Annotated in this window: 48 protein-coding genes and 4 pseudogenes (1 of these 52 only partly in view); 25 read left to right on the top strand and 27 right to left on the bottom strand. The window is 70.9% G+C overall.

The window, feature by feature from the left end:
• Window positions 1–113: 113 nt before the first annotated feature.
• The 7 genes from ACFXC1_RS16655 to ACFXC1_RS16625 all read right to left on the bottom strand — a co-directional run bounded on the left by ACFXC1_RS16655 (window position 114) and on the right by ACFXC1_RS16625 (window position 9,500).
• A complete protein-coding gene (locus ACFXC1_RS16655; protein WP_381243282.1) occupies window positions 114–1,571 on the bottom strand; it encodes a catalase in 1,458 nt (485 codons plus the stop codon).
• 97 nt (window positions 1,572–1,668) lie between these two features.
• Window positions 1,669–3,762: a SpoIIE family protein phosphatase gene (locus ACFXC1_RS16650; protein WP_381243280.1), complete on the bottom strand. Its 2,094-nt coding sequence runs from the start codon at window positions 3,760–3,762 to the stop codon at window positions 1,669–1,671.
• 302 nt (window positions 3,763–4,064) lie between these two features.
• Window positions 4,065–4,757, bottom strand: a complete 693-nt coding sequence (fomD, locus tag ACFXC1_RS16645; protein ID WP_381243277.1) for a cytidylyl-2-hydroxypropylphosphonate hydrolase — start codon at window positions 4,755–4,757, stop codon at window positions 4,065–4,067.
• Between the two features lie 72 nt (window positions 4,758–4,829).
• Window positions 4,830–6,215: a class II fumarate hydratase gene (locus ACFXC1_RS16640; protein ID WP_381243275.1), complete on the bottom strand. Its 1,386-nt coding sequence runs from the start codon at window positions 6,213–6,215 to the stop codon at window positions 4,830–4,832.
• Window positions 6,216–6,252: 37 nt separating this feature from the next.
• Complete coding sequence (locus ACFXC1_RS16635; protein ID WP_381243273.1) at window positions 6,253–7,005, bottom strand: helix-turn-helix domain-containing protein; 753 nt, start codon at window positions 7,003–7,005, stop codon at window positions 6,253–6,255.
• A gap of 171 nt (window positions 7,006–7,176) precedes the next feature.
• A complete protein-coding gene (locus ACFXC1_RS16630; protein ID WP_381243270.1) occupies window positions 7,177–7,542 on the bottom strand; it encodes an SH3 domain-containing protein in 366 nt (121 codons plus the stop codon).
• Between the two features lie 290 nt (window positions 7,543–7,832).
• The gene (locus tag ACFXC1_RS16625) at window positions 7,833–9,500 is read right to left on the bottom strand and encodes a fumarate hydratase (protein ID WP_381243268.1); all 1,668 of its coding nucleotides are present in this window, start codon (window positions 9,498–9,500) and stop codon (window positions 7,833–7,835) included.
• Window positions 9,501–9,680: 180 nt separating this feature from the next.
• On the opposite strand from ACFXC1_RS16625, the gene ACFXC1_RS16620 reads away from it, so the two are divergent.
• Together ACFXC1_RS16620 and ACFXC1_RS16615 are read left to right on the top strand one after the other, a co-directional pair.
• Window positions 9,681–10,397: a DUF1707 SHOCT-like domain-containing protein gene (locus tag ACFXC1_RS16620; RefSeq protein ID WP_381243265.1), complete on the top strand. Its 717-nt coding sequence runs from the start codon at window positions 9,681–9,683 to the stop codon at window positions 10,395–10,397.
• 173 nt (window positions 10,398–10,570) lie between these two features.
• Window positions 10,571–10,945, top strand: a complete 375-nt coding sequence (locus tag ACFXC1_RS16615; protein ID WP_026150672.1) for a WhiB family transcriptional regulator — start codon at window positions 10,571–10,573, stop codon at window positions 10,943–10,945.
• 102 nt (window positions 10,946–11,047) lie between these two features.
• Here ACFXC1_RS16615 and glpX read toward each other — a convergent pair whose 3' ends face one another.
• Window positions 11,048–12,082, bottom strand: coding sequence for a class II fructose-bisphosphatase (gene glpX, locus ACFXC1_RS16610; RefSeq protein ID WP_381243262.1), 1,035 nt, complete (start codon window positions 12,080–12,082; stop codon window positions 11,048–11,050).
• 125 nt (window positions 12,083–12,207) lie between these two features.
• On the opposite strand from glpX, the gene ACFXC1_RS16605 reads away from it, so the two are divergent.
• On the top strand, window positions 12,208–12,729 hold the full coding sequence (locus tag ACFXC1_RS16605) for a DUF4245 domain-containing protein (RefSeq protein WP_381243260.1): 522 nt from the start codon (window positions 12,208–12,210) through the stop codon (window positions 12,727–12,729).
• 18 nt (window positions 12,730–12,747) lie between these two features.
• On the opposite strand, the gene ACFXC1_RS16600 is transcribed toward ACFXC1_RS16605, so the two are convergent.
• The 5 genes from ACFXC1_RS16600 to ACFXC1_RS16580 form a co-directional block, all read right to left on the bottom strand.
• The gene (locus ACFXC1_RS16600; RefSeq protein ID WP_381243257.1) at window positions 12,748–13,155 is read right to left on the bottom strand and encodes a VOC family protein; all 408 of its coding nucleotides are present in this window, start codon (window positions 13,153–13,155) and stop codon (window positions 12,748–12,750) included.
• 265 nt (window positions 13,156–13,420) lie between these two features.
• Window positions 13,421–14,011 carry a malonic semialdehyde reductase gene (locus ACFXC1_RS16595; protein ID WP_381243255.1) on the bottom strand — a complete coding sequence of 197 codons (591 nt, stop codon included), beginning with the start codon at window positions 14,009–14,011 and terminating at the stop codon, window positions 13,421–13,423.
• A gap of 181 nt (window positions 14,012–14,192) precedes the next feature.
• A complete protein-coding gene (locus ACFXC1_RS16590) occupies window positions 14,193–14,438 on the bottom strand; it encodes an exodeoxyribonuclease VII small subunit (RefSeq protein ID WP_019072733.1) in 246 nt (81 codons plus the stop codon).
• 9 nt (window positions 14,439–14,447) lie between these two features.
• Window positions 14,448–15,665: an exodeoxyribonuclease VII large subunit gene (xseA, locus tag ACFXC1_RS16585; RefSeq protein ID WP_381243252.1), complete on the bottom strand. Its 1,218-nt coding sequence runs from the start codon at window positions 15,663–15,665 to the stop codon at window positions 14,448–14,450.
• 58 nt (window positions 15,666–15,723) lie between these two features.
• Window positions 15,724–17,106 (bottom strand): APC family permease, encoded by a 1,383-nt coding sequence (locus tag ACFXC1_RS16580; RefSeq protein WP_381243250.1) that lies wholly within the window; start codon window positions 17,104–17,106, stop codon window positions 15,724–15,726.
• A 98-nt stretch (window positions 17,107–17,204) separates the two neighbouring features.
• Here ACFXC1_RS16580 and ACFXC1_RS16575 point away from each other — a divergent pair, with 98 nt between their 5' ends.
• On the top strand, window positions 17,205–18,230 hold the full coding sequence (locus tag ACFXC1_RS16575) for a 4-hydroxy-3-methylbut-2-enyl diphosphate reductase (RefSeq protein WP_381243247.1): 1,026 nt from the start codon (window positions 17,205–17,207) through the stop codon (window positions 18,228–18,230).
• Window positions 18,231–18,259: 29 nt separating this feature from the next.
• Window positions 18,260–19,006, top strand: coding sequence for a polyphosphate--glucose phosphotransferase (ppgK, locus tag ACFXC1_RS16570; RefSeq protein WP_381243244.1), 747 nt, complete (start codon window positions 18,260–18,262; stop codon window positions 19,004–19,006).
• 52 nt (window positions 19,007–19,058) lie between these two features.
• On the opposite strand, the gene ACFXC1_RS16565 is transcribed toward ppgK, so the two are convergent.
• On the bottom strand, window positions 19,059–19,634 hold the full coding sequence (locus ACFXC1_RS16565) for a DUF6542 domain-containing protein (RefSeq protein WP_381243242.1): 576 nt from the start codon (window positions 19,632–19,634) through the stop codon (window positions 19,059–19,061).
• A gap of 199 nt (window positions 19,635–19,833) precedes the next feature.
• Between ACFXC1_RS16565 and ychF the strand changes: the two genes are divergently transcribed.
• On the top strand, window positions 19,834–20,922 hold the full coding sequence (gene ychF, locus ACFXC1_RS16560) for a redox-regulated ATPase YchF (protein WP_381243239.1): 1,089 nt from the start codon (window positions 19,834–19,836) through the stop codon (window positions 20,920–20,922).
• Between the two features lie 107 nt (window positions 20,923–21,029).
• On the opposite strand, the gene ACFXC1_RS16555 is transcribed toward ychF, so the two are convergent.
• Window positions 21,030–21,170, bottom strand: a complete 141-nt coding sequence (locus ACFXC1_RS16555; protein WP_381243236.1) for a hypothetical protein — start codon at window positions 21,168–21,170, stop codon at window positions 21,030–21,032.
• A gap of 143 nt (window positions 21,171–21,313) precedes the next feature.
• On the opposite strand from ACFXC1_RS16555, the gene ACFXC1_RS16550 reads away from it, so the two are divergent.
• From ACFXC1_RS16550 to ACFXC1_RS16535, 4 genes and pseudogenes are all read left to right on the top strand, one after another.
• Complete coding sequence (locus ACFXC1_RS16550; protein WP_381243234.1) at window positions 21,314–21,898, top strand: DinB family protein; 585 nt, start codon at window positions 21,314–21,316, stop codon at window positions 21,896–21,898.
• A 46-nt stretch (window positions 21,899–21,944) separates the two neighbouring features.
• A pseudogene (locus ACFXC1_RS16545) lies at window positions 21,945–22,193 on the top strand (transposase); the annotation flags it as partial.
• Window positions 22,103–22,666, top strand: a complete 564-nt coding sequence (locus ACFXC1_RS16540) for a transposase (protein WP_381243549.1) — start codon at window positions 22,103–22,105, stop codon at window positions 22,664–22,666. The pseudogene ACFXC1_RS16545 and the gene ACFXC1_RS16540, both read left to right, overlap by 91 nt.
• A 157-nt stretch (window positions 22,667–22,823) precedes the next feature.
• On the top strand, window positions 22,824–24,329 hold the full coding sequence (locus tag ACFXC1_RS16535) for an ATP-binding protein (RefSeq protein WP_381243232.1): 1,506 nt from the start codon (window positions 22,824–22,826) through the stop codon (window positions 24,327–24,329).
• A 92-nt stretch (window positions 24,330–24,421) separates the two neighbouring features.
• On the opposite strand, the pseudogene ACFXC1_RS16530 reads toward ACFXC1_RS16535, so the two are convergent.
• A pseudogene (locus tag ACFXC1_RS16530) lies at window positions 24,422–24,739 on the bottom strand (SDR family oxidoreductase); the annotation flags it as partial.
• 141 nt (window positions 24,740–24,880) lie between these two features.
• Here ACFXC1_RS16530 and ACFXC1_RS16525 point away from each other — a divergent pair.
• The gene (locus ACFXC1_RS16525; protein WP_381243230.1) at window positions 24,881–25,492 is read left to right on the top strand and encodes a TetR/AcrR family transcriptional regulator C-terminal domain-containing protein; all 612 of its coding nucleotides are present in this window, start codon (window positions 24,881–24,883) and stop codon (window positions 25,490–25,492) included.
• Between the two features lie 10 nt (window positions 25,493–25,502).
• Here the strand turns inward: ACFXC1_RS16525 and ACFXC1_RS16520 are convergent, their stop codons facing one another.
• Window positions 25,503–26,792, bottom strand: a complete 1,290-nt coding sequence (locus ACFXC1_RS16520) for a M14 family zinc carboxypeptidase (protein ID WP_381243547.1) — start codon at window positions 26,790–26,792, stop codon at window positions 25,503–25,505.
• Between the two features lie 312 nt (window positions 26,793–27,104).
• On the opposite strand from ACFXC1_RS16520, the gene ACFXC1_RS16515 reads away from it, so the two are divergent.
• Both ACFXC1_RS16515 and ACFXC1_RS16510 read left to right on the top strand, forming a co-directional pair.
• Entirely contained in the window at window positions 27,105–27,791 is a 687-nt protein-coding gene (locus tag ACFXC1_RS16515; RefSeq protein WP_381243228.1) for a glycoside hydrolase family 11 protein, read from the top strand.
• A 22-nt stretch (window positions 27,792–27,813) separates the two neighbouring features.
• Window positions 27,814–28,518 carry a polysaccharide deacetylase family protein gene (locus tag ACFXC1_RS16510; RefSeq protein ID WP_381243226.1) on the top strand — a complete coding sequence of 235 codons (705 nt, stop codon included), beginning with the start codon at window positions 27,814–27,816 and terminating at the stop codon, window positions 28,516–28,518.
• Window positions 28,519–28,550: 32 nt separating this feature from the next.
• On the opposite strand, the gene ACFXC1_RS16505 is transcribed toward ACFXC1_RS16510, so the two are convergent.
• The 3 genes from ACFXC1_RS16505 to ACFXC1_RS16495 form a co-directional block, all read right to left on the bottom strand.
• Window positions 28,551–29,180 (bottom strand): hypothetical protein, encoded by a 630-nt coding sequence (locus tag ACFXC1_RS16505; RefSeq protein ID WP_381243223.1) that lies wholly within the window; start codon window positions 29,178–29,180, stop codon window positions 28,551–28,553.
• Between the two features lie 42 nt (window positions 29,181–29,222).
• Window positions 29,223–30,668 (bottom strand): NAD(P)/FAD-dependent oxidoreductase, encoded by a 1,446-nt coding sequence (locus tag ACFXC1_RS16500; protein ID WP_381243221.1) that lies wholly within the window; start codon window positions 30,666–30,668, stop codon window positions 29,223–29,225.
• A gap of 70 nt (window positions 30,669–30,738) precedes the next feature.
• Entirely contained in the window at window positions 30,739–31,155 is a 417-nt protein-coding gene (locus ACFXC1_RS16495; protein ID WP_381243219.1) for an SsgA family sporulation/cell division regulator, read from the bottom strand.
• A 207-nt stretch (window positions 31,156–31,362) separates the two neighbouring features.
• Between ACFXC1_RS16495 and ACFXC1_RS16490 the strand changes: the two genes are divergently transcribed.
• On the top strand, window positions 31,363–32,835 hold the full coding sequence (locus ACFXC1_RS16490) for a sigma-70 family RNA polymerase sigma factor (protein WP_381243216.1): 1,473 nt from the start codon (window positions 31,363–31,365) through the stop codon (window positions 32,833–32,835).
• Here the strand turns inward: ACFXC1_RS16490 and ACFXC1_RS16485 are convergent.
• Both ACFXC1_RS16485 and ACFXC1_RS16480 read right to left on the bottom strand, forming a co-directional pair.
• Window positions 32,820–34,409, bottom strand: a complete 1,590-nt coding sequence (locus ACFXC1_RS16485; protein WP_381243215.1) for a hypothetical protein — start codon at window positions 34,407–34,409, stop codon at window positions 32,820–32,822. The two genes, ACFXC1_RS16490 and ACFXC1_RS16485, sit on opposite strands and share 16 nt — an antisense overlap.
• A gap of 54 nt (window positions 34,410–34,463) precedes the next feature.
• A complete protein-coding gene (locus ACFXC1_RS16480; protein WP_381243212.1) occupies window positions 34,464–35,375 on the bottom strand; it encodes a LysR family transcriptional regulator in 912 nt (303 codons plus the stop codon).
• A gap of 88 nt (window positions 35,376–35,463) precedes the next feature.
• On the opposite strand from ACFXC1_RS16480, the gene ACFXC1_RS16475 reads away from it, so the two are divergent.
• Both ACFXC1_RS16475 and ACFXC1_RS16470 read left to right on the top strand, forming a co-directional pair.
• Window positions 35,464–36,294, top strand: a complete 831-nt coding sequence (locus ACFXC1_RS16475) for an oxidoreductase (RefSeq protein ID WP_381243210.1) — start codon at window positions 35,464–35,466, stop codon at window positions 36,292–36,294.
• A 128-nt stretch (window positions 36,295–36,422) separates the two neighbouring features.
• Entirely contained in the window at window positions 36,423–38,660 is a 2,238-nt protein-coding gene (locus ACFXC1_RS16470) for a DEAD/DEAH box helicase (RefSeq protein ID WP_381243208.1), read from the top strand.
• 25 nt (window positions 38,661–38,685) lie between these two features.
• Here the strand turns inward: ACFXC1_RS16470 and ACFXC1_RS16465 are convergent.
• The 3 genes and pseudogenes from ACFXC1_RS16465 to ACFXC1_RS16455 all read right to left on the bottom strand — a co-directional run.
• Window positions 38,686–39,402: pseudogene (locus ACFXC1_RS16465) on the bottom strand (discoidin domain-containing protein); the annotation flags it as partial.
• 330 nt (window positions 39,403–39,732) lie between these two features.
• Window positions 39,733–40,887: a serpin family protein gene (locus tag ACFXC1_RS16460; RefSeq protein WP_381243205.1), complete on the bottom strand. Its 1,155-nt coding sequence runs from the start codon at window positions 40,885–40,887 to the stop codon at window positions 39,733–39,735.
• 133 nt (window positions 40,888–41,020) lie between these two features.
• Window positions 41,021–42,206, bottom strand: a pseudogene (locus tag ACFXC1_RS16455) (serpin family protein).
• A gap of 128 nt (window positions 42,207–42,334) precedes the next feature.
• On the opposite strand from ACFXC1_RS16455, the gene ACFXC1_RS16450 reads away from it, so the two are divergent.
• The 6 genes from ACFXC1_RS16450 (at window position 42,335) to ACFXC1_RS16425 (ending at window position 49,171) form a co-directional block, all read left to right on the top strand.
• A complete protein-coding gene (locus tag ACFXC1_RS16450) occupies window positions 42,335–43,666 on the top strand; it encodes a DUF4190 domain-containing protein (RefSeq protein WP_381243202.1) in 1,332 nt (443 codons plus the stop codon).
• 147 nt (window positions 43,667–43,813) lie between these two features.
• Window positions 43,814–44,566, top strand: coding sequence for a GntR family transcriptional regulator (locus ACFXC1_RS16445; RefSeq protein ID WP_381243199.1), 753 nt, complete (start codon window positions 43,814–43,816; stop codon window positions 44,564–44,566).
• Window positions 44,567–44,934: 368 nt separating this feature from the next.
• A complete protein-coding gene (locus ACFXC1_RS16440) occupies window positions 44,935–45,126 on the top strand; it encodes an SPOR domain-containing protein (RefSeq protein ID WP_019072018.1) in 192 nt (63 codons plus the stop codon).
• Between the two features lie 22 nt (window positions 45,127–45,148).
• The gene (locus tag ACFXC1_RS16435) at window positions 45,149–45,598 is read left to right on the top strand and encodes a (deoxy)nucleoside triphosphate pyrophosphohydrolase (protein ID WP_381243195.1); all 450 of its coding nucleotides are present in this window, start codon (window positions 45,149–45,151) and stop codon (window positions 45,596–45,598) included.
• Window positions 45,599–45,823: 225 nt separating this feature from the next.
• The gene (locus tag ACFXC1_RS16430; RefSeq protein ID WP_381243193.1) at window positions 45,824–46,228 is read left to right on the top strand and encodes an ATP-binding protein; all 405 of its coding nucleotides are present in this window, start codon (window positions 45,824–45,826) and stop codon (window positions 46,226–46,228) included.
• Window positions 46,229–46,504: 276 nt separating this feature from the next.
• Window positions 46,505–49,171: a SpoIIE family protein phosphatase gene (locus tag ACFXC1_RS16425; protein ID WP_381243191.1), complete on the top strand. Its 2,667-nt coding sequence runs from the start codon at window positions 46,505–46,507 to the stop codon at window positions 49,169–49,171.
• Between the two features lie 163 nt (window positions 49,172–49,334).
• On the opposite strand, the gene ACFXC1_RS16420 is transcribed toward ACFXC1_RS16425, so the two are convergent.
• Window positions 49,335–50,870 (bottom strand): hypothetical protein, encoded by a 1,536-nt coding sequence (locus ACFXC1_RS16420; RefSeq protein WP_381243189.1) that lies wholly within the window; start codon window positions 50,868–50,870, stop codon window positions 49,335–49,337.
• A 224-nt stretch (window positions 50,871–51,094) separates the two neighbouring features.
• Between ACFXC1_RS16420 and ACFXC1_RS16415 the strand changes: the two genes are divergently transcribed.
• Complete coding sequence (locus ACFXC1_RS16415; protein ID WP_381243186.1) at window positions 51,095–52,237, top strand: hypothetical protein; 1,143 nt, start codon at window positions 51,095–51,097, stop codon at window positions 52,235–52,237.
• A 60-nt stretch (window positions 52,238–52,297) separates the two neighbouring features.
• On the opposite strand, the gene ACFXC1_RS16410 is transcribed toward ACFXC1_RS16415, so the two are convergent.
• Window positions 52,298–52,474, bottom strand: a complete 177-nt coding sequence (locus tag ACFXC1_RS16410) for a hypothetical protein (protein WP_381243185.1) — start codon at window positions 52,472–52,474, stop codon at window positions 52,298–52,300.
• On the opposite strand from ACFXC1_RS16410, the gene ACFXC1_RS16405 reads away from it, so the two are divergent.
• Window positions 52,473–52,607: a hypothetical protein gene (locus tag ACFXC1_RS16405; protein ID WP_381243182.1), complete on the top strand. Its 135-nt coding sequence runs from the start codon at window positions 52,473–52,475 to the stop codon at window positions 52,605–52,607. The two genes, ACFXC1_RS16410 and ACFXC1_RS16405, sit on opposite strands and share 2 nt — an antisense overlap.
• Window positions 52,604–52,836, top strand: partial view of a phosphotransferase family protein gene (locus tag ACFXC1_RS16400; protein ID WP_381243179.1) — the beginning only. It continues 760 nt past the right edge of the window; the window shows 233 of its 993 coding nt (coding positions 1–233); its start codon is at window positions 52,604–52,606; its stop codon lies off the right edge, out of view. The genes ACFXC1_RS16405 and ACFXC1_RS16400 overlap by 4 nt, the downstream gene beginning before the upstream one ends.

Raw genomic sequence — 52,836 nt, 5'->3', positions numbered from 1 at the left:
CCACACCCCCGCGCGCTCAACCCCCCCCCCCCCGCGCCCCCGTCTCGCCCACCCGCCGCTAACCCCCCGCGCTGGGCCCCCCGCCCCCCGGCCGCCCCCCCTCTCGCGTACCGCTACTCGAAGTTCGCGGCGATCCGGTCGCCGAGTTCCTTGTCCACGTTCTGCCAGTACTGCAGGGCGCGGTCGATGACCGAGCGGGACACGTCGGCCTTGAGGTGGCCGGTGATGTTCGACACCAGGCGGTCGCGGGCCGCGTCGTCCAGGACCTCGCGGACCATCGTGCCGGCCTGCCCGAAGTCGTCGTCCTCGCGGTGCGACTTCGTTGCCTCGCGGACGAGTTCACCCGCGGTCTGCCAGCTCGCCGGGTCGCCGAACCGCGCGTAGTCGGCCGCCGGTCCGCCGTAGGAGTTCGGGGCGTACGGTCGCGCCGCGTTGGACGCCTCGTACCGCATCGGGCCGTCCTTGGCATAGGAGTTGACCTGCGAGTGCGGTCGGTTCGGCGGCAGCTGGGCGTAGTTGGGGCCGATCCGGTAGCGGTGGGTGTCCGGGTAGGAGAACAGCCGGCCCAGCAGCATCTTGTCCGGGGAGGGGCCGATGCCCGGGACCAGGTTCGAGGGCTCGAAGGCGGCCTGCTCGATGTGGACGAAGTAGTCGTCCGGGTTCCGGTTCAGGGTCATACGGCCGACGTCGATCAGCGGGTAGTCCCCGTGCGGCCAGACCTTGGTCAGGTCGAAGGGGTTGAAGCGGTAGTCCGCCGCGTCCTCGAACGGCATGATCTGGACCTTCAGGCTCCAGCTCGGCGCGTTCCCGGACTCGATCGACTCGTACAGGTCCCGGCGGTGCTTGTCGCCGTCCGACCCGGCCAGCTCGTCGGCCTCGGCCTGGGTGAGGTACTCGATGCCCTGATCGGTCTTGAAGTGGTACTTCACCCAGAACCGCTCACCGGCGCCGTTGATCCACATGTAGGTGTGCGAGCTGTAGCCGTTCATGTGGCGGTACGTCTTCGGGATGCCCCGGTCGCCCATCAGCCAGGTCACCTGGTGCGCCGACTCGGGGGAGAGGGTCCAGAAGTCCCACTGCATGTCGTTGCTGCGCAGCCCGGTCACCGGATGGCGCTTCTGCGAGCGGATGAAGTCCTGGAACTTGATGGTGTCCCGGACGAAGAAGACCGGGGTGTTGTTGCCCACCATGTCGTAATTGCCGTGTTCCGTATAGAACTTGAGGGCGAAGCCTCGCGGGTCGCGCCAGGTGTCGGGCGAGCCCTGCTCGCCGGCCACGGTGGAGAACCGGGCCAGCATCTCGGTGCGTTTGCCGGGCTGGAAGAGGTCGGCCCGGGTGAACTGGCTGACGTCGTTGGTGACTTCGAAGAAGCCGTACGCGCCGCTGCCCTTGGCGTGCACCACCCGCTCGGGGACCCGTTCCCGGTTGAACTGGGCCATCTTCTCGATGAGGTAGTGGTCCTGGAGCAGGATGGGGCCGTCGGGTCCGACGGTGAGCGAGTGTTCGTCGCTCTCCACCGGGATGCCGGCGTTGTTCGTGGTGTACGGGGTGTGCTGGGGTGACTGCGTCACGAGCGTCCTCCTGTTCGGAAGAAAGTAGGTCGCTTTCGCTTCGCGTACCCCAGCAGTCAACTCCCACGCCGGGACCTCGGCAACTTTTGGACTAGGTCTAATTCCGGTTCAGTTCGAACCAGACCACCTTTCCGGTGCTGAGCCGGGTCGCTCCCCACCGACGGGCCAGTTTGTTGACCAGGTAGAGACCGCGTCCGCCCTCGTCGGTGGCCCGCGCCTGCCGCAGCCTGGGCAGCTGGGGCACGTCGTCGCCGACCTCGCAGCGCAGCACGTCGGTCCGCAGCAGCCGTAGCGTGACCGGCCGCGAGGCGTACCGCACGGCGTTCGTCACCACCTCGCTGACCAGCAGCTCCACCGAGTCGCTCATGTCCTCCATGCCCCAGCGGGCCAGCGCCCGCCGGGCCAGCCGACGGGCCTGGCCGGGCGCCGAGTCCTCCGGATCGAGGAACCAGTACGCCACATCGCTCGGCGCGATCCCGTCGAAGCGGGCGGCGAGCAGCGCGATGTCGTCGTCCCGGTCGCCCGGGCCGAGCATGTCGAGCACCTCGTCGCACAGGGCTTCCAGGGGCGGCGGATGGTCCGGTCCGGTGAGCTGCGCGACCGCGGCCAGCTTCTCGCGCAGCTGCTCTATCCCGGTCCACACGTCCCGCAGCCGCGACTCGACCAGCCCGTCCGTGTAGAGGAGCAGAGTGGCCCCGGCGGGCGCGTCCAGCTCCACGGCCTCGAAGTCGACGCCGCCCACGCCGATCGGGGCGCCTGGCGGCACCCGCAGGACCTCGGCCCGGCCGCCCAGGTGCAGCAGCACCGGCGGCGGATGGCCCGCGTTGGCGATGGTGATGCGGTGCGAGACCGGGTCGTAGACCGCGTAGAGGCAGGTCGCCATGCGGTCGGTGCCCAGCCGCTGGGCCTGTTCGTCGAGGTGGTGCAGGACCTCCTGCGGGGGCAGGTCCAGGCCCGCCAAGGTCTGTGCGGTGGTGCGGAGTTGGCCCATGATCGCGGCAGATGTCATGGAATGCCCCATGACGTCGCCGACCACGAGGGCGACCCGGCTGCCGGGCAGCGGGATCGCGTCGTACCAGTCGCCGCCGACGCGTGCCGTCTCGGCGGCGGGCAGATACCGGGACGCCAGCCGTACGCCGGTGGGGCGCGGCAGGGTCTCGGGGAGCATGGTGCGCTGGAGTTCGTCGGCGATGTACGCCTCACGGCCGTAGAGCACCGCCTTGTCGATGCCCAGGGCGCTGTGCGTGGCGAGTTGGGCGGCCACCAGGAGGTCGTCGGCCTCGAACGCCATGCGCTCGGGGCGGCGCAGGAAGAGCGCGGCGCCGATCACCCGGCGCCGGCCGCGCAGCGGCGCGAGGATCGCCCGCTGTCCGGCCGGAACGATCAACTCGCCGCCCTCACCGAGCAGTTCGGGCAGCGCGGCGCGGGCGGCGGGGGAGTCGGCGAAGACGGGACGTACGCCCCGCAGCACCTCGTTCAGCGCGCCGCCGGGCCTGACCTCGCACAACTCGGCGGTGACCGCCGAGAGTTCGGACGGCTGCTCGGGCTGGAGCGCGGGCATGAAGCCGTTCTCCGTGTCCCGCTCCTCCGGGATCCGGTCGGTGCGGCGCAGCCGCAGCACGACGGGACCCGTGGGCCGTTCGTCGCCCACCGGCAGCGGATCGCGCAGATAGACCAGGATCGCGTCCGAGAAGGTCGGCACGGTCGCCCGGCACAGCCCCATCACGATCTCGTCCAGGTCGATGCCGCGGGCGATCCGCCGGGTCGCGGCGCCCACGAAGCGCAGCCGGTCCCCGTCCCGCCGCATCGGCATGGGGCCGCCCGGGGGCAGCCCCTGGCCCGTACGGCGCTCCTTGGCGGCGTCGGGGACCTCGCCGCCGCCCGGCTGGGCCGGGATGCCGTCGGGTGCGGGACGCGGGCGGTGGGCGTCGGGTTCGGCGGCCGAGGGCTGGGAGTGCTCGGAGCCACCTGCGGTGTCGGGCTTCACAGGGGTACCTGCCGGGTCCTTCCCCTTGGCGCGGGACGTGCTCGTACCCGGCGCCGAGGACGGCTCACCGGTGCGTGCCTGAGCCGGTAAGGCCGGGGCACCGGACGGCCTTGGCGGCGGCGTCGGGGTACGCAGAAGCGCCCCACGGGGGTCCGTGGGGTCGGCGCCCTGTGGGCGCTCGAAGGAGGTGGGGTGCTCCGTCACGCGTGTCGAATCCGTCCGTCCGGGACCGCACACCGCGTGTGCGGATCGTCCCGCCGAAATGCCGATACCCGGAATACGTGCCCCAGGAACGGAATTCCCGCGTGGTCAGAGGCTGTTCCTGTGCCACCGGTGGACCGGCGGCCCTCAGGGCCGGTGTCGCCGGTGTTGCCCTCGTACCCCTCGCTCACGTCCTGCCGCCCCTCGATGACATCTGGTCAGTCCCGGTACCTGCCCCGGGAGTTGTCGCGGTGCCCTTGCGGAGGACGATCCTACGGTTGCGCACCGGGGGCGCATCAAGGGTCTCATGTGGACATGTGCGCGGGGGTGCGGTCCCAGTCCTCCGGAAGTGAAGGTACAGCCCAGGACGGATCCGGGCGCCAGTGCTGCCAGCCGTCCGCGAAAGGCGAACCCCACGCGCGGATCACTTCCACCGCCGACCAGCCCGCTTCCCGTACCCGCTCGGCGAGTTGGGGATCCATCAGCCCGTCCCGCTGGGCCTGCGTGAACTCGTCCTCGTCACGCCACTGCCAACTCCGGTCCGGCTCAACGGTGATGTCCAGGAAGTGGTCCTCGGAGTCGACCCCGCCCGCCCAACGGGCCAGCGGTTCCTCAAGGTTCACGTACCAGTTCTTGAACCGCCATCCCGGCTCCCAGAACAGCCACACCGACCACGGCTCACCGGGCCGCGCCAGCTTCAGCACACCCGTACCGAACCAGCGGTCCAGCTGCACCGTGCGCGGCTTGGTGTAACGGGTCTCCAGCGGCTCCCCGTGCACGGACGTGCCGTCCGCGAGCACCGGCTTCACACACTCGGTGCCGGGCGCCATCCAGACGGCGAGCAGCTCCTCGTCGTCGCGGACGACCGTGACGGGGCGGGCGATGTGGAAGCGCGGTCCGGCGTTCTCCCGATAGCGCCACAGGATCTGACTCCCGGGCGCCCAGAAGGCCGTAGACGTACCCGCTTCCACCGCTCTCACCGCTCCACCGTCTGCCATGAACAGATATTAGGTGCCCCGGGCATACGACGCTGCGGCGCGCGTCACGGTTCACGCCATGGCGACAATTGGTTACGGACGCGTCATCCGCAGGACATCGAGGGCCTCGTCGAGCTGCGCCTCGGTCAGATCGCCGCGCTCCACATAGCCGTTCTCCAGCACGACTTGGCGGATCGTCTTCCGTTCCGCCAGTGCCTTCTTGGCCACCTTGGCGGCCTCCTCGTACCCGATGTACTTGTTCAGCGGGGTCACGACGGACGGCGACGACTCCGCGTACTCACGCGCGCGCTCACGGTGCGCGACGATCCCCTCCACGGTCCGGTCGGCGAGCAGCCGCGACACATTGGCGAGCAGCCTGATCGACTCCAGGACATTCTTGGCGATCACGGGGAGCATCACATTGAGCTCGAAGTTGCCCGCGGCCCCGGCGGTGGCGACGGTCGCGTCATTGCCGACGACCTGCGCGGCGACCATCAGCACGGCCTCCGGAATCACCGGGTTGACCTTGCCGGGCATGATCGAGGATCCCGGCTGAAGGTCCGGCAGCGAGATCTCGGCCAGTCCGGTGCGCGGCCCGGACGCCATCCACCGCAGATCGTTCGCGATCTTCGTCAGTCCCACGGCGATGGTCCGCAACTGCCCGCTGGTCTCGACGATCCCGTCCCGGGCACCCTGCGCCTCGAAGTGATCGCGCGCCTCGGTCAGCGGCAGCCCGGTGACCAGGGCGACCTCCGCGATCACTGCGGCGGAGAAACCGGGCGGGGTGTTGATCCCGGTGCCCACCGCGGTACCGCCCAGCGGCAGTTCGGCCAGCCGGGGCAGCGAGGCCTGCAACCGCTCGACGCCGTACCGCACTTGGGCCGCGTACCCGCCGAACTCCTGCCCCAGCGTCACCGGCGTGGCATCCATCAGGTGCGTCCGCCCGGACTTCACCACGTCGGCGAACTCGACGGACTTGCGCGACAGCGCGCCCGACAGATGCTCCAGGGCGGGGACGAGGTCGTGGATGACGGCACCGGTGGCCGCGATGTGAATGCTGGACGGGAAGACGTCGTTGGACGACTGCGAGGCGTTGACGTGGTCGTTCGGATGCACATCGCGGCCGAGCCGCTCGGTCGCGAGGGTGGCGATCACCTCGTTGGTGTTCATGTTCGACGAGGTGCCGGACCCGGTCTGGAACACGTCGATCGGGAAGTGCTCGTCCCACGCCCCGCCGGCCACCTCGCGGGCGGCTTCCTGGATCGCCTCCGCGATGTCCTTGTCCAGCACGCCCAGCTCGGCGTTCACCTTGGCGGCGGCCCCCTTGATCCGGGCCAGGGCCTCGATGTGGGCGCGCTCGATACGCTGGCCGGAAATGGGGAAGTTCTCGACGGCACGCTGCGTCTGCGCCCGCCACTTGGCGTCCGCCGGGACCTGTACCTCGCCCATGGAGTCGTGCTCGATGCGGTAGTCGCTCATACCTGTATATCGACCGGGAGGGCGGGGATGTTCCGGGTCAGCGGTCCGGGGCCGTGCAGACGGGCTTTCCGGCCACCTCGGCACACGCCTGCGCCCCGCGCGGGTCCGCGGCGGCCAGCATCGGGCTGCTGTAGCCGTCGGAGCGGTCGCCCGGGTACTCGGCGGACAGTTCGTCCCGGCCCGCCCTGACCGAGATCTCCCGCGCGCCGCCGACCCGGGTGCGCACCTCCGACCAGACGGTCGCGCAGGACGGCGAGTAGCGCAGCCGTACGACCTGGGCGGCCCGCGCGACGACGCTCTCCGTACGGGCGTCCCGGGCGCAGGCCCCGGCGGACGGCAGCTCCCCCTGACAGCCTCCGCTGCGGCAGGAGCCCGCCGTCAGCCGCTCGGCCCCGGCCTCGCGGTCGAGGACATCGGCGGCACCGGCGGTGACCGCGACCGTGGTGGCCATCGCGGCGAGGGCGACGAGGGCGCGGACGGCGGCGCGCAGCCGTCGGGGCCGTACGGCCGGGACCGGGAGTTGAGGCGGCGGGGCGGGCCTGGGCTGCTCCCGAACCGCCGTGTCCCACAAGGAGAGCAGCGGGCCGGGGTCGGTGTGCGCGAGCCGGGCGAGCGCCTCGACGGCGGCCCGGGGCGGGAGTTGGCCGCCGCTGAGATACCGGTGCCAGGTCGACTTGCTGAACGGGGTGACGGCGGCCAGCGCGGCCAGGCTCAGACCGGTCCGCTGCTTGAGGAGGCGGAGCCGTTCCGCCAGGAGCCGCTGCCGCTCGACCGTCACGTGGCTTTCCATCCTGCTCCCTCGCCGTACCGGGGTGACCGCCGTGATCCGTTCCCGGGAACGGTGCGGGGTCACACCCGGATCGCCCCGAATATGCCGGAATATGAAGGGGTGTTGACCCCGCACCACCCGGCGGGACGTACTGCGGTGTCCCGCCGGGTGGTGCCGCTGCTCAGCCGGGCGTCAGCACCAGCGGACGGCGCTGTGGTTGCGGACGTAGTGCGCGGAGACGTAGCCCTCGTGGTGCGGGAGCTTGTACCAGCGGTGGTTGCCGAGGACGCCGGAACCGCGCGTCTTGCAGACGATGGGCAGCACCCGCCCGACCGGCCGCGTACCGACGATCCGGTAGCCGGTGCCGGGGCCCGAGCGGACGTTCAGACGGGTGTAGTGGCGGGTCGTGACGCTGCCCCAGGCGGGGGCGGCGATGTGGTGGCCGGTGACGTGATGCGGCGCCGGGTGCCCGGCCGGGGCGGCGACGGCTGCTGTGGGGAAGAGGGCGACGGCCGCGAGCGCGGCCACGAGACCGTTGCGCAGAGTGCGTCGGATCATGGGGGGTTCCTCCGAGTCGACCGGGGACCACGGGCTGTGATCCAGTCGGTACGGAGCGTTTCCGGTGAAGGGGGTGAAGATGCCGTCCCTTTCATCTCTGGGACAAATCGGGACGACATCCCGTGCAGCGGGACATAATCAGCCCGTCCGGCGTTTGAGGACGAGGCCGTCCAGGCCGACCTGGGGTCCAGGGGGCGGAGCCCCTTGGCGGGGTCGAAGGGGCGGAGCCCTTGGGGATGGGCAGGGCAGGGGCGGCGGGGGCGAAATCAATTGCCGCCGCCCCGAAGGGACTACACCAGCCCCGGCCCCCGAACCGGAATGTGCGTGAACGTCGGCTCCGGCGCCGGGTTCTGGAAGAAGTCGTTGCCCTTGTCGTCGACGACGACGAACGCCGGGAAGTCCTCGACCTCGATCTTCCAGACCGCCTCCATGCCGAGCTCCTCGTACTCGACGACCTCGACCTTCTTGATGCAGTCCTGCGCGAGCCGGGCCGCCGGCCCACCGATCGAACCGAGGTAGAAGCCGCCGTGCGCGTCACACGCGTCGGTGACCTGTTTGCTGCGGTTGCCCTTGGCGAGCATCACCTTGGAGCCGCCCGCCGCCTGGAACTGCTCGACGTAGGAGTCCATGCGCCCGGCCGTCGTAGGGCCGAAGGAACCGGACGCGTAGCCCTCGGGGGTCTTGGCCGGCCCGGCGTAGTACACCGGGTGGTCCTTCAGGTACTGCGGCATCTCCTCGCCTGCGTCGAGCCGCTCCTTGATCTTGGCGTGCGCGATGTCACGGGCGACGACGAGCGGCCCGGAGAGCGAGAGCCGGGTCTTGACGGGGTACTTGGTCAGCTCGGCGAGGATGTCGTCCATGGGCTGGTTGAGGTCGATGCGCACCACATCGGAGGCCTCGTCCAGGTGCTCGTCGGTCGTCTCCGGCAGGAAGCGCGCCGGGTCGGTCTCCAGCTGCTCGAGGAACACGCCCTCTGCGGTGATCTTCGCGACGGCCTGCCGGTCGGCGGAGCAGGACACGGCGATGGCGACGGGGCACGAGGCGCCATGACGGGGAAGCCGGACGACCCGCACGTCGTGGCAGAAGTACTTGCCGCCGAACTGCGCCCCGATCCCGATCTTCTGCGTCAGCTCGAAGACCTTCTGCTCCAGGTCCTTGTCCCGGAAGCCGTGCCCCAGCTCCGAACCCTCGGCCGGGATCTCGTCCAGGTAGTGCGCGGAGGCGTACTTCGCGGTCTTCAGCGCGTACTCGGCGCTCGTACCGCCGACCACGATCGCCAGGTGGTACGGCGGGCAGGCCGCCGTACCCAGCGAACGGATCTTCTCCTCCAGGAACTTCATCATGGAGCCCTCGTTGAGGACCGCCTTGGTCTCCTGGTAGAGGAACGACTTGTTGGCCGAGCCGCCGCCCTTCGCCATGAACAGGAACTTGTAGGCGCCGCCGTCGGTCGCGTACAGCTCGATCTGGGCGGGCAGGTTCGACCCGGTGTTCTTCTCGTCCCACATGGTCAGCGGGGCCATCTGTGAGTACCGCAGATTGAGGTTGAGGTAGGCGTCGTAGATACCGCGCGACAGGGCCGATTCGTCGCCGCCCTCCGTGAGGACGTTCTGCCCGCGCTTGCCCATGACGATCGCCGTACCGGTGTCCTGGCACATGGGCAGCACACCGGCCGCCGCGATGTTCGCGTTCTTCAGGAGGTCCAGCGCCACGAACTTGTCGTTGTTCGACGCCTCGGGGTCGTCGATGATCCGGCGCAGCTGCGCGAGGTGGGCCGGCCGCAGATAGTGCTGGATGTCGTGGATCGCCTCGGCCGCCAGCTTCCGCAGCGCCTCCGGCTCGACCTTGAGGAACGTCCGCCCGTCGGCCTCGAAGGTGGAGACACCCTCGGAGGTCACCAGCCGGTACGGGGTGGTGTCCTCTCCCATGGGGAGCAGATCGGTGTACGCGAACTCAGGCATGTCGCCCATTCCTCACTCGACAGACAGCGCAGCCAGCCTCCATTGGCAGGCGTCCACCAGCGTAGAACCTGCCGCTGACACCGGGCTTGTGAGGTAAGGCTCAGTTCGCCGGGCGCCGCGCCACGCCAACGTTGTCCACACCCCTAGTCGCGATCTATCGCGTTTCGGTACTCTGCTGTCGTGGACCTTCAGAAGCAGCCCGCATCCGCGCCCACGGCTCCGCAGCCCGCGCCCGCCGCCTCCGCGCTGCGCGCCTCGGACGCCGACCGTGACCGCATCGCCGACATCCTGCGCGACGCCCTGGCCGAGGGGCGGCTGAGCGCCGACGAGCACGCCGAGCGGGTCGAGGGGGTGCTGAGCGCCAAGACCGTCGGTGAGCTGGAGGTCTTCATCCAGGATCTGCCGGCCGCCCATGGGCACCGGGCGACGGCCCAGTCGTACAGCCCCGCGCCGAACCGCCCGACCGAGGGCGCGATTCCGGTCGAGGCCGACGAGAACGTGGTGGCGGTGTTCAGTTCGGCGATGCGCAAGGGCCGCTGGCGCGCCGGGCGCCGCATGCACGCGTACGCCGTGTTCGGCAGCGTCGAGATCGACCTCAGCGAGGCGATCTTCGAGTACCAGCAGGTCGTCATCAAGGCGATCTCGGTCTTCGGCAACGTGGAGATCCGCGTCCCGGAGAACGTGTCGCTGCGCGGCACCGGCGGCGGTGTCCTCGGCAACTTCGAGGTGGACACGCTGGACTCGCTGGAGCCGGACGCGCCCGTGATCTACGTCGACGGGTGGGCCGTACTCGGAAACATCGAGGCAAAACCCAAGCGCGGCAAGCTCGTTGCGGACATTCTCGATCGGGTTCAGCGCAAGGTCGACAAGGGTTTGCGCAAACACCTGGACCGTTGACGGTTGTGAATCGGGACACATGTGGAGCTGATCGGTCCACGCCGGTCCGCCCCTGACTTCGCGCACAAGCGCACGGAAACCAGCGGTTCGGAACTCAGTGCATAGGCGCGCGCACAGCGGGTAGGCCTTGCTGCATCGTCTCTCGCTCGCGAAGCCGTCGTCAGGAGTAGACCGTGCTGCAACCGCCGCATTCGTCCCTGCAGGTAGCTGCTGTTCCGGCCCAGCGGGTGCCTGCGCGAGACAGGGACCAAGACGCTCCCTGGCACACCGAAGCGGTGTGCCGGCGCGACGAGGCCGGCCTGTTCTTCGCACCCTCCAAGGAACCCACCGCCGCCCGACTCTCCCGCGAGGACGCCGCCAAGCGCGTCTGCGCGCGCTGTCCGGTCATGGTCGAGTGCCGCGAACACGCCCTCCTCCAACCCGAGCCCTACGGCGTCTGGGGCGGCCTCACCGCCGCCGAACGCCGAGTGGTCCTGGCCAGGCGCCGCCGCCGCGACCTGGAGCTCCAGAAGGCGAGGGCGGCGGGCCGCATAGCAGCGGCGGGCTGACCGACGTAGAAGAGGCGCCCCCACCGCACCGGGGGCGCCTCTTTCACGTACGACCGTGTGGTCGTGGTTGTGGCTGTGGTTCTGGCTGTGGCTTCGGCGTGGCTACTTGGCCCGGTCGAAGTCGATCGCGCTGTAGGCCCGCAGCTTGCTCAGCCGGTGCTCCGAGTCGATCCGCCGCACCGTCCCGGACTTCGACCGCATCACGATGGAGTCGGTGGTCGCGGTCTCCGACCGGTACCGCACGCCCCGCAGCAGCTCCCCGTCCGTGATCCCGGTCGCGACGAAGAACACGTTCTCGCCCGACACCAGGTCGTTCGTGGTGAGCACCCGGTCCAGATCGTGCCCGGCGTCGAGCGCCCGCTGCCGCTCCGCGTCGTCCTTGGGCCACAACTTGCCCTGGATCACGCCCCCGAGACACTTCACGGCACAGGCCGAGATGATGCCCTCGGGCGTACCGCCGACACCGAGCAGCAGATCGACGCCGGTACCTTCCCGCAGCGCGAGGATCGAACCGGCCACATCCCCGTCGGAGATCAGCTTGATCCGCGCACCGGTCTCCCGGATCTCCTTGATGATCCCGTCGTGCCGCGGCCGGTCCAGGACGACGACGGTGACGTCCTCGGGCGTGACCCGCTTGGCCTTGGCTACCCGGCGGATGTTGACGGAGATCGGCGCCTCGATGTCGACGAACTCGGCGGCCTCGGGCCCGGTGACCAGCTTGTCCATGTAGAACACGGCGGACGGGTCGAACATCGAACCCCGGTCCGCGGCGGCCAGCACGGCGATCGCGTTCGGCATGCCCTTGGCGTTGAGCGTGGTCCCGTCGATCGGATCGACGGCGATGTCGCACTCGGGCCCGGTCCCGTCACCGACGCGCTCGCCGTTGAAGAGCATCGGCGCCTCGTCCTTCTCGCCCTCACCGATGACGACGACGCCGTTCATCGAGACGGTGGAGACGAGGGTCCGCATGGCACGCACGGCGGCACCGTCGGCGCCGTTCTTGTCACCGCGCCCGACCCAGCGGCCCGCGGCCATCGCGGCGGCTTCGGTCACCCGGACGAGTTCCAGGGCGAGGTTGCGGTCGGGGGCCTCGGAGGGGACTTCGAGTTCGGACGGCAGATGATGATGCTCGGTCATCGGAGCGCACCTTTCTGATACGACGACGGCCGGATGAGGGTATGGCCACGACTCTATCGCCAGGCAGACAAAATGAGCAGGGGGCCCCACGGATGAGCGGCCGGGGCACCTGCGACGATAGGGGCGTGGCAGGTTCGAACGGCAAGCAGAAGACGGTCCGGGACATGATTCTCTCCCTGGGCCTGATCGGGATCGCGGCGGCGATCGTCTACATCTTCATCCCGCACAGCGACCACGCTCCGGACGTCAAGCGGGTCGACTACCGCGTGGAACTGCTCACGGCACGCCGCGCGGCGCCGTACCCGGTGGCGGCGCCGGAGGGCCTGCCCAAGACCTGGAAGGCGACCTCGGTCCGCTACGACGGCGCCGCGTTCAACGCCTGGCACCTCGGGTTCAGTGCCCCCGGTGGTCAGTACGTGCAGATTGAGCAGTCGACTCAGAAGCCGTCCGACTTCGTCGACACCGCGAGCCAGGGCGCCGCCGCGACCAGGACCACCCAGACCATCGACGGCCACACCTGGACCCGCTACACCGGCGGCCGCTACGACGCCCTCGTGCTCGCGGACAAGGGCTCGACGACGGTCGTGGCGGGCACGGGATCCTTCGCCCAACTGACCGAGATGGCAAAGGCGTTGAAGACGAAGTAGCCCGAGTGGTGTCCCGCGCTACGGCCGGACGTACGGCCGGGTCATGATCTCCATGTTGTGGCCGCTCGGGTCCTCGAAGTAGGCGCCGCGACCGCCGAAGAGCTGGTTCGTCCGGCCGGACTGCTGGTGGTACGGGTCGGCGTAATAGGTGACCCCGACCGCCTCCAGGCGACCGATCATGGTGTCGAACCGCTCGTCGGGCACGAGGAACGCGTAGTGCTGCGGCTGGATCGGCTCGTCGCGCTTCTCGTAGTAGTCGAGTGTCACGCCGTTGCCCAGGTCGACCGGCACGAACGGCCCGAAGGGCGCGCCGACCTCCAGACCCAGGATCGCGGCGAGGAACTCGGCCGACAGTTGCCGGTCCATGGCGTAGACGGCGGTGTGGTTCAGCTGGACGGTGGTCGGCGTTTCGGGTTCAAGTGACATGTGTGAGCGGGTCTCCGAGTCTTGGGTCCGATGAGAGCGCCACATGCGGGCGCCAGGAGGGAAGACAAGGAGAAACGGCGGGGCTCTGGCCCGCCTCGTGCTCACGCCGAGGCCGGGTGCCCCACTCGTGAATGGCCCATGGCCGACCCGGCAGTCACATCACGGACCCTAGTCCTTCACCGAGCGTCACGGCAACGCCGAATGCGGAAGGCCCCGGCGCGGACAATGTCCTGTCCGTGCTGGGGCCTTGTGCGTGTCATGCGTCTCAGACGGTGGTGACGACCTCGTCGTACGACAGCCGCGGGGAGCGCGGGAACCAGGCGTCCTCGCCCGGCTTGCCGATGTTGATGACGACGAACGGGGTGTGGTCGTCGTCCAGGAACTCCTTCTGGACGCCCGCGAAGTCGAGACCGGTCATCGGGCCCGCGGCGAGGCCGGCGGCGCGGATGCCGATGATGAAGTACGCGGCCTGGAGGGCGGCGTTCAGCGCGGCGTGGCTCTCGCGGACCGAACGCTCGCCGAAGAAGGCGTCCTTGGCCTGCGGGAAGTGCGGGAACAGGTTCGGCAGTTCCTCGTGGAACTCGTTGTCCGCGGAGAGGATCGCGACCAGCGGGGCGGCGGCGGTCTTCTTCTGGTTGCCCTCGGCGAGGTGCTTGACGAGGCGCTCACGGGCCTCGGGGGAGCGGACCAGGGTGATGCGCAGCGGCGACTGGTTCATCGAGGTCGGGCCGTACTTGACCAGGTCGTAGATCGCCTGGACCTGCTCGTCGGTCACGGGCTCGTCGGTGAAGGTGTTGGCGGTGCGGGCCTCGCGGAACAGCAGGTCCTGGGCGGCGGAGTCAAGAACGAGAGACATGCGAGAACTTCCTCGGGGGCCGGAAGGAGTACCGGACCGCGGTCCGGATAGGCTGACGGGACCGACCGTACGCGACGTGAGGTTCAACTTTCAACCAAAACTGGAGCATGGTGATCCGCCTCACAGCGAACCACCGTCGCCGCTGCCGACCGCCGCTACTCGGCACCTCTGCTGAGCGCCTTCACTCGGCGTCGCCCTCCGCGGCCTCTTCCTCCGCCAGCGCCGCGTCCAGCCGCGCCCGGGCCCCGTCCAGCCAGCGCCGGCACACCTTCGCGAGCTCCTCGCCCCGCTCCCAGAGCGCGAGCGACTCCTCCAGCGTCGTACCGCCCGCCTCCAGCCGCCGTACGACCTCGATCAGCTCGTCGCGCGCCTGCTCGTACCCGAGCGCCTCTGCCGTCCCGGCACCTTCGTCAACCTTGCTGGTCATCCGCCCACCCTATGCATGTGCCGTATCGACTCGAACCGTGAACTCACCCTCGGCGACCCGCGCTCGCAGCACCTCGTCGGCCGTCACCTCCCCCGGGTCCCGGACGGCGTGCCCGTCGGCCTTCTGCAGCACCGCGTAACCCCGCTTCAGGGTCGCCGCGGGGGAGAGGGCCACCACGCGCGCGTGCGTGTGGGTCAGCTCCGAGTCGGCGCGGTCCAGGAGGTGGCCGAGGGTGCGCCGGCCGCGGTCGAGGAGGGCGGCGACATGGTCCGCCCGCTCGTCGATCATCCGGTGCGGATCCTCTATCGACGGCCGCGCCAGCGCCTGCGCCAGCCCGCGCTCCTCCCGGTCCACGAACGCCACCACGCACCGCCGCGCCCGGTCGCGCAGCTGCCGTACGCGCTCGTACTCCTCCCCGACATCCGGTACGACCTTCTTCGCCGCGTCGGTGGGGGTGGAGGCGCGCAGGTCGGCCACGTAGTCCAGGAGCGGGTTGTCGGGCTCGTGCCCGATCGCGGACACCACGGGCGTACGGCACTCCGACACGGCCCGTACCAACTGCTCGTCGGAGAACGGCAGCAGGTCCTCCACACTGCCGCCGCCCCGGGCCACGATGATCACGTCCACGCCGTCGAGCGCGTCCAGCTCCTTCACGGCCTGCACGACCTGCGGCACGGCGTGCACGCCCTGCACGGGCACGTTGCGCACCTCGAAGCGGACGGCGGGCCAGCGGTGCCGCGCGTTCTCCAGGACGTCCCGCTCGGCGGCCGAGGCGCGACCGCAGACCAGTCCGATGAGCTGCGGCAGGAACGGCAGCGGCTTCTTCCGGTCGGCCGCGAACAGCCCCTCGGCGGCCAGTGACTTCTTCAACTGCTCCAGCCGTGCGAGGAGTTCACCCACCCCCACCGGCCTTATCTCCGTGGCCCGCAGCGACAACTGCCCACGCGGGGCGTACCACTCGGGCTTCGCGAGGACGACCACCCGCGCGCCCTCGCTGACGACGTCCGCGATCTCGTCGAACACCTGCCGGAAGCAGGTCACACTCACCGAGATGTCGTACGACGGGTCGCGCAGCGTCAGGAACACGACACCGGCACCCGGGCGCCGCGACAGCTGGGTGATCTGCCCCTCGACCCACACCGCGCCGAGCCGGTCGATCCACCCGCCGATCAGCCGGGAGACCTCACCGACGGGGAGCGGGGCGTCCGGAGCCGTGTTGAGAGCCATGCGCCCGAGAGTAACGGCCGGGTCCGACAACGCGGTCGAGGCGAGGAGCGTGTGACCGTCAACCGGTCTCCGTGCCGGCCTTGTTCCGGTTGCCCTGCACCGCGAGCACCACCAGCCCCACCGCCAGCCAGATCGCGCCCACCACCTGAGCCGTCCCCGACGCCTCCACGATCACCGCCACGGTGATCGCCGCTCCCAGCACCGGTACCAGCACGTGCCGCCACCACACCACCGGCCCGCCCCGGCGCCGTACCGCGAACCAGCCCACCACGCTCGCGTGCAGCAGCGTGAAGGCGGTCAGCGCGCCGATGTCGACGACCGACACCAGGTGGTCGAGCCCGTCGTCCCGGCGGGCCGCCCAGACCGCCGCGATCAGGGTGATGAGGGCCGCCGACAGGAGTGCGACCCGCGGTACGCCGTCGTCGGTCTGTGAGAGGGCGCGGGGAAGCCGTCGGTCGCGGGCCATCGCGAACACCAGGCGTCCCGCCGCGGCCTGTCCGACGAGCGCCGCGAAGGCCGCGCCGATCGCCTTGCTGACGGCCACCAGGTTGTGCAGCCAGTTGCCCACCGACACGTCGACCGCGTCGTAGAACGCCGATCCCTGCTTTCCTGCGTCGGCGGCGAGCTGTGCGGAGGTCGTCGGCTCCAGGAGGGCGACCAGGTACGTCTGGGTGATGAACAGGACACCGGCCAGCGCGAGGCAGAACAGCAGCGCCCTGGCGACCTTCTCGGAGCCGCCGGTGACCTCCTCCGCGAAGGTGGCCACCGCGTCGAAGCCCAGGTAGGAGAGCACCGCGACGGAGACCGCGCCGATCACCGCCGACAGCGCGAACGCGCCCTGGGTGCCGTCCCCGGAGAGCGGTGACAGCCAGCCCCGTTCGGCGCCGTCGCGCGCGAGGACGACGATCGCCGACACGACGAAGACGGCGAGTACGACGATCTCCATCGCGAGGACGAGGAAGCCCACGCGCGCGGCCGCCCGCACGCCCCAGAGGTTGAGGCAGGTCGTGAGGACGACCGCCAGCGCGGTCCACACCCACCGCGAGACCTCCGGGACCAGCGCGTTCATGGCGATCCCGGAGAAGAGATAGGCGACGGCGGGGATCAGGACGTAGTCCAGCATCGCCATCCAGCCGGCGATGAACCCGGCCTCCCTGCCGAGCCCCACGCGCGCGTAGGCGAACACCGAGCCCGCCTGGGGGACGACCCGCACCATCTGCGCGTAGCTGAAAGCGGTGAACGCCATCGCGACGGTCGCCACGACGTAGACCAGCGCGACCGCGCCGTGCGACTTGGCGTCCAGGGTGCCGAACACGCCGACGGGTGCCATCGGGGCGATGAACAGCAGCCCGTAGACGACGAGATCGCGGAAACCGAGGCTGCGGCGCAGCTGGGGCCCCTCGCCGGCCGTGGTCGTCGTATCCGTGTCGGTGTCGGCCATCTCGCGTCTCCCGTACGTAGTGTCCGGCCCCACCCCTCCCCCTCCACGGCCAGTCTCCCCAAGGACGCGATCTTTGACCCGTCGGGCGCGGCCTTACGATGGGACGCATGACTGCTTCGTCTGGCCGCCGTGTCCTGCTCGCCGCCCCCCGGGGCTACTGCGCGGGTGTGGACCGCGCCGTGATCGCCGTCGAGAAAGCCCTTGAGCAGTACGGGGCTCCGATCTACGTCCGGCACGAGATCGTGCACAACAAGTACGTCGTCCAGACCCTGGAGAAAAAGGGCGCGATCTTCGTCGAGCGGACCGAGGAGGTCCCCGAGGGGAACATCGTGATGTTCTCCGCGCACGGCGTCGCGCCCGTCGTCCACGACGAGGCCAGGCGGGGCAATCTCGCCACCATCGACGCGACCTGCCCCCTGGTGACCAAGGTCCACAAGGAAGCCGTCCGGTTCGCCAACGACGACTTCGACATCCTCCTCATCGGGCACGAGGGCCACGAGGAGGTCATCGGCACCTCCGGGGAGGCCCCCGACCACATCACCCTGGTCGACGGTCCCGGCGACGTCGCCAAGGTCGAGGTGCGCGACCCGTCCCGGGTGGTCTGGCTCTCCCAGACCACCCTCTCCGTGGACGAGACCATGGAGACGGTCGACGCCCTGAAGGAGAAGTTCCCGCAGCTCATCTCCCCGCCCAGCGACGACATCTGCTACGCCACGCAGAACCGCCAGCTCGCCGTGAAGCAGATGGGCGAGGAGGCCGACCTGGTGATCGTGGTCGGCTCGAGGAACTCCTCCAACTCGATCCGGCTCGTCGAGGTCGCCAAGCTGGCCGGCGCCGGCGCCGCGTATCTCGTGGACTTCGCCGACGAGATCGAAGAGGCCTGGCTGGAGGGCGTCACCACGGTCGGTGTCACCTCGGGAGCCTCCGTGCCGGAGATCCTGGTCGAGCAGGTCCTGGAGTGGCTGTCCGCGCGCGGCTACGAGGACGTCGAGCTGGTCAAGGCGGCCGAGGAGTCCATCACCTTCTCGCTGCCCAAGGAACTCCGCCGTGACCTGCGCGAAGAGGCGGCGGCACTGGTCGCCGAGCGCACGGGTGCGGACCGTACGACCCCCTCCGGGCAGTGACTGTCAGTCGTTCGTCGTAGCGTGGATCCATGCAGATCTTCGGCGTGGACATCGGTGGATCCGGGATCAAGGGCGCCCCTGTGGACCTGGACAAGGGCGAATTGACCCAAGAGCGGTGCAAAGTGCTGACCCCGCACCCGGCGACGCCGGACGGAGTGGCCGACGGCGTGAAGGAAGTCGTCGACCACTTCGGCTGGACGGGACCGGTCGGGCTCACGTTTCCGGGCGTGGTCACCGGCGGTGCCACGATCCGTACGGCGGCGAACGTCGACAAGAGCTGGATCGACAAGGACGCGGGCGCGCTGTTCGCCGAGAGACTCGGCGGCCTTCCGGTGACGGTCGTCAACGACGCGGACGCGGCGGGCGTCGCCGAGATGCACTTCGGCGCCGGCCAGGGCCGCAAGGGCACGGTGATCCTGCTGACCTTCGGCACGGGCATCGGCAGCGCGCTGTTCGTCAACGGCATCCTGGTGCCGAACACGGAGTTGGGCCACCTTGAGCTGAACGGCCACGACGCCGAGAAGAAGGCGTCCAGCAAGGCCAAGGAGGACGGCGAGCTGACCTGGGAGCACTGGGCCCACCGCGTCCAGAAGTACCTCGCCCATGTCGAGATGCTGTTCTCGCCCGAGCTCTTCATCATCGGCGGCGGAGTCAGCCGCAAGGCGGACAAGTTCCTGCACTTCATCGAGGACATCAAGGCGGAGATCGTCCCGGCGCAGCTGCAGAACAACGCGGGGATCGTGGGGGCGGCCATGCACGCGGCGGGGGACGACTAGCCCCCCGTCATCCGCCTGTGATGCCTGGCCGGTCCCCGTCCGTCGCCCCGGGTCACCCGCGTCGGCGTCGGTTCACCAGCTGGATCCTGCGGACCGTCGCGATGAGGCCCGCGGCGAGCGTGCCGCCGTAGAGCCAGCCGGCCTGGGTGGCGAGGGCGGTGACCAGGCCCATCAGGCGGTTGCCGAGGCCGCCGCTGCCGTCGGCCACGGGGAGCAGGCCGGCGGCGAAGGCGATCGGCACGACGACCGGCGCGGTCAGCAGGTCGCCGCGCCGGATCCAGACCGCCGTCAGCACGCACACCGGCAGGAACAGCACGCCGTACACGGTCAGCGACGCCCCGAACAGCAGCTGGTCGAGAAACCCGAGCACGACCATCACGGCCGCGCAGAACAGGCCGCCGCCGAGCCCGGTGAGCCGGGGGTTCGGCAGCGGCCGTACGGACTGGGCCGCCGCCGGGCCGGGGCGTCGTACGGCCGGCGGACGGCGCTGCGCGGCGCCGCGCGGCTGGGGTCCCGGCCGGGTCGTACGGGCCGGGCCGCCGTTCGGGCCCCGGCCCGCCTGCGGGGGCAGCGGCGGGGCTCCGCGTCTCGCGCCGGGCTGTGGGGGTCGTGTCCTGTGTTGCTCCACTGGACCAACTTAGGTCGGTTTATGTGCCGAATGGGCCCTGGGACACGCCGATGAGCAGAGCTTGGCCAGGTGTTCGAGGCGGAGCCGGGAGGGCGCGGCTCACGCCGTAGACTGGTGGATCGGCCCCGGGCCCCAGTCCCTGTCAGCCCGCAGCCCCCCTTCATCGCTCTCACGCCTCTCACGTACGGGAAGTCGCAACGTGTCGCTCACGATCGGAATCGTCGGTCTGCCGAATGTCGGCAAGTCGACCCTGTTCAACGCCCTGACCAAGAACGACGTGCTGGCGGCCAACTACCCGTTCGCCACGATCGAGCCGAACGTCGGCGTGGTCGGCGTCCCGGACGCGCGCCTCACCAAGCTGGCCGAGATCTTCTCCTCCCAGAAGATCCTCCCGGCGACCGTCGACTTCGTCGACATCGCGGGCATCGTGAAGGGCGCGTCGGAGGGTGAGGGCCTGGGCAACAAGTTCCTCGCGAACATCCGTGAGTCGGACGCCATCTGCCAGGTCATCCGCGCCTTCAAGGACGAGAACGTCGTCCACGTCGACGGCAAGGTCTCGCCCAAGGACGACATCGAGACGATCAACACCGAGCTGATCCTCGCCGACCTCCAGACCATCGAGAAGGTCCTCCCGCGCCTCCAGAAGGACTCGCGCATCAAGAAGGACGTCGTCCCGAAGGTCGCGGCGGTCGAGGCGGCGAAGGAGATCCTGGAGCGCGGCGACACCCTCTTCTCGCAGGGCATCGTCCAGGGCTCGGGCAAGGAGGAACTCCTCCACGACCTGCACCTGTTGACGACCAAGCCCTTCCTCTACGTCTTCAACGTCGACGAGGACGAACTGGTCGACGAGGACTTCAAGACCGCGCAGCGCGCCCTGGTCGCCCCCGCGGAGGCGATCTTCCTGAACGCCAAGCTGGAGGCGGACCTCGCCGAGCTGGACGAGGAGGACGCAATGGAACTCCTGGAGTCGGTCGGCGCGGAGGAACCCGGCCTCGCCACCCTCGCCCGCGTCGGCTTCGACACCCTCGGCCTCCAGACCTACCTCACCGCCGGCCCCAAGGAATCCCGCGCCTGGACCATCAAGAAGGGCGCCACCGCCCCCGAGGCCGCCGGAGTCATCCACACCGACTTCCAGAAGGGCTTCATCAAGGCGGAGGTCATCTCCTTCTCCGACCTGGTGGAAATGGGCTCGGTCGCGGAGGCCCGCGCGAAGGGGAAGGCGCGGATGGAGGGCAAGGAGTATGTGATGCAGGACGGGGATGTGGTGGAGTTCCGGTTCAACGTCTGAGCTTCGTGACGTAACACCCAGGTTGGCGACCTGGTGGAAATGCGAGTCAAATGGGGCCGCCTCTTCCAGGAGTCGGCCCCATATTGTTTTCCGTGCCGAACAGCTCGTCAGCCGGAACCCGACTTGGCCTCGACTTGGGCGACCAGGTCACGGCATTTTGTGGTGTTCTTGAAGAGCGGTGCGAGATAGTTGCTCGAAGACCAGCTGCAGCACAAGTCGGCGCGGTGGTTGTCCGTCACATCGCTCAAGAGGTTGTCTCACGTGGAAAGTTCCGCGAGCTTCTTGAGTAGCTCAGGGCGGTGGCCATGGCCGGGGTTCGGTTCTGCCGGTCGATTGCGGTCCGAGTACGGGATCTTGAGGCCACGAGTAGTCCATGGCAGGCTCATGACGCATGATCGATGAATTCGCGAAGAACAGCCTCCACGGGAGACTGCGGCGGGACCGCGAGGCACTGCTCTGGAAACTCGACGGCCTGTCCGAATACGACGCCCGTCGGCCTTTGACAGCAACCGGGACCAACCTCCTCGGCCTGGTCAAACACGTGGCCGGCGTCGAGGCCAGGTACTTCGGCGAGGTCTTCGACCGGCCTTCCCCGGAACCGCTGCCCCGGTGGCAGGACCACGACGGCAGCGATCTGTGGGCGGCCGAGGACGAGACCCGCGACCAGATCGTCGGGTACTACCGGCGCACGTGGGAACACGCGGACGCGACGATCGACGAGCTACCTCTCGACGCCCCCGGCCACGTGCCGTGGTGGCCGGAGCCGTATACCAACACCAACCTGTTCGCCATCCTGGTCCACGTCCTCGGCGAGACCAACCGGCATGCCGGACACGCCGACATCCTGCGCGAAGGCGTCGACGGCCGAACCGGGATGCGCCCCGAACACGAGATGCAGGTCGACGAGGACGCCCGCACCGCCTACTGCGCGAAGATCGAGCAGGCCGCCAGATCGGCCGCATCGGTCAGGGCATAGAAGGCTGTCCCACGTGACTTGATGTTCGAGCGGCACGAAGCCGACCGTGAGTGCTGATCTGTCGAAGCGTCTGGTTCCTGGTGAACTCCGGGAGCTGGTCGCCCCGTTACTGCCGCCGTTCGCGGCTCGACCGCAAGGTGGCGGGACCGCGCCGCGTGACGAGCAGGCCGTGTTCACCGCAGTGGTGTACGAGCTGACCAGCGGCTGTACCTGGCGGCATCTGCCGCCGGCCTTCGGTACGTCCTCCGCCACCGCGCATCGCCGCTTCACGGTACGGACCGAGGTCGGCCCCTGGCGTCGGCTGCATCGGGCGTTGCCGGACGAACTCGGGGTCCGCGGGGAGGTGGACTGGACCTCGGCGATCGTCGCAGCGGCCTCCGTTCGCGCCAAGGGGGGGCGCTGGCGGGGGCCGAACCCGGTCGATCGCGGCAGGAAGGGCAGCAAGCCGCACGTGCTGTCCGATGCCCAGGGCATCCCCTCGCCGTCGCCGTGTCAGGTGCGAACATGCACGACAGTCTCGCCCTCAAGCCGCTCATCCTCGGCGTCCCCGCCGTCCGGTCCCGGCGGGGACCACGGCGGCGCCGGCCCGTCAAACTCCGTGCGGACAAGGCGTACTTCTCCGCCGAACACCCCAGCCGGCTGCGCGAGCGTGAGCTGGTCGCGCGCATCGCGCGACCAGGCACCGAGTCCGGCGAACGCCTTGGTCGGCACCGCTCGAAGATCGAGCGGTCGATCGCTTGGCTCCTCGGCTACCTACGCCTGCGGTGATCGTGCCCGAGTGGATATGTCCACACTTGTCATGGCGGTCGGCAGCGGCCGGGAACTGCATGCCCGGGGGTCGGGGATGAAGGAGAACCCCAGTACGACACATTGCGTCGAAGTAGACTTAGACGGAAACTGTCGAAGTCGAGATGAGGGAGCGTGAGTGGAGAAGAACCTGCTGGTCAAGCCGGACGACGTGGTCGATCGGGATCGGGAGTGGGATCTGCTCGCGGAGTTCATCACCGATCCGGATCCGGCGATGCGGCTCGGCATCGTGTCCGGGCGACGGCGGCACGGGAAGTCGTACCTTCTGCAGGCTCTGTCCGAGCAGGTCGGTGGCTTGTACGTGACGGCCGTCCGCGAGGAAGGGCGGCTGCCGGCCATCCAGCGATTCACCGACGCGGTCGCCACCTACGCCGGCCTGCGGCCGGGGAGCCTTCGCCTGACCGACTGGCGTGACGTCCTGTCCAACGCCCTTGAGGTGACCGCCCGTTCGGCGCATCCGCTGCTGGTGATCGACGAGTTGCCGTATCTGCTCCAGCACTCGCCCGAGATCCCGGGGCTGTTGCAGCAGCTCTACGACGAACGCCAACGGGGTGCCCCGCCCGGTGCCGGGCCGGGGCCGCGGCTGATCCTGTGCGGCTCCGCGATGAGCGTCATGCACGAACTGCTCTCGGGAACCAAGCCGCTGCGCGGACGATCCGTGGTCGATCTACGGCTTGGCCCGTTCGACTACCGCGACAGCCGGGCCTTCTGGCAGATCACCGACCCGCTGACCGCGCTGAAGGTGCACGCGGTCCTGGGTGGGGCCCCCGGCTATCGGCCGGTGGCCGCGCGGCCGCATCCGGACGACGGCTTCGACACCTGGCTCACCCGGACCCTGCTCGACCCGGGGCGGGCGGTGTACTCGCGTACCGAGACCGAGTACCTGCTGCGCGAGGACCCGAGAATCACCCAGCACACGCTGTACTACGACATCCTCACCGCGATCGCGAACGGAGCCACCACCCCCAGCAAGATCGGTGCGGCCCTGGAGCGCCCGCGCAACGCCGTCGCCCATCCGCTGGGTGTGCTGGAGTCGACCGGTTACATCCAGCGGGAGCAGGACATCCTCCGCTCCAGGCACCCCGTCGTCACCCTTGCCGACCCCGTCATCCGCTTCAACCAGCTCATCACGCTCCCGCAGGCCGCCGCCGTGGAGCAGGGATTCGCCGAGCAGGTGTGGCAGCAGGCCGCTCCGACCTTCAACTCCAAGATCCTCGGACCGCACTTCGAGGACCTGGCCCGCGACTTCACCCGTCGCTACGCCCACACCCTGTTGCCCGACGGCCTGCCCGGTCCGGTCGGCACCACGGAGGTCGCCGACCAGACCGCCCGGACGAAACACGAGGTCGACGTCATCGCCCTGGCCGCCGGCGAGCGCCCGCAGGCTCCCCGCGCCAGGATCGCGCTGCTGGGCGAGGCCAAGGCGACGGCTGCCCGCCGCGGGACGGGGGACCTGGAGCGCCTGGAACGCATCCGTGCTCTACTCGCCGAGCAGGGCTACGACACCACCGCCACCACACTGGCCCTGTACTCCCTCCACGGTTTCTATCCCGACCTCGTCGACCTGGCCGACCGTCGTGACGATGTCCTCCTCGTCGATCTGCCCACTCTTTACGGCAGTTGACACCAGGAGCGGCCGGTCCTGGGACCAGGCAAGAGATCACAGGCCGGGATCACGGCTTTCGGCCCTGTCCCGCCCGCGCCCGCCCTCAGAACCCCCGCCGCCCCCCCACCATCCACGGACAGCATCACCCCGGTGACGTACGAAGCCGCCGGAGACAGCAGGAACGCGCCCGCGCGGCTGAATTCCTCCGGGGCCCCGTAGCGGCGGAGCGGGATCGCCGACTCGTTGGCGGCGCGCCGTGCGGTGGGGGCGGGGGCGAGGCCGTCGAGGTCGCGCATGCGGTCGGTGGCGATGCGGCCGGGGAGGAGCCCGAAGACACGGATTCCGCGGTGGCCCAGTTCGTCTGCCAGGGATTTGGCGAAGCCCGCGAGGCCGGGGCGGAGGCCGTTGGAGATGGCCATGCCGGTGACGGAGATGCTGTTCAGCCGCAGTTCGGCGGCGGGCCAGAGTCCGACGGGTCCGCCTCCGGCGATGACGACCTGCTGTGTTTCCACGGGACCATCCACTTCTTGGTCGCTGACCAATGCCTGTGGGTGCAGTAGCCTAGGTCGGTGACCAATAGGCAACAGGGCGACCGGCTCGATCCGGCCACGGTGATTCGCGCGGGACTGGCCCTTCTGGACGAGAAGGGCCTCGACGCGGTGTCCACGCGCGCGGTCGCCGACCGGCTCGGTGTACGGATCAACACAGTGCAGTGGCATGTGAAGACCAAGGCCCGGATGCTGGACCTGATGGCGGACGCCGTACTCGGCGAGATCCCGCTCACCGACCTGCCGGCCGAACCCGCCGAACGGGCCCGCGAGTTGGCCCGCCGCTTCCGGCGCGGTCTGCTGTCCCACCGCGACGGCGCGGCTCTGGTGGTCGGCACCTACCCGGCCGAGCCGGGCGCCCTCGCCTTCGCGGAGGCGCTGGTGGAGGCGCTGCTCGCGTGCGGCCTGGGGGACCGTGAGGCCGCCTGGACCTCATGGGCCGTCATCTACTTCGCCCTGGGCCTCACCCAGGAGGAGCAGGCCGTCGACCACCGTCCTCTGGGCGACATCCTGGCCCGCGCGATCTCCGCGACGACCCACCCCGCCCTGCACCGCGTGGCCGGACATCTCGCGCCGGGGTCCTTCGACGAGCGGTTCGAGTTCGGGGTGGAGGCGATTCTCGCGGGGCGGTGAGGAGCGGTGGTCACCGGAGGGTCTTCAGCGCGCTCTCGGCCGCGGCCAGCACCGTGCGCGTCTGGTGCTCCACCTGGTCGCGCACCGGCACCCAGCGCACCCCGAGGGCCCGCTCGAAGTCCGCGCACCACGTGGTGCAGAGCTCGTCCAGTTCGCGGTGCAGCTCCGGGGCGGCCGGGTCCTGCGCCGCCTCCAGGAGCCGTAGCAGAAGGCCCGCCGCGCGGATGGGCTGGCGGCGGGCCACGATGTTCAGGGCCGAGACCTGGGCGGTCGTCAGGTGGCGCGGATCGTCGGGGTGCGTCGCGGCGGCGGCCTGCCGGGCGAGTGGTTTCCAGGAGTCGGCGACCATGTCGTAGAGGCCGTCGGCCATCCACTCCAGTACGCGTCTGAGCGGGTCGTCCTGGGCCGGCGGGAGGAAGCCGCGTGCCTTATGGAGTACGGCGGTCACCTGTCGTCCGCCGTCCAGCACCAGTTCGGCCAGCTCGCGCAGGGCGTGGTCGGCAGCCGGGTACGGGGTCGTGTCCGCGGCCAAGTCCGTTGCCCACATGGGGACTTCGACGATCGCGGTGACACCGCCGTAGCGCAGGGGCGCGCACCAGGTGGACAGCCCGATGTTCTCCGACCCGGCCGCCAGCCGGCCGGTGCTGTCCGCCGGGGGCAGGACGTAGACGGCGGGGCTCGGGTTCTCCCAGTACAGGGCGTCGTACGTGCCGTACTGGAGCGGGATGCCGAGTTCGTCGGCGGATGCCCGGAAGGGTTCGGCCAGTTCGGGCAGGTCGCGGGTCAACTGGACCCAGCTGCCGCCCACATCGGTGCTGTGCAGCGAGCACTGGAGGAACGGCCGTAGCCCGTCGATGAGTTGGAACAGCGCGCTGCTCTCCGGGAGCGGGTGCGAGACGATCGGGGCCCACTCGGGCTGCTCCGCGGCGACCGGGCGGAAGGCGGTGTGGTAGTAACTCCTCAGAGTGGGACCGGAGTTGCTGCTCAGGGACGCGCCGTCCGGGTCCAGGCACAGCACGATGTCCCAGGTGACGACGGTGGGGTCGGTCGCCGCCGACAGCCGGTCGCCGCGGGCGATCCGCTCCGCCAGCGTGATCGCGGTCGCGCCGCCCACCGGTTCGTCGGGGTGCGGTCCGGCGACCACCAGGACATGGCGCGGCCCGTGCCCCACGGACAGCATCTGGATCGGCCGGCCCGCGCGGGACGCCCCGATCCGGCGCAGTCGGGCGGTCCCCGGAAACCGGGAGACCAGCAGCCGCGCCGACTCGGTGACCTCCGCGACCGTGGGGTAGCGGTCCATCGGGCGTGGCGGGTCGGTCGCCGCCCCCCGCGCTCTCGCCGCCATGTCGTGTCCTTCCGATGAACGCTGTGGCACCCACAGTTTTGACGTGCTCCTGCCATCGTTTGCGTACGGGGTGGCCGCTGTCAACGACTGCTCCCGCCGGTTCTTCGAAACATTCGCTCGAAACATTCGGACATTCGGGCAGGTGATTCACTTCGCAAGTGGCTTGTGTCTTGTCATTGATCTCACCTGCCAATACGTCGGCGAATATTTCGCACCCAGAACCGAAACTATTGACAGTTGACAGGGACGTACCAACACTGACGCGGCATGGACCACACACCCGCACGCACGACAAACCGCTTACGGCTGTCAATCAGCGGCGCCTGCGCCCTGCTGCTGGCCCTCCTCGCGGCGATGACCCTGCCCGGCACCGCAAGTGCCGCGACGGTGATCACCACGAACCAGACCGGCACCAACAACGGCTACTACTACTCGTTCTGGACCGACTCCCAGGGCACGGTCTCCATGACCCTCAACTCCGGGGGCAACTACAACACCACCTGGAAGAACACCGGCAACTTCGTGGCGGGCAAGGGCTGGAGCAACGGCGCCCGCCGGACCGTGACGTACTCGGGCACCTTCAACCCGTCCGGCAACGGCTACCTGTCGCTCTACGGATGGACGTCGAACCCGCTCGTCGAGTACTACATCGTCGACAACTGGGGCACCTACCGGCCCACCGGAACGTACAAGGGCACCGTCACCACTGACGGCGGCACCTACGACATCTACAAGACCACGCGGTACAACGCCCCCTCGGTGGAGGGCACGAAGACCTTCGACCAGTACTGGAGCGTCCGGCAGACGAAGCGCACCGGCGGCACCATCACCACCGGCAACCACTTCGACGCCTGGGCCCGCGCCGGGATGCCGCTGGGCAGCTTCAGCTACTACATGATCCTCGCGACCGAGGGCTACCAGAGCAGCGGGAACTCCAACATCACGGTGGGCTGACCCAGTTCGGGAGGACACTCACATGAAGTCCGCACCGCACTTCTCGTTACGACCCCGGTCGGCCAGGCCGGCCACCACGCTCGCCGTCGCCGCCCTGATCGCCGCGGGCACCCTCGCCGTAGGCGTCAACACCCCCGCGCAGGCCGCCACTTGCAACGGTTACGTCGGCCTCACCTTCGACGACGGCCCGTCCGGCAACACACCCGCACTCCTCAACGCACTGAAACAGAACGGTCTTCGGGCCACCACGTTCAACGAGGGCCAGTACGCGGCCACTTACCCCGCACAGGTCAGGGCCGAGGTCGCCGCCGGCATGTGGGTCGGCAACCACAGCTACACCCACCCGCACCTCACCCAGCAGACCCGGGCGACGATCGACTCGGAGATCTCCCGGACCCAGCAGGCCATCGCGGCCGCGGGCGGCGGCACGCCCAGACTCTTCCGCCCGCCGTACGGCGAGACCAACGCCACGGTGAAGGCCGTAGAGGCCAAGTACGGCCTGACAGAGATCATTTGGGACGTCGACTCCCAGGACTGGAACGGCGCGACCACCGACGCGATCGTCGCGGCGGCCGGCCGCCTGACCGCCGGCCAGATCATCCTGATGCACGACTGGCCGGCCAACACGGTCGCGGCGATACCGCGCATCGCGCAGGGACTGGCCGCCCGGGGGCTGTGCGCCGGGATGATCTCGCCGCAGACCGGCCGCGCCGTGGCACCCCAGTAGCGGCGCCGACTGTGCCGTGACCAGACCCCGCCCTAGGGCGCGGGTGGAGCGAGGGCCGTGGTGATCCCGGGAGTGACCGGGTGTCCGGCGAGGACGTGGCGGACGGCGTCGAGGGGCACGGGGCGCTCGTAGTAGTCCTCGAAGTGGGCCCGGACGGTCTCGGGGGAGCGGTCGGTGAGGAGGTGGAAGAGGTAGTCGGAGCCGTCCGGGTGCTCGTTGCCGGCGGGGAATTCGATGGCCGGGCCGGCGCGCCACGCGGTGTCGCCGGTCTCGCGCCACAGGCACGCGGTGATCGCGTGGCCGCCGATGCCCGCGTGGTGGAAGGCGGGTTCGTCCAGGAGCGGGCGCAGTGCGGCGGGCACGTCGTCGACGACGCCGGGCCAGACCTCCTTGTCGTCCGTCCCGTACGGGCTCATCTCCGACTCGTGGTCGAAGCCGATGATGAGCACGCCGGCCGGGGTGAACAGGACGGTGAACTCGTCCCCCGAGCCGTTGTCCATCCGGGCCGCCTCCTCCCCGGGGCCCCAGTCCGCGTGGAAGGTGTACTGGCAGTACTCCTCGTCGTCGCCGATCGTGCTGTTGAGAAAGGCCAACGCGCGCAGATGGACGCGGAGTTCGGCGGGCTCGGGGAGGAGGGAGGCGGTGTCGTGCACGGTGCTCATGACGTCATGGAACCAGCCGCCACTGACAATCCGGTGCCCGGCCTACGCGGCGAGCCCGGGCAGCGCGATACCGGCGTCCGCCAGCAGTCTTCGCTCCTCGGCCGTGAACGTCGGTCCGTCGGGCTGTGGCCGCAGCGGCCCGAGCAGCGCCGCCGTGACGACACCCGGCCGCAGCAACGCCGTGCCCGGCGACTGGAGGGCCAGGACTTCCGTCATGGCCGTTGCCACGTGGTACGAGCCCGTGGCGGTGTGGGAGAGGCGGCTGACGTAGCGCTGGAGGAGGCGGTCGGCCGGGCCCGCGTTCTTGCCTGTTGTGGTCGCGTAGTGGATGTCCTGGCCGACGGCGAGGCTCCAGGCGAGTTCGACGGGAGCGGCGATCGCCCGCTGGGCCGTGCGGGACAGGCCCCTGCCGAGGCCCAGGGCGGCGAGTCGGTTGCGCAGGGCTACGGCGCTCAGGGCCGCCACCGACATGCCGTGGCCGTAGACCGGGTTGAAGGCGGCCACCGAGTCGCCGAGGGCGATCAGGCCCTCGGGCCAGGGCTTGAGGCGTTCGTAGTAGTGGCGGCGGCTGACCGTGCTGTGGGTCATGACGACGTCGGTGAGCGGCTGCGCGTGGGCCAGGAGATCGGCGACGAGCGGGTGGCGGAGGGTGCGGGCGTAGTTCTCGAACTCGGCCGCGTCACGCGGGGGTTGGCCGCCGGGGGTACCCATCAGGCTGACGTGCCAGCGGCCGTCCTCGATCGGGACGATGCCGCCCGCGCGGCCGGGTTCGCCGCTCCGCGGGTCGGCCTGGACGCTGATCACGGGCCAGTTGCGGGTGGGGACGGGAGCGCGGTAGATACGGCTGGCGTAGGCCATGCCGGAGTCGATGCGGGCCTCGGCCGGGGCGGGGACGCCCAGTTGGGCCAGCCAGTGCGGAGTGCGCGACGCCTTTCCGGAGGCGTCGACGACCAGGGCCGCGGTCAGCTCGCTCCCGGTGCCGTCGGCCGCGCTCAGCCGTACCCCGGTGACCCGGCGCGAACTCCCCAGCAGGGCAGTGACCTTGGTGTGGGGGCGTACGCGGATGCGCGGGTCCTTCAGTACCTGCCTGCGTATGACGGAGTCGGTGAGGTCCCGGCTCGCGGCGATCAGGTAGTGGCTGTCCCGCTTCCAACGGCGGTACCAGCCCTCGGGGGAGAACAGCACCATGCCGGTCGTCATGGGAACGCGGTTGGCGCCCGCGGCGAGCAAGTCGGCGATCGCGCCGGGCAGCAGGGCGTCGATCGCGTCCGCCCCGCCCGACAACAGGACGTGGAAATGGGCCGCTTGGGGCACGCCCGGGCGTGACTCGGGGCCGTCGGGCAGGTCGTGCGCCTCGATGATCTCGACGGTGTCCACGTGGTCCCTGACGGCGGCCGCGGCGAGCATGCCGGCGAGACTTCCTCCGACGACCACGGCACGGGTCGACGTCCGGGACACCTGGGGAGGCCGTCGCGGCGATTCGCTCATGAGGCCGAAGATAACAAGCTCAACTCGCCTGCCGCAGAGGGCAGTTGGAGCCCCTTTCGGCTCGCTCGCGTCACGCGCCGTCGAGGAGTGAGGCGAGGCCCCGCTCGAGAGACGGGCCCACGGCCTCCCGGCCGGGTTCGGTCACCCGGTAGGTGCGGCGCAGGAAGTGGTGCAGGGCGACCGAGTCGAAGCGGATCATCGCGATGCCCTCCGCCGAGTGGAACTCGACCGCCGTGTGGGCGGGGCCGTACGGCCTGATGTGTACGTTGCCCATCCCGGCGGGGGTGTCGAGACCCTCCTCCAGCAGTGCCCGCGCGAAGGTCCAGGTCACCTTCTTGCCGTCGAGCGATATCCAGGCGGGGAACAGGAGTTGCACGGCGAAGGGGTCGCCGGAGGAGTAGCGGAGGGTGACCGTCACGGCCAACTCCTGGTCGTCGTCGGCGATCAGGCGGGCGCCGGTGGGCTGTTCCAGGGTGATGGGGCTCATGGGCGGTCTCCGATTCGGGCGGGGCGGCGGCCGTTGTGCCGACGCACCCTCCTTGATCACGCGGAGAGGGCTTTGATTACGCCATTCCCCGAAGTGTTTATGTGACCTGCGTCACCTTGGGTAACGGCTGCAACTTTAATTGAAAGTTTTGCCATCTAGGGTACAAACCCTTGTTCCCGCCCCACTGGCAACTGGAGCGTTGCTGCCATGAACGACGGCCCCACCGCGGCGTACGCCCGGATCTACGAGGAGCAGCAGCCGCGCCTCGTCGCCTACGCCCGCTCGCTCACCCGTAACACGTGGGTCGCCGAAGACCTCGTCGCCGAGGCGCACTTCAGGGTGTGGCGCAGGCTGTCCGCCGGGCACGAGATCGACAACGTACCGGCGTACCTCATGACCACGGTGAAGCATCTCGCGAGCGCGGCGGGGAGCGCGGCACGCGAGACGCCGCTCGATCCGCAGGTCGGCGAGCGGGTCGGTGCCGATCCCGGGCAGCTCCACGGGGACGATCCGGCCGAGCAGGTGTCGTCAACAGACCTGCTGGTGAGGGTACTTGAGCAGTTGCCCGAGCGCTGGGTGAAGGCGCTGTGGCTGGCCGAGGCGGAGGGGCTGCCGCTGGCGGCGATAGGACCCCAGCTCGGCACCAAGCAGGGGGCCACGGCCGTACTGCTGCACCGTGCGCGGGAGGGTATGCGGCAGGCGTTCCTGCGTGCGCAGACCGGCGCTCCGGACGATCCCGCGTGCCAGGTGCACTGGGCGCGGATGCCCGCGTATGTGCGCGGCGGCGCCACCGAGCGGCAGTCCGAACGGCTCCTCGGCCATGTCGACGCGTGCGACGACTGCCGGGCCCGGCTCGCGGCCCTGATGCGCGCCAACGACCGGCTGCCCGCGCTCGTGGCACCGGCCCTGCTGGTGTTCGTGCTCGGCGGCACGGGCAAGTTCCTGCTGGCCTTCGGCGCGGGGTCCGCGGGCGCGGCCACCGCGGCGGGCGGGCACGGCGGAATTCTGCACGGGGTACGGCACGCCGCGGTCGGCGCCTCCAAGACACAGGTGGGCGCGGTGGTCGGCGCGGCCGTCGCGGGCGCCGTCGCGGTGATCGTCGTCCTCGGCGGCGGCGACTCCGCCGAGGTCCCGGTGGCGAAGGGTCCGGTGGCCGAAGTCCCGCTCTCCCAGGCGCCGTTGGCGTCGCGGCCGGGAGCGGGGAAGCCCACCAGGACGCCGGACCGCGGCGGTTCGGCCGTGTCGGCACCGGGCGGTTCCGCAACCGCCGTGCCTCCGGCCGTACTTGGTGGCAGCGGGCCTGGGACGGTCGTGGTGCCGGTGGGAGGCAGCAGCCCAACACCCGTTCCTACGGACCCGGTTGAGACGCCGGCCCCCACACCTACGCCCGTGCCCACGCCGCCGGTGACTCCGGAGCCGACGCCGACTCCGACGCAACCGGCTCCCACGGATCCTGAGCCGACTCCCACGGAGCCGACGCCCACATACCCGGCTCCGAGCGACCCCGTGAAGGGGCCCCCGGAGCCCACGAAACCGGAGCCCACGACCCCGTCCGTACCGTCACCGGAACCCTCCGTGAAGGCCCCGACTCCCCCTGCCCCCACCCCTGTTGAGCCCCCGGGCGACGGTCACCACCCCTGTGGCCGGGCGGCGGCCGATGCGGATCAGCCGATCGCGTAGGCGCGGTAGACCGTCTCCGTCGACGTGCCGCCGGCGGAGTCGCTCACCTGGGAGCGCAGGGCGACCGCGCCGGACGCCGGGTTGTGCACGGCGGCCTTCCAGGAGGAACCGGAGCGGGTGACGGAGACGGCCTTCCAGGTGGTGCCGCCGTCCGAAGACGCCCAGACCTTCAGGGACTTGACCGTCGTCTTGGTGAACTTGACGTCGGGGCCCTGGGATCCGCGGCCCGCGCTGACGGTGACCGACGTGACGCTGTTCGCCTTCGCCCGGTTGCGGCTGTCGAGACCGGCCGGCAGGAAGCGGGTCATGAAGACGGAGGCGACCACCGACTTGGCCGGGTCCGCCTTGAACCGCCAGTCGAGCGTGACGCGCGACGACAGCATGCCGGACGGGAAGGTGATGCCGGGGCGGTAGCGGTGGGCGTCGACGGTCAGCCGGTAGGTGCCGGCCGAGTTGATGCGGGCGACGAAGGCGTCGTCGGAGGTGGCCCAGTTGGTCAGGGTCTGCTTCTTGACGGTGGAGCTCCCCTTGTACAGGACCACCGTCTCCTTGGTCGGATCGGCTCCGCTCGTGCCCACGTCGGGGTCGCCGATCAGCGCCTCCGGGATGAAGTTCACCGACTTCTGCCAGACGGTGGGCAGGTAGTGCATGGGGCTCCAGACGGCCCGGCCGAACGACTGGGTGAAGCTCTGCCCCGCCTTCAGCGTCCGCACCGCCGGGAAACCGCCCGACACGTCGTCCCCGTTGCTCGCGTAGATGTCGTCGCGCGGCTGCCAACTCCCGGGCGTCACATGGGCGGTGGCGCTGTACGGCGCGCTGCCGCCGTTGACGTTGGCGTACATGTCGGTCGTGCAGTTGTCGACCTTGGGCGCGGCCTGGAGCGCGACGTCGTGCTCGTTCGCCATCTGCGTCCCGCTGTGCACCGAGAAACGCATCGTCGCCAGCTGGGACCGCTTGAACGACCCGCCGGGCGCGGCCGGGACACCGGTCGTGTTCTTCACCGCGATGTAGCTGTCGTTGCCGGACCACTGCGCCATGAACCCGAACTGGAGCAGCTTGGAGGAGTTGGGGATGGCGTAGACGGACCCGGCGTAGTTCCCGCCGCCCACGGCGACGGCGGAGGGCATGGTGGCGTCGGCGGCGCACACCTGCGCGCCGATCATGGCGGGCTCGGTCACATCGGCCGGGGTGTCCAGCGACACCTTCACCGCCTTGCCCTTACGGGCGTCCAGTGTCACGGACTTGGCCCCCGACACCGTCACGACCTGCGCGCCGACGGTGTCGGTGCCCGAACCGTCCGCGGTGCTCTCGGAGATGTCGGCCATCACGAGGTACTTTCCCGCGGGCAGGCTGAGCTTCTTGCCGGACTTGACGCTGTACGTCTCATCGGACGGCACGGCGACAACGGTCACGGTCGTCGCCACCTTCGCGCCGTGCCGCCCCAGCGTGGTCACGGTCAGCGAACCCGACGCCGCCTGCGCGGAGGCGGCGGGAACGACCAGCGGCGCGAGCAGGGCCACACCGACGAAAGCGAACGGTATGCGTCTTGTACGTCCGACACGACCTGCGCTCATGACTACCCCCCAAGATCCAGACTCCCCAAAGCCGACTCATAGTAGCCACGCGTCTCACCCGCCACTCCTGACCCCCCGGCAAGCCTCCGCGTACGCCCTTACCAGCGGCTGTCCGCCGTTCTCGCGCCGCCACGCGAGGGCGTACTGGCTCGGCGACAGTCCGCGCACCGGGCGGGTGGTGACACCGCCGAGGGTGATCAGATGCGCGTTGCCCGTGGCCACCAGGCAGATGCCGAGACCGGCGACCAGCGCCTCGTACGTCTCCTCCGTGCTCGCGATCTCCGCGCCGACGCGCGGGGGTCGGCCACCGCGTTCGGCGAGGGCGAGCCAGTGGTCGCGCAGCGGGCCCGCGTCGGGCGGCAGGGCGAGGAACGGCTCGTCGAGGAGGTCCGCGAAGTCGATCTCGGCGCGGGCGGCCAGCGGGTGGGAGTCCGGGAGGGCGACCAGGCGGGGCTCCTCGGCGACCACCGTCCAGTCGTAGCGCTCCGCGTCGGGCAGCGGCAGCCAGACGAAGGCGACGTCCGCGCCGCCGTCCGCGAGACCCGCCGTCGGATCGTCCCAGCTCACCTGCCGCAGCCGTACGATCGCCTCCGGACGCGCGGCCGTGAACCGGGAGCGGATCGCGGGCAGCAGGCCGCCCCGGCCGGGGCTGGTGCTCATGCCGACCACCAGGGTGCTGCGTTGGACCGCACTGACCTCCGCCAGCGCGGTCGCGCCCTCCGCCCAGACCGCCAACACCCGTTCCGCGTACGGCAACAGGGCCGTCCCGGCGGCGGTGAGCGTCACGCCCTGCCGGTCGCGGCGGAACAGTTCGGCGCCCAACTGCCGCTCCAGCGCCCGGATCTGCTTGCTCAGCGCGGGCTGCGACACGTACAGCTTCTCGGCCGCGCGCGTGAAGTGCAGTTCCTCGGCGACCGCGACGAAGTAGCGCAGGTCCCGTACATGGACGTCTCTCGTCATAGCCATCGGTTATGAGCTTAGGTCTTGGACGCGTCGTCGGGGGTGGGAGCAGGCTGGTCCGCAGATGGAAACAGGGATCTCAACGGGAGACGTCATGAACAAGGTGTGGCTCGTGACCGGCGCCAGCAGTGGGTTCGGGCGGGCGATCGTCGAGGCCGCGCTCGCCGCCGGTGACGTGGTGGTCGGCGCCGCCCGGCGGACCGAGGCGCTGGACGACCTGGTGGCCGCCCACCCCGACCAGTTGGAGGCGTTGCGCCTGGACGTCACCGACACGGGAGCGGCGGAGGCGGCCGTACGGGACGTGGTGGCGCGGCACGGGCGGATCGACGTGCTCGTCAACAACGCCGGCCGTACGCATGTAGGCGCCTTCGAGGAGACCACCGAGCAGGAGCTGCGGGACCTCTTCGACCTGCATGTCTTCGGGCCGGCCGCGCTCACGCGCGCGGTGCTGCCGTTCATGCGGGAGCGGCGGTCCGGGGCGATCGTGCAGATGAGCAGCATGGGCGGGCAGATGTCCTTCGCGGGCTTCTCGGCGTACAGCGGAACGAAGTTCGCGCTGGAGGGACTGTCCGAGGCGCTCGCGGACGAGGTCGCCGAGTTCGGTATCAAGGTGCTGATCGTCGAGCCGGGCGCCTTCCGGACCGCCCTCTTCGACACCGGCCGGGCCGGGGTCAGCGCCGACAGCGGTGTGTACGCCAAGGTGACCGAGACCCGCAGTTTCGTCTCCGGAGGCGACGGCGGCCAGGCCGGCGACCCCGCGAAGGCGGCGGCCCTCATCCTCGCCGCCCTCGACGCCGAGGAGACCCCGCTCCATCTGCCCCTGGGCGTCGACGCCGTCGACGCCGTGCTCGGCCACCTCGACCAGGTGCGCGGCGACATCGCGGCCTGGGAGAAGCGGACCCGGGCGACCGGGTTCGACGCGTGACGGAGGGCCGGTTCGACGCGTGACGGACGACCGGTTCGACGCCTGACGGACGGCCGGGAACCCTTGGCCCGCCCGCTTCCGTCCCCGTTGTCAGTGGTGGGTGCCACGATGGACGCACGACGGGACGCATGCGAGCGGGGGGTGACATGGAGGGGGAGTTTCCGCGCGGCGGGCGGCAGATCAGGGAGCTGTGCTCACGGGGGACGCGGCTGTACGACGTGGCGCGCGCCCTGCGTGCCGACCACACCCGCGCCCTCGGCACCGTCCGCTCCGCGCTGGAACCGCTGCGGGCCGAACTCGTAGCCCAGGAGCTGGAGTCCATCCCGGTCGGCAGGCTGAAGGACGTCACCGAGGGGCGGCTGCGGCTCGGCGCCGTGGAAGCGGCGGGGCTCACCTCCGTGCGCGCCGTGCACGAGGCGAGCCGGTACGAGCTGCGGCAACTGCCCGGCGTGGGACAGCAGACCGCCGACCGGGCGCTCGCGGCGGCCCGGCAGATCGCGCGGGCCGTCGGCGAGACCGTCTCCGTCCGCATCGACGCCGACGACCCCGACCCCCGGACCACCGCCCTGGTCGTCGCTCTGCAGCGGCTCGTCGAGGCGGGCCCCGAGCTGCGCCGCGCGCTGGACGCGGCCACCCGGCTCGACGAGCGGCTCGGCGCGCTGCTCCCGGTGGCCCGGCCCGCCACCAGCAGGCTGCTTATGGCGCTCGCAGGGCGCGGGCGGAGGAACCGCGCGCTCGCCGCGGTCGCCGAACTCCACGAACTCGTCGCCGACGCGACCGCCCGGGACGTACCGCTGCTGATCGCCCAGGCCTCCACCGACCTGCTGCGCCCGCCGGTCTCCGACATCGAGGCCCTGGTCGACTTCGAGCTGCGGTCCGCCGAGTACTACAGCCAGCTCGCCGAAGTCGACGGCCAGCTGCCCGACCACGCGGCGAGCGAGGGCTTCCTGCCCTCGGAGCTGGCCGAGCGCGTGCACGCCCAGCAGCTGGACGACACCCACCGGAGGGTCTCGCTGCGCGGGTACCAGTCGTTCGGCGCCCGGTTCGCCCTGGCCCAGCGCCGGGTCGTCCTCGGGGACGAGATGGGACTCGGCAAGACCATCCAGGCCATCGCCGTACTGGCCCATCTCGCGGCCGAGGGGCACAGCCACTTCCTGGTGGTCTGCCCGGCCGGCGTGCTCATCAACTGGACCCGGGAGATCGGCGCCCGCAGCACCCTGCGCGCCCTGCCCGTGCACGGCCCGGACCGGCAGGAGGCCTACGGGGAGTGGCGCGAGCGCGGCGGAGTCGCGGTCACGACCTTCGACACGCTGCACACCCTGCCCGCGCCGGAGAGCGGGAAGCCGAAGCGCCGACAGCCCAAGGGCGAGGCCCCGCCCGGTCCCACCCCGGGCATGCTCGTCGTGGACGAGGCCCACTACGTGAAGAACCCGGACACCCGCCGTACCAAGACGGTCGCCCTGTGGACCGAGCGCTGCGACCGCGTGCTCTTCCTGACCGGCACGCCCATGGAGAACCACGTGGACGAGTTCCGCACCCTCGTCCGCCACCTCCGCCCCGAACTGCTGCCGACGGTCCGCAACGGCACGGCGGCGGCCGGACCTCAGGCCTTCCGCAAGTCCGTCGCCCCTGCCTACCTCCGCCGCAACCAGGTGGACGTCCTCACCGAACTGCCCGCCCTGGTCCAGGTCGACGAGTGGGTGGAGCTCGGCGCCGCCGACCGCGAGGCCTACGACCGCGCGGTCGGCGCCGGGAACTTCATGGCGATGCGCCGTGCCGCCTACGCCGACGCCGAGAAGTCGGTGAAGCTCCAGCGCCTGCGCGAACTGGTCGCCGAGGCCGCGGAGAACGGCGTGAAGGTGGTGGTCTTCTCGTACTTCCGGGATGTGCTGACCACCGTCCGGCGCGCTCTGGACGGGCCCGGCACGCGGGTGACCGGGACGATCTCCGGGAGCGTCCCGGCCCTCCGCCGGCAGCAACTGGTCGACGACTTCACGCAGTCCTCCGGCCACGCCGTACTGCTCGCCCAGATCAGCGCGGGCGGGGTCGGCCTCAACCTCCAGACCGCGTCCCTGGTCATCCTCTGCGAACCCCAGGTCAAGCCGACGGTGGAGCACCAGGCCGTGGCCCGAGTCCACCGCATGGGCCAGATACGCACGGTCCAGGTGCACCGCATGCTCGCCACCGACAGCGTGGACGACCGGCTCCTGACCATCCTCAAGAACAAGGACCGCCTCTTCGACCGGTTCGCCCGCCGCAGCGACCTCGCGGACGCCACGCCGGACGCGGTCGACATATCGGACGCCACGCTGGCCCGCCGCATAGTCGAGGAGGAACAGCAGCGGCTGTCGGCCGGGGCCAACTGACCTCGCGCGCAAGGGTAGTTGGCCGTCATGAGCGCACGTCGAGTTCGGCGAGAGCCGCACCCGTACCGCCGCGCACGGCGACACGGACGTACCGAGCAGGGGTCTCGTTCGGGTCGTGCCACGCGCGGCCGTCCGCCGAGACCTCGACCGTGTACGACCCCGGCCGCTTTGTCCACGTGGGCCGGACCATCCTGACCCGCACCGGGCGGCCCAGGTCGACAGTGAGCCAGGCGCGGTCGGCGCCCGGGGACCAGGCGGTCGCGGGACTGCCGTCCACGGCGGCCTCCGGATAGCGGCCGGACTCCGACGAGGTAGCTGTCGCCGGTCGGCAGCGGGCCAGGTCGGTGGTGGGGGCGAGGTCGGGCCGCCGGGTCTTCAGGGTGACCGTGCCGGAGAGGGTGCGGCGGCCCTCGGGGGTGTCCAGCACGAAGGGCGCCCCGGAGCGCAGCCGTACGGTCGTCGTCTTCGGACCGATGGCGATGTCGTACGTACGCCCCCGCCAGCGCAGGCCCGACAGGCGTACGCCGTCCGAGAGTTGGGGCGGCAGGCTCGGGTCGAGGTGGAGGGCGTCGGGGCGCAGCCGCAGACCGGTCAGGCCGTGGGTGAAGACCTGGAGGAAGCCGCCCTTGCCGGTGAGGAAGTCCTGCGCGGGGGAGCCGGCGAGGGCTTCGCGGCCCGCGGTGTTCGCGGGGCCCCGGGCGTAGAGGCCGGAGACGAACGCGCCGTCGTAGCGCGGGGTGTAGAGCGGCCAGCCGGTCTTCTCGCCGGACGCCGCATAGCCCGCGCCGGCGGGCGGGACCCGGATGCCGAGATAGCCGTTGCCGACGTACGGGTGGTAGGTGTCGGCCGGGTCGATCCGGGTGGCCGACGGCGCCCAGCCGCGCTCCCCGCAGTCGTCGCGGGGGAGGGGCGCGGCCGACGCCGGGGGCACGGGGAGGAACAGGGCGGCGGCGAGGAGCGGGAGCAGCAGACGGGGTGGCTTGGTCACCGTTCGACGATGGGGTGCGGGGAGGGACGGCGACGGGAAGCGCGCGGGTGGTTACCACGTACGGAGCGCACCCCAGGTCTGGCCCTACCCCTGGTACGGCTTCGGCTCGGTCACCCAGCCCGCCGTCAGGACGAGCCGTGACTCGCGGTGTACGGCGAGGAAGCCGAAGGGGCGGTCGAAGCGGGCCGTGACGACCGTGGTCGTGCAGCGGAGGCCGGGCCGGGCACCGCCGGGGGCGGGCGCGACCGCGGTCACCGCTCCCGCCCGGAAACCGAGCGCGCCGAACTGTGCCACCGCCGCCTGCTCGGCCTTCCCGACGGCCAGCGGGACGGGGCTGATGCCGGGGAAGTGGCCGTCGCCGGTGTCCATGGCCGTGGTGAGCCCGAACAGGCCGTGCTGGTCGAGGAGTTCGTGGTGCGCGCTCATGTCGTACGCCACGGTGGTCACGGACAGCTCCGGCGGCTGCGGTGTGGCGCACCGCTGTTGCTCGACGCGCAGGCCCGGTCCCACGTCGCCGTAAGGGAGTTGGCCGCTGGGGACCACGGTGACCTGGCGGGCCAGGGCCGCGATGCCCGTGCCGAGCACCTGGCCGGGGGTCAACCGCTGTTCGCCGAGCAGGAGATGGACGTCGATGCCGTTGTCGCCGGGGACCTTGAGCTCGGTGACGTAGCCGTGCGGGCCGCTCGCCACACCGGCCCGGTCGAGGCGGACGCCGGTGCGGCGCAGGCCCGCCAGCCGCCGACCCTGCCAGGGGCCGGCGTCCGGGCTGACCATCAACTCCTCGAAGGGGCGCGGCCATTCGGTGCGCAGCGCGAGCGCGCTCGCCAGCACCATCACCACGTCCGGGTCCAGGGCGATCGGCATCCGCTCGATCAGCCCGTCCGTCCGCTCGGCCGCCCACGTGTCCAACGCCCGCTGACCGGCCGGGAGATCGTCGGTGAGTACCCCGTGCGTGCCCGCGGGCAGCCCGGCCCGCCACTCCTCGCGCAGAGCCAGCTCCCGCCTGGTCCACAGGCCGAGCGCGGAGCGCAGCCCGGGCATCGAGCCCAGCGCGGCCAGCAACTCCCGTGCGGCGGTGGCGGCTTGGTCGGCGGGCAGGCCCACCGCGTCCGCGAGTTCCGCCCGCGCGGCGCCCCACGCCCCGTCGGCGAGGAACGCGAGCAGCGGCCACACACCGGCCGCCGAGAACACCGTGCCGCCGGTCGCCGTGTCCGCCCAGCGCGCCGTGAGCCGGTTCACCGCGTCGACGGTCCCCCCGACCGCCGTGCCCTGAACCGCCGTCCCCTGGACCGCTCCCAATTCCGCCCCCGTCAGTGCCGTAGCGCAAGATCGCGCACGGGAAGGCTATCGTCGGCGCCCGGACTCCGGATGATCAGCCCCGGTCATCGGGGAACGGCTCCGGTTCCGTGACCCAGCCCGCCGCCAGTACCAGCCGTGAGTGGCGGTGCAGGGCGAGGAAGGCGAAGGGGCGGTCGAAGCGGGCGGTGACGGTGGTGGTCACGTAGCGGAGGTCGGGCAGGCCGGCCGGGAAGGCGCCGACCGCCGTCACCGCCGCCGCACGGAAGCCGAGTGCGCCGAACTTCGCCGTCGTGGCCTGCTCGGCCGACCCGATGGCCAGCGGGAAGGGGCTGATGCCGGAGAAGTGGCCGTGCGTGGCGTCCCGTGCCGTCGTGAGCCCGAACAGGCGGTGCAGGCGCAGCAGATCGTGCCCCGAGGTCAGGTCGTACGCCACCGTCGTCACGTCGAGGGTGGGCGGCCGTGGGTGGGTGGAGCGCGTCCTCTCCACCCTTAGCCCCGGTCCGGGGTCGCCGTAGGGGAGTTGGTCCCCGGGTACTACGGGATGACGGCGGTCCAGGATTCCCACGCCCGCGCTCAGCACCTGGGCGGGTGTCATCCGCTCCTCCCCGAGCAGGAGGTGGACGTCGATCGCCGCGTCGCCCAGCACCTTTAGCTCGGTGACATGGCCGTCCGGTGTGTCCGCGACGCCGATCCGGTCCAGGAGGGCGCTCTCGCGCCACAGGCCCAGGGGGGACCCGGTCGCGCCAGTACGCGCTCTCCATCGGCACCTCGGTGAACGGCCGCAGCCACTCGGTGCGCAGGGCCAGCGCGCTCGCCAGCACCAGTTCGGTGGCGTCCGTCAGCGGCAGCGGCATCCGCTCGATCAGCCCGCCGGTGCGCTTCGCCGCCCACGCGTCCAAGGCCGCGCCGTCGACCGCGAGGTCCCCGGTGAGTACTCCGTGCGCCTCGGCGGGCAGCCCGGCCGCCCATGCCTCGCGCAGCTCCACGGTCCGCTTCGTCCACAGCCCGAGCGCCGCGTCCACGCCCCGCATCGCGGCCAGTCCGGCCAGCAACTCCCGTGCGGCGGCGGCCGATTGGCCCGCGGGCAGCCCCACAGCGTCGGCCAGCTCCGCCCGCGCCGCGCCCTCGGCACCGTCCGCGAGCAGCGCCAGCAGCGGCCACACCCCGGCCGCCGAGAACACCGTGCCCCCACAGGCGGCCCCGGCCCAGCGCGCGGTGAGCGCGTTCACCGCCCGCACGGTCGTATTCGAAACCCGCATTCCGCCCCTGGTCCCCCCGTGCTTAACATGCGCGAGTCGTACGTCAGTTCCGCACCTGAAGATCTCCGGCTCCTCAGCTCAAGTCCTCCCGCCGAAGATCCCCCGCCTGAACCAGGAGCACGGTACCCGTGTCCATACCCCCGCCGCCGGACCCCGAAGGCCCCCAGGACCAGCCCTCGGGCCCGGCTCCTCTCCCACAGGCGCCCGCCACCCCGTACAACCCGTACGCCCCGCCGCCGGAGGACACCCACGGGACGGCTCAGCCCCAACCCCCTTACGGGGCACAGCCGCAGCCCCCCTACAACCCGTACACCCCGTACACCCCGTACCCCCAAGGTCCCCCGCCCCCCTACGCCCCCTACGGGCCGCAGCCCTACCAGACCTGGTCCCAGGGCTACAGCCCGTACAACAACCCCGCGCCCCTGAACGGCATGTCCATCGCCGCGCTCGTGCTCGGCATCCTCTGCTGCATCCCGGGCGTCGGTCTGGTCCTCGGGCTGATCGGGCTGAACCAGACGAAGAAGCGTGGCGAGCGCGGCCGGGGCATGGCGGTGGCCGGCATCGTGCTCTCGTCGCTCGGGCTGGTGGTGTGGGCGCTCGGGGTGGCCGGCGCGGCGACCGGTTTCTTCGACGACGTCGAGGTCAGCGGGGGCGACAGCGCGAGCGCCTCCCCCGGGAAGGGGCAGTGCTTCGACGCGCCCAGCGGTTCGCTGGAGGGCACGGCGTACGACTTCGACGTGGTGTCCTGCGCGGGCGAGCACGACGGCGAGGTGTTCGCCGTGGTGCGGCTGGGCGGCGGCTCGTACCCGGGCGACAAGAAGGTCACGGCCACCGCCGACGACAAGTGCTACGCGCTCCAGGACTCCTACGCGATGGACGGCTGGGCCGTACCCGACGACGTGGACATCTACTACGTCACCCCCACCGCGGAGAGCTGGAGCCTGGGCGACCGCGAGATCACCTGTGTGTTCGGCAACAAGGACGAGGAGGCGAGCCTGCCCGGCGGTTCGCTGCGCAACGACGCCACGACCCTCGACACGGACCAGGTCGCCTATCTGAAGGCGGCCCACGTCCTCAACGCGGCGCTGGACTCGGCGCCCGACGCGCAGTACGTCGAGGACGACCTGCCGGGGCACAAGGCGTGGGCGGGCCGGGTCTCGACCGCGCTGACCCAGCAGGCCGACCTGCTGGAAGGCCACCAGTGGCCGAGCGCCTCCGCGAAGCCGGTCGCGGACCTGGTCAAGGACCTGCGGGCGGCGCAGAAGCAGTGGGCGAAGGCGGCCGGGGCCTCCGACGCCGACGAGTTCTACGGGTACTACGACAAGGGCGCCGAGCTCATCGACCCCCATCTGTCGGTCACCGCCCGCAAGGCTCTGGGGCTCGCCACGACCCCGCCCCCGTACGACGAGAGCGGCAGCGGAGGGGACAGCGGGGGAGGCGATACCGGTCTGAAGGTGTGACGGCCTCTATAGCGGGGAGAAACTGCCTGGGTAAAGCCCACGCCGGGCACAAGTCATCACATCGAGTGATTCTCTGGCCTTTGCTTGCATGGCACAACCCACGGTTGCCAGGCTGTTGCTGTCTGTACAACCTGATGGGAGCGGCCAGTGACATTCGGTGAGCAGCCGGCGTATCTGCGCGTCGCGGGTGATCTCCGCAAGAAGATCGTCGACGGCAGGCTGCCCCCGCACACCCGGCTGCCCTCGCAGGCCAGAATCCGCGAGGAGTACGGCGTCTCGGACACGGTCGCCCTGGAGGCGCGCAAGGTGCTGATGGCCGAGGGGCTGGTCGAGGGCCGCTCCGGCTCGGGGACGTATGTGCGCGAGCGTCCGGTGCCGCGCCGGATCGCCCGCTCCGGGTTCCGGCCGGCGGCCGGCGCGACACCGTTCCGGCAGGAGCAGGCCGACGGCGAGGCGCGCGGCACCTGGGAGTCCAGCAGCGAGCAGACCGAGGCGGGCGGCGTGATCGCCGAGCGGCTCGGCCTCCAGGTCGGCGAGCGCGTGATGCGCACGAAATACGTGTTCCGGGACGCCGGCGAGACGATGATGCTCTCCACGTCCTGGGAACCCCTCGCGGTGACCGGCCGTACGCCCGTGATGCTGCCCGAGGAGGGTCCGCTCGGCGGCATGGGGGTCGTCGAGCGGATGCGGGCCATCGACGTCGTCGTGGACAACGTCACGGAGGAGGTCGGCGCCCGGCCGGGCCTCTCCGAGGAACTGCTCGCGCTGGGCGGTGTCCCCGGGCATGTGGTCCTGGTCATCCAGCGCACGTACTACGCCTCGGGACGCGCGGTGGAGACGGCCGACGTGGTGGTCCCGGCCGACCGCTACCGGATCGCCTACCACCTGCCCGTGAAGTAGTGCACCGACTTTCCCCGAAGTAGCGCGCCGAGTAGCGCGTTGGGTGCATTCCAGGTGAAGTAGCGGAACTTTCCCGGCAGTTGTCGCCGGAACCGGTCAATCCGCCCTGCCCCGAAGGCCGTTGGATTCCGGTCTTTCTCGCAGGTCGCTCACAGGACCTGTAGCGTGCCTCCGACCGGATGCATCGAGGTGTGCCAACGGCGCGTTCGTAGTCGTGCGCCCCCTCCGTCATGGCTGGTTGCGTACCTCTTTGTGAAAAGCCGTATTCGCTGCGTGAAGGTTAGGCGTAGGCTCCGGCATATGCGGATTGCGGTTTCCTTATGGGGTGGGGCACGGCACGAACCGCGAGCGGGAAGCGGAGGGGCGCGATGAACGACGGCACGATCACTCTTCCCTGGCTCGTGATACGGCAGGACGACAACGGCAATCGCTACCGCGTGGGCAGGTACGCGACCCGCGCCGAGGCCCAGAAGATCGCGGACAGCCTCGACGACCGCAAGCACAAGCAGCTCTACTGGGTCGAGCGGATCGGGCAGAACGGGGACGCGACCCGCAACTGACGCAGCCCGTAGGCTCCGGCGCATGACGACACGGATCGTGGTGGTCGGAGCCGCCCTGTTCGACGGCGACCTCGGCGACGGCATCGGCGGCGGTGACGGCCGCGGCGACCGGCTGCTGGCCGCCCGCCGCAGCGCACCCCCGGAGCTGGCCGGCCGCTGGGAACTCCCCGGCGGCAAGGTGGAGCCCGGCGAGCGCCCCGAAGCCGCGCTGGTGCGCGAACTCCGCGAGGAACTCGGCGTCGACGCCGAGACCGTCGCCCGCGTCCCGGGGGAGTGGCCGCTGAAGCCGCCGTACGTCCTCCAGGTCTGGACGGCCCGTCTGCTCCCCGGTTCGCCCCGCCCGCGCCCCCTGCAGGACCACGACGAGCTGCGCTGGCTCGCCCCCGCGGACATCTGGACCGTCGACTGGCTCGACCAGGACGTCCCCGCCGTACGGGAGACGCTGGCGCTGCTCGACGCCGGGGCGCGCTGAACCCGTCGTAGAACCGGATGAGCCGGGTGTGCGGAACCCGCCGTAATTCGTGGCGGACCGGCGCGCCGGATTCGTATGGGGCGCGACGGGGTGGAGTGCGCCGGGATCGGTGTACGCCGTTCGTGCCACAGTGCGCCCTCCGGGGCGGTACCGGGTCTTTGATATCGGGTATGTGCCCATTAACCCCATGAAATCGGACATGGGTGTGCTGGGCTGGCCCGGGATGTGATCGGCTTGATCGACACCGAAGGCGACTGCGCCGAGTGGACCTTTCCCGCCGACCCCGGAGCCGTCCGCACCGCGCGCTCGGCCGTCCGCGGTCAGCTGCGCGACTGGGACCTCAACGCCCTCGCCGACATCACCGCGCTGCTGGTCAGCGAGCTGGTGACCAACGCGCTGCGGCATGCCACGGGCCCCATCGGCGTCCGCCTGGTCCGCCCCGTCGGCCCGGACGGCGTCCTGCTGGTCGAGGTCTCCGACCCGCTCCCCGACCCGCCCCGCGAGCGCGTCGCCCGCCCCGAGGACGAGAGTGGACGCGGCCTCCAGCTGGTCGCCGGCGCCTGCGTCCGCTGGGGCACCCGGCCCGGCGCGACGGGCAAGACGGTGTGGTTCGAACTCGCGGTGCCGTGATGGACCCCGGCCCGTGCGCGGGCGCACGCTCCTGTACGAACCGGACAGTGGTGTCCATCGATTGGTCAAGGCCTGTGACGGTTGTCGATCGGCGTGGTTCGACTGCGTGTCCGCTGGTTAGAAGACTGGGAGTGTTGTCGCGGGCAGGTCCGAAATGCATCGGGATTGTCCTGTGATCGTGAACACCGTGTTGTGGGGCGCCGTAGTGCTGGATACTGCGGGCAGCCGCCCCCGGTGACCGGTGCCGGACGCGGTGAGCTGGAGGGGACGGTTCGCGTGAGCGAGATACCAGCGAAGGCCACGGAGTCCGAGGACCCGTCGGGCGGCGCGAGGGCTGAGGCCGTGGGCTTCGCCGACGTGCCCTCAGTAGACGCCATGTCCGTCGGCGACGCCATGTGGCAGAGCAGCCCGCCCGGCTCGATCTACGACTACATCAAGGTCGCCTCCTTCTCCATCGGCCCAGACGGGCTCGTCGACCAGTGGAGCCTGCGGGCCGAGCAGCTCTTCGGCATCCCCACGGAGCAGGCCGTCGGCATGGACCCCATCGAGGCGTTCGTCGACCCCGAGCTGCGGGAGCGCGGCCAGCGGAAGATGGCCGAGATCCTGGACGGCCGGGAGTGGACCGGAGTGGTGCCCTTCCGGGTGCCGGAGACCGAGACGGGCGATCCGGGCAAGGAGGGCCTCGCCGAGGTCTATGTGATGCCGACCCGGACCGAGGAGGGCGAGCGGGCCGCCGTCTGCATCGTCGTCGACGTCCGGATCCTGCGTCGTATCGAGACCGATCTCGCCGCTTCGCAGTCGATATTCGGCCAATCTCCGTTCGGGTTCCTGCTGATCGACCCCGACCTGCGGGTCCGGCGCGCCAACCAGCAGATCGCCAACACCTTCGGCGGCACCCCCGACGACCACCGGGGCAACGGCGTCCAGGACTATCTGCAGAGCCCCGAGGCTGAGCGGGTCACCGCGACCCTGCGCCGCGTCCTGGAGACCGGCAACTCGATAACGGACATGCATGTCACCGGATTCGTGCCCGGCTCCGAGGAGCGCAGGCACTGGTCCATCAACCTCTACCGCGTGCACAGCGGCAGCGGGCGCCCCATCGGCATCGCCTGGCTCGGCACCGACGTCACCGCCCGCCGCGCCGCCGCCCGCGAGGCCGCCTCCGCGCGGCGCAATCTCGCCCTTCTGAACGAGGTCGGTGCCCGCATCGGGAACTCCCTCGACCTCGAGACCACCGCCCGTGAACTCCTCGACATCGTCGTCCCCGGTTTCTGTGACCTGGCCACCGTCGACCTCTACCAGGGCCTCCTGGCCGGCGACGAGACCCCGCCCGGCCGGGCCGACGGCAGCGCGGAGGTGCGCCGGGTGGCCTTCGCCAGCGCGGTGTCCGACGCCCCCTTCGTCGGCGGCGGCGCACCCGTCGCCGTCAACGCGGTCCACCACTACCCCTTCAACTCGCCCTGCGCGGACGCCCTGCGCACCGCCCGCCCGCAGTACGTCCCCGCCGAGGAGGGCGGCCCCGTCCAGTCCACGCTGGCCGTGCCGATGGTCGCCCACGACACCGTCGTGGGACTCGTGCAGTTCGCCCGTACGAAGGGCAGCGAGCCGTTCGGCGACCGGGACCGGGACCTCGCGGTGGAGATGGCGGCACGGGCCGCCGTCTGCATCGACAACGCCCGCCTGTACCGGCGCGAGCACGAACGCGCCCTGATACTGCAACGGTCCCTCCTCCCGCCCGGCGACCCGGAGGCATCCGGCCTCGACATCGCCTGCCGCTATCTGCCCGGGAACGCGGCGACGGAGGTCGGCGGCGACTGGTTCGACGTCATCGAACTCCCCGGCCACCGCACGGCGTTGGTGGTGGGAGACGTGATGGGCCGCGGTCTGCGCGCGGCGGTCGCGATGGGTGAACTGCGCACGGCGGTACGCACCTTGGCCCTCCTGGACCTCGAACCGGCGGAGGTGTTGTCCGCGTTGGACGAGATCGCGCGCGGGCTCGGCACCCCCGGCGGCGTCCAGCAGGCCACCCGCGCCGCCCGCCGCCCCCGCGAGGCCGACCTCTCCGAGGTGTACCTCGCGACCTGTATCTACGCCGTGTACGACTCGGTGACCAGGCGGTGCACCTTCGCCAACGCGGGCCATCTCCCGCCGGTCCTGGTGGAACCAGGCGAGGCCGCGCTGATGCTCGACGTGCCGCCCGGCATGCCGCTCGGCGTCGGCGGCGAGCCCTTCGAGGAGGTGGAGGTCGAACTGCCCGAAGGCGCACTGCTGGCGCTCTACACGGATGGACTGGTCGAATCCCGCGACCACCCCCTCGACGAGGGCCTCCAGGCCTTCGTGGGCGCCCTCACCGACCCCAACCGCCCGGCGGACGACGGCCGTCCGGTCCACGCGGCGGCACTGAACGCCGAGACCCACCGGGACCTGGAGGACGTCTGCGACCACGTCCTCAGCACCCTCGACACGCACCACGGCGAGGACGACATCGCGCTGCTGATGGCACGTGTCCAGGGCCTGCCCGAGGACTCCGTCGGCGACTGGACCCTGCCGCGCGAGCCCCGCAGCGTGGGCCGCGCCCGCGAGTACGCGCGCGCCCGGCTCCAGTCCTGGGACCTCGAACCCCTCATCGACACCACCGAGTTGCTCGTCAGCGAGTTGGTGACGAACGCGCTGCGATACGGCGAGGGCGAGATCAGGCTACGGCTCCTGCTGGACCGCACCCTGGTGTGCGAGGTCTGGGACGCGGGCCTGGTCCAACCGCGCCGCCGCCGCGCCCGCGACACGGACGAGGGCGGCCGGGGGCTCCAGTTGGTCGGCCTCCTGTCGGCCGCGTGGGGCTCGCGCCGGACGCCTCGCGGCAAGACGGTGTGGTTCGAACTGCCTTTGCCGGACGGCGAGACCGGGATGGTGGATCCGGCGGAGGCGCTGCTCAGTCTGTTCTGACGGGCGCCGGTCAGTCTGTTCTGACGGGCTCTGGGGCGGGTTCCGCGCGCTTTTCCGGGTGTCGGGGCTGCCGAAGCGGACGGGAGCCGCTGTCCGGGTCCTTGCAGGGCGGTACGCGCCGGGGCGATTCCGTCTGTGTGTTCGGCGTCGGCGGAGGGGCTGCTCAGTCCGTTCTGACGGGCTCCGCGCCGGGTCCTCCGCCTTTCCGGGTGTCCGGGCCGCCGAAGGCGAGCGGTGGCCCGCCGTCCGGGTCCTCGCCGAGCAGTACCCCGCCGAGGACGGCTCCGCTCGTGTGTCCGGCGCCGCCGGAGTACGGGTTGCCGTGTACGCGGACGTCCTGCTCGGCCAACTCCCGCGCCGCCAGGGCGGGTTCGCCTGCCGCGGCGGGGTCGGTGCCGAGCAGCCGTTCCGCCTCCGCCAGCAGGGTCCGCGCCCCGGCGCCCACCGCACCCCGGTGCGTCGCCACGAAGCCGTCCGCCGCCCGGACGTCGGCCCTGCCGACGAGCCACGCGGCGGCACCGAGCACTCCGTCCTGCCCGCCGCCCAGCGCCGACACGGCCCGCACGATGCTCCGCAGGGCGGCGAGGGGGTCGTACGGACGGTCGCCGGTCAGTTCCTCCCGTACGGCGGCGAGGGCGGCGTCGGCGTCGCCCAGGAGGGAGCGGGACACACCGTCGGCTGTCCCGGTGGCCGTCTGTGCCCTCGCCCTCTCCGCCTCCGCGCCGGTGAGCGCGGCCGGGACCAAGTCGGCGGCTTGGGCGAGGGAGTTGGCGAGCTGGTCGACGCCGGTGAGGAGGGTGTCGGCCTGGCCGACGGCGCCCTCGGCGGCGCGCAGGTCGCGCACCGCCTGCTCGGTCCGCCCCAAGTCGGCCGCCTGGCGGGCCTGGTTGAGATGGGTCGTGGCGAACACCAGGCGGTCCTTGGCCTGTTCGACGTATCCGGTGACTGTGGCGGTGGCCGAGGCCGGGTAGCGGGCGTGCAGGTCGGCGAGTGTCGCTTCTACGGCCCCTGTACGGCCGGTCAGTTCACGGAACCGGCCCTCCGCGACCTCCAGCGCCTCGCCCATCTCCTCTTCCAGCGCCCGGAGTTGATCGAAGGCCGGGGCTGCGGCATCCAGTCGCCGCCCGGCCTCGGCGCACCGCCCGACGATCCCGGCGAGGGCCTGCCGCCGGGCCGCTTCCTCATCACGACCCTCCGGGACGCCTTGGCCGTAGCGCAGGTGTATCGCGAAGGCGGCGGCGAGTTCGCGCTCGGCCTCCCGCAGGGCCCGATGGAACGGTTCGACGGCCGCCGGTCCGAACCGGGTCTCGGCGAAGGAGAGTTCCGCCCGGCTGGTGCGTATGCAGTCGTCGGCCTGGACGAGGGCGGCACCGGCCTGCCGTTCGAGTACGGGCAGTGGGGTCACCGGGGGCCGGGGCGACACCACGGGCGGTACCCCGGGTGACACCACCGCGGGAGTCGTACGGGTACGGGCCCTACGGGTGCGCCGCACATACCCGTTCCCCGCGAGTACCGCGGCGCCGCCGACGGCCACGAGCGGCAGGACGAGGTCGGCAGCGGACGATCCGTCGGCCGCCTGCCCGGCGGTGACCTGCTGTCCGGCGGTGGCGTCCTGCCCTGCGTCGGCCCCCTGCCCGCTCCGGTCGGCGCCGGCCCCGGTGCGGGTGGCCGCAACCGGAACCTCCGCATTGATCGTCATCACCGGCAACACCAGCCACCCGACCCCGGCCGCCCCGCCCAGCACGGCATGCGCCACCCGCACGGATATGTGAGAGGCCGCGCATCGCGGCCGGCCGCGTATCAAGGATGACGTCACATTTCGGAGCGTATGAGCAGGATTACGGACGCGCGACCGGGGGTGGGACGTGCGGGTGTGCCCGGGACGAGTGGGGTGCGGGGTACGGCTACGGGAGGGGAGACGCGGTGACGGCGCACGCAGGAGGTACGGGCGCGGGCACGGGGAGGGACGACGATCCAGAGGTCGCCGACGGTGAGGTGCCTCCGCGGAAGCCACCCGCACCCGGCGACGAAAGCGGTACGGGTAGTACGGGTCGGAGAAAGAAATGGGCCCGCTGGACCCGCCGTACCGCCCTCGCGCTAGTCCTCCTCCTGGTCCTCCCCACCCTCGCCGCAGAGATCGCCCTCCGGGTGAACTACGCCGGTGACCCCGCGGACGGCACCCGCACCAGGAACCAGGACGCGATCTGGCTGGGGCATGCCTGGGTGGACGGGCGGAAGAGCGACGCCGACGTGGCCGCGCTGGTCCGGCGGCTGAAGGGGACCGGTATCCGTGATCTGTACGTCCATTCGGGGCCGCTGGAGCACGACGGCACCCTTCCGGAGGCGGACTACCCCAGGGCCGGCCGGCTGATCGAGGCGGTCCATCGTGCGCTGCCCGGCGTACGGGTGCAGGCCTGGCTGGGGGACAAGCTGGCGACCGAGAGTCCGGACGGTCTGCGGCTGGAGCGCGCGGCGACGCGTACCGCGATCGTCGCGTCCGCCCGGCAGATCCTCGACGCCGGATTCGACGGTGCCCACGTCGACCTGGAACCGCTGCACTCCGGCGACGACGACTACCTCGACCTGCTCGACCGGCTGCACGACGTCACCGAGTCCCGGAACGCCCAACTCTCCGTCGCCGCCCACCAGATCGACCCGCTGCCCGCCTTCCACTCCTTCTGGGGCACCGTCACCAACCACCCCAAGTGGTGGTCGCAGGCGTACTTCGGCCAGGTCGCCCGCCGGGTCGACCAGATCGCCGTCATGTCGTACGACACGATGCAGCCGCTGGAGAGTCTCTACGGCGGCTATGTCGCCCAGCAGACCTCGCTCGCCCTGGAGGCCACCCCGGACTCCACCGATCTCCTCATGGGCCTGCCCTTCTTCCACGAGAACCGCTTCGGGCACCGGGGCTCCGCCGAGACCGTCCCCGCCGCCGTCCGGGGCGTACGCCTCGGCCTGTCCCGCACGGACGCGGACCGCGCGAACTTCGGTGTCGCCCTGTACGTGGACTTCGCGGCGACGGAGGCGGACTGGACGGCGTACCGGGAGGGCTGGGTGCACTGAGCGCGAGATCAAGTGTGCCGAAAATACGGCGGTGGTCACAGCCGCGGATGCGATGATCTGTCACGTCTGATGGGGGTGGGCGATGTTGTCGACATGGCCGGCCGCGGTGGCCTTGCTGCTGACGGCGGCACTCGGAGTCGTCACGGCGACGACCGGCTGGATGCCGCCGATGGCGCGAGGCAGGGTCGTACGGCCTGAGTTTCGGGGACTCGGTGCGCCGGCCTCGGTACTGGGCATGGGGACGGCGATGTCCCTGCACTGGTGGGCGGGTTCCCTGGCGATGGACGACCTGGGCGGCGCGACGGCGTTCGCACTGATCGTCCTCGGCGGGGCACTGCGGTGGCGCGCGCAGCGCCCCGGGACTCTGTGACCGCCACTCGCAGGACCCTCACCCGCGCGGACCTGACCCCGCTGTCCCGTGCCGCCCTCGGCCGTACCCCGACCACCGTCACCCGCATCCGGGGCGGTTCGAAGAAGGGCGTCTACCGTCTCGCCTTCGAGGACGGTACGACCGCGGTGGCCTACGTCTGGTCACCGGACGAGGACCTCTGGGACGCCGGCCCCGGCGACCCCCGCGACCCCTTCTCCCACGCCTCCGG

It is taken from the genome of Streptomyces hokutonensis, assembly GCF_042751305.1.
Classification (GTDB): domain Bacteria; phylum Actinomycetota; class Actinomycetes; order Streptomycetales; family Streptomycetaceae; genus Streptomyces; species Streptomyces hokutonensis_A.
This window is presented reverse-complemented; position numbering and strand designations above follow the sequence as displayed.

What these genes read in the sequence shown, in the direction of transcription:
- ACFXC1_RS16470 (WP_381243208.1), top strand. Translation starts at nt 36,423, where the DNA reads ATGCGAGCGGGGGGTGACATGGAGGGGGAGTTTCCGCGCGGCGGGCGG.
- ACFXC1_RS16405 (WP_381243182.1), top strand. Translation starts at nt 52,473, where the DNA reads ATGGGGACGGCGATGTCCCTGCACTGGTGGGCGGGTTCCCTGGCGATG.
- glpX (WP_381243262.1), bottom strand. Translation starts at nt 12,082, where the DNA reads ATGACCGAGCATCATCATCTGCCGTCCGAACTCGAAGTCCCCTCCGAG.
- ACFXC1_RS16480 (WP_381243212.1), bottom strand. Translation starts at nt 35,375, where the DNA reads ATGGCTATGACGAGAGACGTCCATGTACGGGACCTGCGCTACTTCGTC.
- ACFXC1_RS16515 (WP_381243228.1), top strand. Translation starts at nt 27,105, where the DNA reads ATGGACCACACACCCGCACGCACGACAAACCGCTTACGGCTGTCAATC.
- ACFXC1_RS16495 (WP_381243219.1), bottom strand. Translation starts at nt 31,155, where the DNA reads ATGAGCCCCATCACCCTGGAACAGCCCACCGGCGCCCGCCTGATCGCC.
- ppgK (WP_381243244.1), top strand. Translation starts at nt 18,260, where the DNA reads ATGCAGATCTTCGGCGTGGACATCGGTGGATCCGGGATCAAGGGCGCC.
- ACFXC1_RS16490 (WP_381243216.1), top strand. Translation starts at nt 31,363, where the DNA reads ATGAACGACGGCCCCACCGCGGCGTACGCCCGGATCTACGAGGAGCAG.
- ACFXC1_RS16440 (WP_019072018.1), top strand. Translation starts at nt 44,935, where the DNA reads ATGAACGACGGCACGATCACTCTTCCCTGGCTCGTGATACGGCAGGAC.
- ACFXC1_RS16410 (WP_381243185.1), bottom strand. Translation starts at nt 52,474, where the DNA reads ATGCCCAGTACCGAGGCCGGCGCACCGAGTCCCCGAAACTCAGGCCGT.
- ACFXC1_RS16475 (WP_381243210.1), top strand. Translation starts at nt 35,464, where the DNA reads ATGAACAAGGTGTGGCTCGTGACCGGCGCCAGCAGTGGGTTCGGGCGG.
- xseA (WP_381243252.1), bottom strand. Translation starts at nt 15,665, where the DNA reads ATGGCTCTCAACACGGCTCCGGACGCCCCGCTCCCCGTCGGTGAGGTC.
- ACFXC1_RS16595 (WP_381243255.1), bottom strand. Translation starts at nt 14,011, where the DNA reads ATGTCTCTCGTTCTTGACTCCGCCGCCCAGGACCTGCTGTTCCGCGAG.
- ACFXC1_RS16520 (WP_381243547.1), bottom strand. Translation starts at nt 26,792, where the DNA reads ATGGACCGCTACCCCACGGTCGCGGAGGTCACCGAGTCGGCGCGGCTG.
- ACFXC1_RS16590 (WP_019072733.1), bottom strand. Translation starts at nt 14,438, where the DNA reads ATGACCAGCAAGGTTGACGAAGGTGCCGGGACGGCAGAGGCGCTCGGG.
- ACFXC1_RS16580 (WP_381243250.1), bottom strand. Translation starts at nt 17,106, where the DNA reads ATGGCCGACACCGACACGGATACGACGACCACGGCCGGCGAGGGGCCC.
- ACFXC1_RS16640 (WP_381243275.1), bottom strand. Translation starts at nt 6,215, where the DNA reads ATGAGCGACTACCGCATCGAGCACGACTCCATGGGCGAGGTACAGGTC.
- ACFXC1_RS16625 (WP_381243268.1), bottom strand. Translation starts at nt 9,500, where the DNA reads ATGCCTGAGTTCGCGTACACCGATCTGCTCCCCATGGGAGAGGACACC.
- ACFXC1_RS16505 (WP_381243223.1), bottom strand. Translation starts at nt 29,180, where the DNA reads ATGAGCACCGTGCACGACACCGCCTCCCTCCTCCCCGAGCCCGCCGAA.
- ACFXC1_RS16435 (WP_381243195.1), top strand. Translation starts at nt 45,149, where the DNA reads ATGACGACACGGATCGTGGTGGTCGGAGCCGCCCTGTTCGACGGCGAC.
- ACFXC1_RS16575 (WP_381243247.1), top strand. Translation starts at nt 17,205, where the DNA reads ATGGGACGCATGACTGCTTCGTCTGGCCGCCGTGTCCTGCTCGCCGCC.
- ACFXC1_RS16550 (WP_381243234.1), top strand. Translation starts at nt 21,314, where the DNA reads ATGATCGATGAATTCGCGAAGAACAGCCTCCACGGGAGACTGCGGCGG.
- ACFXC1_RS16485 (WP_381243215.1), bottom strand. Translation starts at nt 34,409, where the DNA reads ATGAGCGCAGGTCGTGTCGGACGTACAAGACGCATACCGTTCGCTTTC.
- ACFXC1_RS16510 (WP_381243226.1), top strand. Translation starts at nt 27,814, where the DNA reads ATGAAGTCCGCACCGCACTTCTCGTTACGACCCCGGTCGGCCAGGCCG.
- ACFXC1_RS16600 (WP_381243257.1), bottom strand. Translation starts at nt 13,155, where the DNA reads ATGTCACTTGAACCCGAAACGCCGACCACCGTCCAGCTGAACCACACC.
- ACFXC1_RS16500 (WP_381243221.1), bottom strand. Translation starts at nt 30,668, where the DNA reads ATGAGCGAATCGCCGCGACGGCCTCCCCAGGTGTCCCGGACGTCGACC.
- fomD (WP_381243277.1), bottom strand. Translation starts at nt 4,757, where the DNA reads ATGGCAGACGGTGGAGCGGTGAGAGCGGTGGAAGCGGGTACGTCTACG.
- ACFXC1_RS16420 (WP_381243189.1), bottom strand. Translation starts at nt 50,870, where the DNA reads ATGACGATCAATGCGGAGGTTCCGGTTGCGGCCACCCGCACCGGGGCC.
- ACFXC1_RS16630 (WP_381243270.1), bottom strand. Translation starts at nt 7,542, where the DNA reads ATGATCCGACGCACTCTGCGCAACGGTCTCGTGGCCGCGCTCGCGGCC.
- ACFXC1_RS16635 (WP_381243273.1), bottom strand. Translation starts at nt 7,005, where the DNA reads ATGGAAAGCCACGTGACGGTCGAGCGGCAGCGGCTCCTGGCGGAACGG.